The following is a 54596-nucleotide window of genomic DNA, read 5'->3' as shown; positions in this document are numbered from 1 at the left end:
TTTTCAGCGCCCTCGGCTTCTTGGCCACCCAGCAGGGGGTGGAAGTGGGTGAAGTGGTGGCGGGAACCCTCGGGATGTCCTTCGTCGTATTCCCGCAGATCATCAACCAATTCCCGGGATTGAATTCCCTGTTCGGCGTCATGTTCTTCGTTTCGCTGCTGTTCGCCGGGTTCACCTCCGCCGTCTCCCTGGCGGAGCCGGGGATCGCGGCGATTCGGGAGAAGTTTGGTCTGTCCCGGAAAGCCGCCGTCAACTGGCTGTGCGGAGCCAGCGCCCTCATGAGCCTGCTCTATGTGTTCAAAGGCGGACTTTACTTCCTGGACATCGTCGACTATTTCATCAACAACTACGGAATCGTCGTCAGCGCCATCCTGATGGTGGTGTTGACCGGTTGGGTTTCCAAGCAGGTGGACAGCCTGCAGAAGCACATCAACGACGTCTCCATCGTGCGAATCGGAGGATGGTGGCCGGCGATCATCCGCTTTATCACGCCCCTTTCCTTGGCGGCGATGGTTTTGTGGAATATCTACAATGAATGGATGATGACCTACGGCGGTTATCCGCAATGGTCCGTCAACGTCTTCGGTTGGGGGCTGCTGGCCGTCGTCATCATTCTCGGCGCTTTAATCCAGCAACGCAGGTGGGCGACGGAGCCCTCCCCTCATAAGGAGGAGGTATCATCATGAACGGTGCCGCGTGGGTGATGTTCCTGTTCGGAGCGATTGTCCTGTGGGGAGGACTTGCTTACTCCCTCATGCTGTCCTTCAAGGCGGAGAACGGGAAGGATTCGGAGGAAAGCAAATCAGAGTCTTGACCGCTTCTGAGTGAAAAAGCGATCCGGGCCTTCGGGGTTCGGATCGCTTTTTTGTTTCACCGGGGGACGGCCTGGGTGGGAACCGGCAACCACCCGGTGCGGGCCTTATGCTTTTGGTTCTGCTGCTTCTTGAGCTGTTTGCGGGTCTCCCGTTCCCAGGCGCGCAGTCTGGGGTACGGATCGACGGAATAGGTGGTGCTTCCGTTGAAGGTGTAGAGGCCGAAATGGAGGTGCGGCGGAAACTTCCCGGCGGTTCCGGGAGGGCCGTACCCCGAGGAGCCCACATAGCCGAGGACGGTTCCGGGTTTCACCACGTCCCCCTGTTTGATCTCCTTGTTGAAACCGTTCAGATGGCCGTAGTAATGGTAGTTGTTGTACAGATCCCGAATGCCGATCCGCCATCCTCCGTAGCGGTTCCAGCCCATCAACTCCACATAACCGTAACAAGTGGAGAGGACCGGTGTGCCGTAATCCGCGAAGATGTCGGTGCCTTCGTGGATGCGCAGCCCTCCCCAGCCCCGTCGGTCTCCCCAGGTGCTGCGGTAAGTGTAATTGTAGTGCAGCGGAATCGGGAAGTGGTTTTCCTTCAGATCCAGCTTGCCCATGGTTTCATAGATGCGGGCCATGTGGGTGATGATGTCCACCGCCACCGGATGCCGATAATATTTCCACAGCCCGATGCGGATGTCATCCCGGGTGCGGCCGAATTCGGCGAGATATCGGGCGAAGGAGTAGAGGACGTCCATGTCGTTTTCCGGATCGGCCTTCCCGTCCCCGTCGGCGTCCCGTCCCATCCCTCCGAAGAAACGGATCGATGCGGGAACCCGGTCATCCGGATCGGGGTTGAAGGGACCCGACCATCGGTGGGGAAGGATATGGATGGCGATCAGCCCCTTTTCCTCGGGCCGGTCTTTGTTGAGCCTCCTCAGGTTTCGTTCGTATTGGTCCACCGCCGCGAGGTAAGGCCATGGAATGCCCGTGACGGCCTCCATCCCCTGATAAAGAAGGAGCCGTTCCTTTTCGGGGTTGGACGGGGCGGCCTTCGCAGGGATATGGAAGACGATAAGGACGATGCAAAGTGTGATCCAGATTGTGAGCATTTTCTTCCCCATCAGTTCCTCACCACGATTTCCGTCTTATTCCTAGGTTGGTCCGCCGCCCCTCTTTTCATATCGGTATTTTGTGGTATCGGCTCGCCTTTTTCCCGCGTCGGGAAGGGATGGGCTTAGCCCCGCCCGATTTGTGGTATTATAGACAGAGAGTTTCGTTGCAAGGGACTGCGGAAAAAATGGAGGTAAACCTGCGGGGAGGAACCATCATGAAATATGAACGGAAACCCGAGTGGCTCAAGGTCCGGTTGACCACCAATGAAAACTTTCATGAAATAAAGAGGATGATGCGGAGCAAGACATTGCACACCGTCTGTGAGGAAGCCCGTTGTCCCAACATCTATGAATGCTGGGGGGTTAACCGGACGGCCACCTTCATGATTCTGGGAGATATCTGCACCCGGGCATGCCGGTTTTGTGCCGTCAAAACGGGCTTGCCGACGGAGCTGGACTGGCAGGAGCCGGAACGGGTCGCTGAAACGGTGGAAAAGATGGGGCTGAAGCATGCGGTGGTGACTTCGGTCGCCCGGGATGATCTGAAGGACGGGGGAGCCGCCATCTTCGCCGCGACGATCCGGGCGATTCGGAAGCGCAATCCGCTGACCAGCGTGGAGGTGCTGATCCCCGACTTCCAGGGCAATTGGGATGCCCTGAAGACGGTAATGGATGAGCGGCCGGACATTTTGAATCACAATGTGGAAACCGTCCGGCGGCTGTCCGACAGGGTGCGCGCCAAGGCGAAGTATGACCGGTCCCTGGAGCTTCTCCGCCGGGCCAAGGAGATGCAGCCGGACATTCCGACCAAATCGAGCATCATGGTGGGCGTCGGCGAGGAGTGGGCCGAGATTTTGGAGACGATGGACGATCTGCGGGCCAACCGGGTGGATATTTTGACGATCGGTCAATACCTGCAGCCGACCAAGAAACATTTGCGCATCGAGCGGTACTACACCCCCGAAGAATTTGCCCGGCTGAAGGAGGAGGGGCTGAAGCGGGGCTTCTCCCACGTGGAGTCGGGTCCGCTGGTACGCAGTTCGTATCACGCCCATGAGCAGGTGAAGTCGGCACAAAGGGCCCTTTCATGATTGATGCAAATCACGCGAAATCCCCCGTCGCATCGGCGGGGGATTTCGTCATTTCGCGCTTCGGTCAATCGAGCACCGGCGGTTTACCGGGGCGTCGGATGATGCCGGGCGTTCCCACGCCGGGCGGTGTCGTGTCCCCCAGGTCGCGGAGCAGCCGTTGCAGATCATTGCGGGCGCGGCCCGTTCCCACCTCGTTCATCCGGCGAAGCAGGGCGTTTTCATTGACGACGTGCACCCGGTAATACCGCGGGGTGACGCTGAGAGCGGTTTGTCGGATCCGGCGCAGGGTCTGGTAATCCAATTTTTTCCCTTGATTCCCGTTGATTCCTACAAACACGTGGTCATCGGTGACCAGCACGGTGGCATCTTTGATCCCCCGCTGGTTGGTCACCAGATAAGCGATTTGCCGGGCCAAGTTGTTCCGGTCCACGTAGATGTTGGGCGCCCGTCCGCCGCGTTGGTTGTTGTCCTTTTGGTAACGGATGTAACCGACCGGGTTTTGGGTGCCCATTCGGATTCCGCGGGGCGCTTCCCTGTTCACGTAATCGTAGGCGCCGGGGGTCTCATCGGTTCGGTCCCTGAACAAGGTTTGGTCGGTGTCCGCCTCGGGCCGTTGACCGGCGGGAGCGCAGGCGGCCGCCAGAGAAATGAAAAAACAGGAAACCAGAGCCAAAACCCGTTGCTTCATCACCTTTGCCACCTCCTAGCCATAGCGTGCCCCGGCGGGAAGGGGGTATGCAGGGACGGAGGTGGAAAGGACCGGCGGACTCACCCAAAAAAGTCCAAGATTGATGGGTCCAATCCTCTTCGGGTGATTGTATTTTATTGCCTGGATATTGTACCATGGATGATAGAAAAAGGCAGAAACATCGAGGTTGGATACCATGAATATCATCCATATTCAGGGAAAAACATACGAGCTGTTGACCAATCACAATGACGCCTGGAACGCCGAGGCCTTCCGAAAGCGGTACAGTGACATCCTTAAAAAGTATGACTACATCGTGGGGGATTGGGGTTACGGTCAACTTCGGCTGAAGGGTTTTTTTTCCGACCGTCATCCCAAGGCCACCCGGGATAACAAAATCGGTTATCTGCAGGAGTATCTGAATGAGTATTGCAATTTCGGCTGCGCTTACTTCGTCCTGAAGCAAATTCCCTCCAAGAAGGAGGCGCAGGTCCGAAAAAAAAGCCGCAAGAGCGGCATCTGAAAACTCCTCAAAAATGATATACCCACATGGCGTGGGTTTTTTTGTCTCTAATATCGACTTTCTTCCTCCGGAAGCTCCTCATCCTTCCGGGGATCATCATGGGTGGGGTGGCTGCCCGGATCCTGACGGGGGATCCCCTCGTGAAATTCGCGGTTTTCATAGGTGAACCGCGGTGCGGCGTGCTGGGAGGCGAACCACGGGGATTCCTTGCCCAGCACATCCTCGTTGTGGGCCGCCCCGTAGGGCCCTTCCGGGAACTCCTCGGGAATCACTTCGTTTCGCAGCGACTCCACGGTGGACACGTCCGTGTAGGGGGTATTCCGCTTCGGTTTCATTTCGATCACCTCGCCGTTAACATAACCGGCGAGGGAGCATTTCATTCCCCGTCAAACCACGCTGAGAAGGAATTTTTTCAACCGTTCCGCCTCTTCCGGGCTGATGCCGTACACCTGCTCCAAATACCCCGGCTCCTCCAGGTCGTCTTGGCCGATGATGGCATAACGGTTGGATTGGAGATTGAGCACCAGGGTTTTTCCGAAAAAGCGTTCCGTGGTGATGAGGGCCAGGTCGAAACGGGAGGTATCGTCGACAAAGCTCACATAACGGGTCTGGGTGTCCTCCACCTCGTCATACAGATACATCGGTTCTGACATGGAGATTCTCCTTTTTCCGCATTTTTGTTCCGATTTCCATTATACACGATGGAGGGGAGTCTCCCATTCCCGAACATTCCTTAAAATATTCCGAAAAACCGAGCTGCCCTCGGTTTTCGCTCTTTTCGGGGGACGAATTGGCTCTCCGTCGCCGCCGCCAAACGCTGGGAGAAGGAGACGTTGCGCAATTCCGCCTTCAGTTGTTCATGCATTTTGCGGATCTCGTCGAACATGCTCTGCACGTCCTTGGCCGGAGCGTACAGGGCGTTTTTGGTGGTCATTCTGTTTTCCAATTTTTCCAAGGCTCCGTACAGATTGATCACCTGGTCTTCCATCCGCTGCATCCGGCCCGACAATTCCTCCAGCGTGTCATTGATGGCGTTTACCGTGTCCATCATGTACCTGTACGCCTTTTCGGCGCTCATAAAGGGGGCCACCTTGGTGTCCGGGTCGATGTCATCCAGGAATTCCGGGCCCTCCGCGGGCGGTTGTTCCAGTTTTCCCTCCTGGATGAGTTCCTGGCGAACCTGGCGCATCGATTTGTTCGGTTTTTGCAGGCGGGTTTGAATTTCGGCCAGCCGGCGGAACCCTTCTTCGGAGAAGATGTAATGACCGCGGTCGTTCACCTCGGGATGAATGTAATCCTCAAACACATCAATCCATTTGCGGATGGTCCGAGCGTGAACCCGCAGCCGTTCCGCGGCCTCCCGGGTGGTGATGTGCTTTTTTTCCATACCAATTACCCTCCCCGATTGGCATGCTTCATCATTACCAATTCGAGGATGAACTGATTATTCCTTCCTGAGCGACAAAGGATGTCATCAAAGAACAAACAAATCGAGACTTTGACAAGCCTTTCGATGGGACGGAGCATTCAGGTCTTGCAGAGCGAAAGAAAATCGTATACATATTGGCTTATTGATACAAATATCGGGGAGGGGACGAATTGCTGCTGGCTTTTGTTCACGGACTGGTGTTGGCGTTGGGCCTCATTTTGCCGCTGGGCGTGCAAAATGTGTTCATTTTCAACCAGGGGGCGATCCAACCCCGCCTGGTGCGCGCAATGCCCGCCGTCTTGACGGCCACATTCTGCGACGCGATGCTCATCCTGCTCGCGGTGACGGGGGTATCCCTGGTGGTGCTGACGGTGAACTGGCTCCGCTACGCCCTGCTGGGCATCGGAGTGCTCTTTCTTTTGTACATGGGCTGGGTCACCTGGCGGAGCGGGGGAGATTCCCCGGAAGAGCGGCAGACGGGGTCGGCCATTTCCCCGAGGGAACAGGTGATGTTCGCAGGTTCGGTTTCTCTGCTCAACCCGCACGCCATCATGGATACGGTGGGGGTGATCGGAGCCAGTTCCCTGCAATATGCGGGCGCCGAGAAAATGGGCTTCACTGTCGCCTGCATCCTGGTCTCCTTTTTGTGGTTTGTCTTTTTGGCCGTCGCCGGGCGGGTGTTGAAAAAAATGAAACCGGGATTCATCCCGGTGTTGAACAAGCTGTCGGCCTTCTTTATCTGGGCGAGTGCGGTTTATATGACGGTTCTGTTGTTGGGTGACGGCTTGCCGTAGGCACCCCGCCTGGCGGGACCGAAGGCGTGCCGCCGATGGGGCGGCACAGCCCTCACGAATAGGGAAACTGGGTTTGGTAGTTGGAAAATTGCTGGGCGGTTTGGTAGACGTCCTGTGCCTGGGCTTGATCGAGTTTGTACCAGCCCTTCCGGTGCATCAGGTTGAACAAATCCCGTTGACATTGATGCAGTTCGTTCAGAAGGTTCATCTGGGTCCGGTAGAGCTGTTCGGTGCTCGCCTCGTTGACGGCGATGTTGTACGCGGTGGTCAGGTATTTTTCCGTCGCCATCACATCATTGATCCGGTCCCGGTCGTTCATTTCCGGCCCCTTTACTCGGGGGAGGCCGGTCTGCTGCTGCTGCCCCCCAGAAGGTGTTCCCTGCGGATGGTAGGGAGAGGAGGGATCTTGGGACTGCCATTGCATATCGGGATCCTCCTTTGTGCAATTTTTTTCGTCAAATCCCCCGCGGGTGCGGGTTGCGGCTTACGACTGCATGTTTCCCCAGCATGAGGCGGGGTATGTCGACTGGGTTCCCGCGGGGGACTGCATGGTCGGCTGACCGGACGGATTCAGCTGATTCAGCAGGATTTGGTAATGTTGTTGATGAATCTTTCCGATCCGGTCGAGCAGTTGGCGAATTTCGGGATCCTGGCATTCCTGGGCGTAGTGATGGCATTTTTTCATGGCCAAAAGTTCCCAGGAAAGCTCATCCTTCAGATAGTGGAGATCCTTGGTGGACAGTTGCAACCGTCTCACTCCTTTCCGTGTTTCACCATCTTGTCTCATTGTTTGAAGATCTTGGAGATCCTATTCGCCTTCCGCTTTTAAAAGACGAAAAACCGGAGGAAAATTTTCCGTCCGGTTTTTCGCACGGTTTAGTTTTCATCCGGAGGTTGCGGCGCGGAAGCTCTGCGGCGGCGATATCGATTCCACAGGGGGATGCCGATCGCCGCCAGGATCAGAAGCGGGGGAAGGGCGGCGGCCAGGAAAACCAGCGCTCTCCGGAAGGCGTTCAGCAGCCAGGCGGTGGAATCGACAAAGGATTGGAGGATTTGTTGCCATAGCCCCGCGTTGGGGTTTTCCAGCACGACCGGCTGTTCCAGGTTGACGGTGACCGTCGCATAATCGATCCGGTCATCCAGATAGCGCATGCGTCCCTTGATCCGTTCGATCTCCTCCTGCACCTGGGACAAGTGATTGGTGATGTTCAGAAGATCTTCCGGCTTCTTCGCCTGTTTCATCAATTCCAGCAGCCGCTTCTCCACGGCTTGCTTGGCCCGGAGGCGGGATTTCAGATCCACGTACTCCTCGGTGACGTCGGTGCCCTGAATCTGTTTCGAAGGGATTTCCACCGCCCACTTTTCCAGGGAGGAGAGAAAGTCTTGAAAGCGCTGTTGGGGAATGCGGAACACGATGGTTCCCCGGAGGGTTCGATCGTCCCTCGATTCCGACTCATTGACGATGTAGCCGCCCAGCTTCCGGGCTTCCTTCTCTAACTGTTCCCGTGCCTGTTTAAAGCGGGAGACGCGCATTTGCACATCAGCCCGGTAAATCACCTTTTGCTCCGGCGGCACCTCCTCATCCGCCGCGGCGCGCGGTTCTTCGGCCTTTTTCAGGGCCGTCTCCGTCGAAGAGGGAGCGGAAGACTGGGAACCCATCGCTTCGTTCTTGGCATCCAGCGGTTCTACCAGGCTCTTTTGCACGGTCCGATTCTCGGGCAGCTGCGGGGATGCCTTTTCCGTTGAACACCCCGCCAGCAGGGTGATCACCAATAAGGCGAATCCGATCCTTTGCCACATCTTCACGTCGGGTTCCTCCCTTCGTCTCTGCTTTTCAGACGAAGAAAGGAGAGAAAAGTTGCAGTTCGTTCCCTTTTTATCGGAGGAATTGAAGCGCGGCGATGAGGAGGAGAAAGGCACCGCCCAGGCGATGCATCCAAGCGATGTGGGTGCTTTGCAGGCGGATCCCGATCCGGGTGCCGGTCCATAACAGGAAACTGCTCGCGCCTCCCAGCGTGATCCCGAAAAGCACCGGGTGAAAGCCGAGAAAGCCTCCGCTCAGTCCCATGGAAAGATTGTTGAGAGACTGGCTGAAGGCAAACATCCACCATTTGCGTTCAAGCAGGGCGACTTTGCGGGAGGGATCCTGCCCCGGAAGCGAAACGCGAAGGCCGACGAAACCGAGCAGGATGCCGCAGGTCCATTCGACATATTGGGAAGGAATTTTTCCCTCGAGCCAAAGACCCAGTTGGACCGCAAGGGAGGAGAAAACAGCGGTGACGGAGAACAGGGCGAAAAGCGCCTGAAAGGGAATCCGTTCTCCCTTTGACGTTTTTTCGATTCCGATACCGACGTTGTCCACATTGGCGGCGAAGGAAGCGAGAATCATGGCTGCGAGGAGAGACATCCGATCACCTTCCGTCATATAAAAATGGTGGTTGGCCGAGGGGGATTCGGCGGGTTTTCCGGAGGATCGGCGAAACTGCAAAAGCTTTGAGGTTCGCATTGGTTTTCCATCAGTGTATGTGTGCCGCCTTTCGGTCGGACGGGCAGGTGTAGGAAAAGGAAGGGAATTGTTGGAGAGCGGATAACGGTTTTTGTGCGGTTGGGGATGCGCTAAAATGTTGTTGATATGCACTGATGACGGATGGGGGGAACCGATGTGGTGTACGATGTGGATACGGATCGGATCGAGCGGCAGTTGAAGGTGCTCCGGGAATGCGTCGCCGTGCTGGAGGAGACGAAACGCCGTCGCGGAGAGCGGGAAGGGGATCCGGTGCTCTTTTTTGCCGCGTCCCGGGCGCTCCACCTGGCCGTGGAATGCATGATCGACGTGGGGACGACGATGATCGACGGCTTCATCATGAGAGATCCCGGGGGATACCTCGACATCGTGGACATTTTGGAGGATGAGCGGGTGATACCGAAGGAGGGGGCCGAACGGATCCGGGAATTGGTGCGGTTCCGGGACCGGTTGGTTCGGAAGTACGATGAATTGTCCCCCGGCGAGGTGGAGGATCACGGGGATCAATCGGAGCTTCTCTCGTCCTTTGACAAGTGGGTCCGGGACTATCTGCGTCAGGAATTGGGCACGTGAAGGTCATCGGAAGCCTTTTTTAAGATATCTGTTTAATAAATTTACTTATAGCAGGAATTCGGGTAAAATAATAGAAAGGGCAGGTGAAGAAGGTGGAGGAAATCACCTCGACTCGCAAGCAGATTTTATATTTGTTGAAGACGGAAGGTCCGATGACGGTCAGTGATCTGGCGGCCAAACTGGGCATCACCGAGATGGCCGTTCGCCGCCATCTCCAGACACTGGAGCGAGACAATCTGATCCAGTCCCGCCTGCTCAGGCAATCGATGGGCCGTCCCACGAACCAATATGATCTGACCGAACGAGCGGAAGACCTTTTCCCGAAAAATTATCATACATTCACTTTGGACATCCTGCGGGATCTGGAGAACGCGGAAGGTTCCTCGGCCATCGACAATTTGTTCCGTCGGCGGGAGAGGCGGTTGACGGAGGAGTACCGGAACCTCTTCGAGGGGGAGTCGTTGGAGGAGCGCGTCAAGACCCTGGCTGAACTGCAGGATGAAAAAGGTTACATGGTCCGGTGGGAATCGCGGGAGGACGGCACCTTTGTCCTGACCGAATTCAATTGTCCCATCTCGGAAGTGGCCTGCTGTTACAACCAGGCTTGTTCCGCCGAGATCAACTGGTTTCGCAGCGTCCTGTCCGCCGATGTGGAGCGGGTGGAGTGCAAGGCCAAAGGAGGAAGAAACTGCACCTACATCATTCGGCCGCGGGAAGCGGTGAAGAGGTAAGGACGCGCCGGAGGGGAAGATTTATTCAACGAAACTTCCATATTTTACAAAAATATGGGTTTTCTCTGGGTAGATTCATGAACCAATGGCGAGGCGCGATCAGAGCGGCACGATCGGTGTCGTTCTTTTTTGTTTTACGGCGGGCCTTCATTGGCTTTCGGCCTGTTGTGGTAAAATGTATTTATGCGTTTGTCAACATCCGGGGGAGGAGACGCGTGTGTCGGAATGGTTTAAAGAAAGCTTCGGAGAAGACTACCTGTTGGTGTATCGCCATCGGACGATGGCCGATGCGGAAGCTGAAGTCGATTCGATCGTCGAGTGGCTGAATTTGAGCCCGAGAGATCACATACTGGATTTGTGCTGCGGAACGGGACGCCACTCCATCGCCCTTGCGCGGCGGGGATACCGTGTGACCGGGTTGGATCTGTCGGAAACCCTGTTGTCCTATGCGGCAACGCTCTCGAAGGGGCTTCCCGTTCGTTTCGTCCACGGGGACATGCGCTCCCTCCCGTTCTCGAAGGAGATGTTTGATGTGGTTCTCAACCTGTTTACCTCCTTCGGGTATTTTGTGGAGGATCGGGACAATGAACGGGTTCTGGCCGAAATCCGCCGCGTGCTGAAACCCGGGGGGCGCTTTTTGATCGATTTCCTCAACCGCTCCGCGGTGATCCGGGACCTTGTGCCCGTGAGCGAGCGGGAGGAGGACGGGGTGAAGATCCGGGAAGAGCGATGGATTGAAGGGGATGTGGTTTGCAAGCGGATTTTCGTGTCCGACGTGCGGGGTTCCAGGCGGTATGAGGAACGGGTGAAGATGTATGCCCGGGATCAGATGGAGGATATGATGCGGCGGGCCGGCCTCTCCGTCCAGCAGGTGTGGGGGGATTTTGAAGGAAATCCCCACTCGGAGCACAGCCGGCGAATGATCATTGCGGGGCGCAGATCCGGATGAAGCGTTACAGGGGCTATATTCTCGATCTGGACGGCACCCTTTTCAGGGGCGACCAGGCGATCCCGGGAGCGCAATTTTTTGTCGGACAGCTGCGGAAGAAAGGCATCCCCCACCTGTATTTGACCAACAACTCTTCCCGAACCCCCGGGCAGGTGGCGGAAAAACTGCGCCGGCTGGGCTTTCCGGCGGACGCGGAGCAGGTGTTTACCTCCGCTCAGGCGGCGGCGCGCCTCTTGACCGGGAAGGGAGACCGGCCGAGAGTGTACGCCATCGGCGAGGAAGGCCTTCTTTCGGCCCTGCAGGAAGCGGGGTGCCGGTTGGTTCAGGAGAAGGCGGATGCCGTGGTGGTCGGGATCGACCGGCAATTTTGTTACGACAAGTTGAAGCGGGCCTGTCTGGAGATCCGGGCGGGCGCCCGCTTTGTCGGAACCAACGGCGATCGGGTCATCCCCTCGGAGGAGGGTCTGTTGCCGGGAAACGGCTCCCTGTGCGCCGCCGTCGCCGCTGCGTCGGGGGTGAATCCGGTGTTTACCGGCAAGCCGGAACCGCTGATTTTCCGCTACGCTCTGGAGCGGCTCGGCACTTCGCCGGAAGAGACGCTGGTGGTCGGTGACAACCTGGAGACGGATATCCGGGGAGGCAGGGATGCGGGCATGGACACGCTGTTGGTTTTCACCGGGGTGACCGACCCGGGGGACTGCCATTCCTCCGAGATCCGGCCGACCCATGCTTTGGAGGATCTCCGCGACTGGAACTTTTTCTGATTGGGGGAGTCAAAGGATGAATCATTGGGAAGACTTGACCGAAGTACCTCTGCCCTTGCCGTTTCCTCTCAAAATCATCAAAGCGTACGTCGTACGGGGATCCGGCGGGTACACCCTGATCGATGCCGGGCTCAATTGCGAGGAGGATTGGGCCTTGTGGGAACAGACCCGTAAGGAGATGGGCTGGCGTTGGGATGAGGTGGACAAGATCGTTCTCACCCACTACCATCCCGACCATTACGGGCTGGCCGGGAAACTGCAGCAGGTGACGGGGGCGCCGGTGCTGATGTCCCGGACCGATGCGGAGCAGGCCCGCTTCTTTTGGGATGAAGAGTCCGACACCCCGGAGGTTTTGGCGGAATTGTACGCCCGGCACGGCCTGTCCGAGGATTGGACTTCCCGGATTCCGGGACATTTGCGGGACTTTCGCAAATGGGTGGAGCCCCATCCCGAACCCACCTTCATCCAGGGGGGAGAGACGATCCGCCTCGGCGATCGGGAATACCAGATCCTTCACACGCCGGGGCACGCCGACGGCCATCTGAGCTTTTATGATCCGGAACGGCAGTGGCTGATCGGGGGCGATTTCCTGCTGCCCAAAATCACCCCCAATATCAGCCTGTGGCCCGGATGTGATCCCAACCCCCTGAAGTCGTATCTGACGACCCTGGAAAAAATGGAAAACCTCCCGGTGAAGCGGGTGTTCCCCGCCCACGGACCCGCCTTCGACACCTACCGGGAACGGATCGAGGCATTGAAGGAACACCACCGGGTCCGGCTGGATCGGATGAAAAGTCTCCTGGAGGGGGGACCGCTTCCGGCGGCGGAAATCTGTTTCGAGATCTTCGGCCGCAATCTGTCGATCCACAATTTGCGCTTCGCCCTCTCGGAAACCTTGGCCCATCTGGAGTATCTGCGTCATCGCGGGGAAATAACCCTGGAGGAGCGGGGAAAAACCCTGGTTTACGCCCTCAATCCGTAAGATCGTCCGGGGGTTTTCCGCTTCGGCGGTCCTGGGCCCTCTTTCGGCTGTGGGAGAGGCGGGCGGCGGCCGCGGCGGCGATGGCGCCGACCAAATCGTCCAGGAAAGTGTGGATTTGTCCGTCCTCCTTGTTGTTGAGGCGGCCCAGGATGCCCGGCTTCACCCGGTCGATATAGCCGTAGTTGGTCATCCCGATGCTGCCGTAGATATGAAGAATCGAGGTGGCCAGGATTTCGTCCACCCCGTAAAGGGATTCATCCTGAAAGATCAGATGTTGAAGGGGATCCAGCAGCTGTTTTTTCTCGGCGAGGAGGTCCAGCTGAATGCCGGTCAGGACGGCGTTCTGCACCTCCCGCTTTTGCAAGACCCGCTCCACATGATAGGTGCATTCGGCCAGGGAGAGGTCGGGATAAAATTCCCCCTGCAGCCGGTACACCAGGTCGGCGATGTCCTCCAGTCGGACTCCCCGTTTGCGGAGCCAATCCAGGGTGGTCCGGTGGATCGAATCTTCCGTTGCGACATTCTGCTCTGTTTGCACGCATTCAACCTCCTCCCGAGGGTTACAGGGATATTGTTGCCGCCGTCCGGAGGAATATGAATGGGTCCTGATCCCCGGTTATGGGGAGTCTGCGAAAATAGGAAACGGAATGCGGTGGGGGCGTGTCGCCCGGCGCTTGGGCCGTGGCCGGAAGCGGCGCCTCCCTTCGGTTGCGGTGCTTTTTTCACCAAACTTCCAAGGAGGGTGGATATGAGTGAGCAGCCGACGGCGCTGATTACGGGAAGCGCGAGGGGATTGGGGCGCATGGCGGCCACGCTCCTGGCGGAAGCGGGATGGGCCGTCGCCCTCAATTTTCGAAGAAATGAGAAAGCCGCCCGGGAATTGTGCGGCCGGTTGAGGGACGCCGGGCGGACGGCGGAAATCTTTCAGGGAGATCTCACCCGCACCGGTGAAGTGGATGCTCTGGTTCGCCGGGTGATGGAGCGCTTCGGCAGGGTGGACGCCCTGGTTCACGCCGTGGGTCCCTTCATACGGGAACGGCGGCGCTTTGCCGAATACACCCCGGAGGAGATCGACGAACTGATCGACGGCAATTTTCGAAGCGCCCTCCATGCCGTTCGCGCCGTTTTGCCGCACATGCGCCGGCAGGGGGGCGGTCGGATCCTCCTCTTCGGTTTCGGACGAGCGGGTGAAGCCCCCGCATGGCCGGACCGGGCAGTCTATGCCGCGGCGAAGACGGGGCTCGTTTCCTTCGTCAAGAGCGTGGCCGTCGAAGAGGCGCCTTTCGGCATCACCGTCAACATGGTTTGCCCGGGAGACATCGTCGGGGAGAACAAAGAAAAGCGCATCGATGAAGTGAGCGGACAGCGGGATGAGGAAACACCGCGGGGGCGTCCGGGATCCGGGGAGGATGTGGCCCGCGTGATCCGGTTTTTGTGCGAAGCGGATTCGGATTTTGTGACGGGCAACATCATCAATGTCACCGGAGGTCTGGACGTCATTCATCCGGTTTCCAAAGCGGGAAGGTAGTTCAGGGTTGCGCCCCGGAGCGCAACTTTTTTGTTCTGCTGACCGGGCATCTCACAAAAAACGGAAAGATCCTCCCCCCGGGGACATACGGTGATATAGGCAGTAGTCGAGCGGAGGGGATTGAAGATGTCCGCAGTTTGGGAAAAGGTGGCCCGTTGGACCGGTGAAGAGAGGATCGGCGAGCTGCTTATGGCCCATTACGGACTGCGCCTCGAGGGGGCCGTACCGGTGGGCGGCGTGCTGAAAATCGATACCAACCGGGGAACTTTCGCCTTGAAACGGGCGGGGGAGGGAGGCGAGTCCCACTGGCGAGGGGTGGCCGAGGTGGGGCGGCACCTGCTCGCCGCGGAAGCCGGCCGGATTCCCGTCCCAATTCGCACCCGTTCAGGAGGGTTTACCTTCGCCGGCTATGTCCAAAGCTACGTCCTGCTTCCCTGGATTCTCGGGAAACCCGTTTCCTATACCCGCCCGAAGGATTTCCGGGACACCTCCAAAGGGTTGGCCCGGCTTCACGCGGGAACGAGGGGGTTCCGTCCATCCTCGTTTCGCTTGCGCGTTTTCTGGCCCCGCACTTGGGAAAGGGCCATCGACCGGATCGGCCTCTACCGGGTAGCCGTCGATTGGAGCAGCTCCGCAGGCGAGCTGGATGCCGCCTTCCGGGATGCGGCTCCCTATGCCGAGGGCATGGCGGAGAACGCCCTTCGGTATCTCCATCGGTCGGGGGTGGATCCCCTGGCTCCGGAGATTGCGAGTAGGGGATTGGTCTGCCACGGCAACCTGCACGGGGGAAATCTGCTTCGGGATGAGAGGGGAGCGGTGCGGTTCATCGATTGGAACCGGATGGCATGGGACGCGCGGGCCCGGGACGTCGCCCAATGGCTGTTGTACGCCTACGGACGCACCGGAGACCTCGATCTGCTGGCCGTCCTCCTGACGGAGTATCAGCGTGCGGACCGCTTGATGGAGGAGGAACTCTCCCTGATTTACGCTCTTTTTCTCTATCCCCATCGCTTGATGCGCGTGTTGGATCGGATCTACGGGGAGCAATCCCTCTCCCCTGACCGGGCGGTCTTCCACCTGGCGCAGGCGGTTGCCGTGGAGGAAAAGAAGCTTTCCCTGTTGCGCCGCTTTCCCGACCTGGTCGAGGGGACCCTCGGGTGGAAGCTCCCGCGGGTGGATTGGTTGGAACGGCGGATTTGAAAGAAGTGAAGGGAATGTCCCGACAGCTACAAGGTCGGGGCGCGCCCGCCTGCCCCGCGTTGGCTCGTCCGACGGTTCAAGGGGGGAGAGGAAGGATTTGATATATAAAAAACTTTTTTGTATAAAAAGTATTGATTTTGCGCTTCGGCGGGGTTATAATGTGGCCGGGGAAAGTTTCCGAAAATTCTTCCCCTGGATTTCCTTTCATCCGGATTAAAGGAGGACTTCTCTGATGAAGGAATGGATATGCGCAGGCGACCTGGTTGAGTTGAAGGAGAAGGGCCATAAGGTGGTGGAGGGAATTCTGGTGATCCATCACGAGGGGGAAGTCGTCGCCCTGGACAACCGGTGCCCGCACATGGGCTTTCCGCTGCACATGGGCAGTTTGTGCGACGGCATTCTCACCTGCCACTGGCATCACGCCCGTTTTGACGTGAAGAGCGGAGGAACGCTGGATCCCTGGGCGGACGATGCCACCACCTATCCCGTCGAAGTGCGCGACGGTGAGGTGTGGGTGCTTCCCGTTCCCCGCCGCGAAGGTGGGGTGGAGGAATGGAAGCGGCGCCTCCGCAAGGGGTTGGAACAAAACCTCTCGCTGGTGATCGCCAAGGCCGTGGTCGGACTGGTCCACAAGGGAGTACCGGCGGAGGAGATCGCCCGCATCGGGGTGGAGTTCGGCACGACGCACCGCCGCGGCGGGTGGAGGTCGGGTCTTACGATTTTGACGGCGATGATGAACGTTCTTCCCAAGCTGGATGAAACGGGCCGGATATTGGCCCTTTACCAGGGACTGGTTCATGTGGCCCGGGAGGCGGCCGGTGCGGGTACCCGGTTTCTGCAGCGTCCCTTGCCCGTAGAGGGGAACTCCATGGAAAGGTTGGCCGGGTGGTACCGCCGCTGCCTGGAGGTCCGGGATACGGCCGGCGCGGAGCGCGTTCTCCTTACCGCGATCCGCGACGGTGCGACGGAGCGGCAATTGGCGGACATGATGATGACGGCGGTGACCGATCATTTTTACATGAATGGCGGTCACGCTCTGGACTTCCACAACAAGGCCTTTGAGATGCTCGCCCATGTGGGGGAGGGACTGCGGAACCGGGTTCTCACCTCGCTCCTTCCCCAGATGGCCGATGCCGTCCGCAGCGAGGAACTGCACAGTTGGCAGTCGCCGGTGGACCTGGTCACCCCCCTTGAGACGGTGTTTGCGGAAGGATTGACGGGTCCGCCGCCGGGGAAGGAGGAGCCGGTGGACGAAGAGGCCCTTCTGGAGCTGATTTTGAGCGACCGCCCCCTGGAGATGATCGATGCCATGGCCGCCGCGCTGAAAAAAGGGCTGTCCCCGGTTTCCCTGGCTCGTCTCGTCGCCCTTGCCGCCGCGGAGCGGATCGCCCGCTTTCATGTGCAGAACGACTTTTCCGATTGGATCACCGCGCTGCACACCTTTACCCACGCCCATGCCGTTCATGAGAGCTTGCGCCGTTCCCCCACCCCGGAGCTGACGCGGGCGGTGTTCCACGGTGCGGTCAGCGTCTATCTCGACCGGTTCCTCAATGTTCCCGCCGCCCGGCTGCCCCAGGTGGAGGAGGATGTCCGGGGAAGGCCGGGGGATCTCCGAGAGTTGCTGGATATCATGGAAAAGCAGCAACAGGTGAAGGAAGCGGCGGAATGGGTGGCTGGCTACCTGAGCCGTGGAGGGGAAAAGGGAGCATTGTTCCAAACCCTCGGCCACGCTCTTCTCCGGGAAGACGCCGAATTCCACACCTTCCAGATGTTCGAGGCGGCACTGGTGGAACACGATCGCTGGGCCGAGGTGGACAGCCCCCTGTCCCGCCGGGCCCAAGACACGCTGATCATCGCGTTGACCCGTTATCTGGCCGCCCATGCGCCCACCGCCCGGGAGATGGCCCAGACGGCCCATATCGCCCTGCGCCTGCACCGGGGCGAGAAGCTGTTCGAGGATTCGGAAGCAAGCGCATGAGGCGGCGCATTGACGCGGGAAGAGGGACAAGAGTGCCCCTACGCCAAATGGCATAAAATGGATCGGCGCTGATCCCGCCAATGGCCCCGGTCAAGGAGCCGCGACGGCCGACGCGCCTTTCGGGGACGGAAAAACGGTGCGATCCCTTCCACCGTCGCAAAAATCCCTTGTCGGATGACTGGGGATTGCGCACGCCGCTTCGCCCGCATGGCGAATTCGCTTCCGGCACAACCCCTCCATCGCGCCCAGACAAACCTGCGAAATTCGTTGTCACGATCCTTTCAGACCGCGGGGCAGAGACATGCGCTGCCGGCTTAAGAGTCAAAAACGTCCGCACAAAAAGCGGACGTTTTTTGCGTGACCGGCCCTGGGGGACGCGTCGCAGGCGGGTGGGATGTTTTCAACGGAAACTGTCATCCTTGTCGATTCCTGTGGTAGGATAGATTAAAAAGAAGAAAAATGGAGGAAGGTGAAGCGAGAAGCGGCGAAGGGATGGTCCCGGCGGAGGTCTGGCGGCGTCAGATTCGATTCTTCGGGTTCCATCTCCGCTTTACAGAAAAAGCAGGAGGATGGAGAGGATGATGTGGAACAATCCCGCAGTGAAGAAGGCGGGGATGATCCACGGGCGGGATTTTTGGGGGGAATCCGGCGGATCATCCGGTTCGTGGAAGTCATCTTCCCACCGGCCGAATTGCCTCCGGAAACCCATAATAAAGACGCGAAAAAATCCTCCCTTCCAGACGGTGACCGCTCCTGCGACGACGAGATACAAAAGACCGATCAAAAACAGCGAATCAATCCACTTCAGCCGGTCCGACAGGGAATAGGCTCCGCAGATCAGGATTCCGATCGCCAGAAGGAGCAGTGTTTTGCGGTAGTAGTTTCGACTTCCGAACATGCTTGTCCTCCTATGATTTTCCGGTTGGTCGGCTAGCAGGAGCAGGAGGCCGAGCCGCCTTCGGTCAATCCATTGACAGAGCGAACTTGCTCCACGGACGCCCTCTTTTCTATTTAACCTTTTTCCTATATAATATACAAGGTTTCATGTAGTGCCGGGGTAAGATATTCCCCTTTTTCCTTGTCTGCTTTTTCTTTAAAATTCGCAGAAGTCACTTCAAGGAGCGGCTTGTCTGTCCGGTCCAGACGACACAATGAAGGAGGTCGTTGTCTTCGTGAAGAAACGAGCTGCTGTCTCAATGGCGGTAGTGTTGGTCCTCTCCACCCTTCTTACCGCCTGCGGGGGACTCCAGTCCCAGGGGAATGTGGAAGATCAGGGAGCCCAAGGGCCCCAGGTGATTCAATTGATGACCAACAATGAGCCTGGCGATCTGGACAGCGCCACTTCGACGGATGTCATCTCGGGGACGATCTTGAACAACGTGATGGAAGGCTTGATGCGTTTGGACAAGGATGACAAGCCGCAGCCCGCCATCGCCAGCAGTTACGATGTGAGCGGGGATAAAAAGACCTACACCTTCACCCTCCGGGATGCCAAATGGAGCGACGGGGAGCCGGTAAAGGCCCAGGATTTCGAGTACGCCTGGAAGCGGGCCCTCAACCCCAAAACGAAGTCGGAGTACGCCTACATTCTCTATCCCATCAAGAACGCTGAAAAATACAACACGGGGAAGGCCAAGGCTTCCGACGTAGGGGTGCGCGCTCTGGACGACAAAACCCTCGAAGTGAAGTTGGAGGAGCCGATTCCCTATTTCCTCAGCCTCACAACCTTTTCCACCTACCTGCCGCAGCGGAAGGACATCGTGGAAAAGTTCGGCGGGGATTACGCCAAGGAACCGGACAAAATGGTGTACAACGGCCCCTTTGTCCTGACAAGCTGGGCGCACGAGCAGAGTCTCCAGTTGAAGAAAAACGACAATTATTGGGACCGGAACTCCGTATTCCTGTCGGACGTGAAGATCGACATCATCAAGGATACCTCCACGGGCTTGAACCTTTACACCTCCAACCAGAAAGACATGACCATGCTGGACAAGGCGTTTGCCGAAGCCTTCAAGAGCAGCCCCGAATTTACCACCGCTTCGGGATCGCTGGTCCAGTACGTCCAGTTCAATACGAAAAATGCCTTTTTGTCCAATACCAAGATCCGGAAGGCGATCAGCCTCGCCATCGACCGTGAGTCGATCGTGAAGCTGGTTCTGAAGGACGGTTCCCAACCGGCCGGAGGCTTCGTTCCCCCGTCCATTCTCGGTTATAACGAATCCTTCCGGAAACAGGCGCGGGATTATCAGCAATTCCAGCCGGCCGAGGCGAAACAGCTGTTCAAACTGGGGATGAAGGAGCTGGGAATCGACAGCCCGCCGACCCTGACACTGCTCAGTTACAACGACGAGCGGAAAGACGTGACCGTCGTTCTGAAGGACCAGTTGGAAAAGACCCTCGGCCTGAAAGTGAAAGTGAACCCGCAGCCCTTGAAGCAGAAGATCGATTTGGAGCAAAAGGGAGAATTCGACCTCTCCTTCTCCGGCTGGAAGGCGGATTACAACGACCCCATGACCTTCCTGGACATGTGGGTGACGGATGGCCCCTTCAACATGGGCAAGTGGAGCAGCAAGAAATTTGACGAGCTGATCAAAAAGTCCAAGAGCAATCCCGACTTCAAGGAACGGATCAACGACCTGATCGAAGCGGAGCGGATTCTCCTGGAGGAAGGGGTTGCGATCGCTCCCGTCTACTACAAGAACCAGGCTTATCTCGTCAAGCCCCATGTGAAGAATCTGGTCTTCCATTCCATCGGTCCCGAATACACCCTGAAGGAAACCTATATTGATAATAAGAAATAACGGGATTTATTTACCGCTTTACAATTTCCGGATTTCGCGCAATGATGGATGGTGGAGGAGTCCATGTCGGGCAGTCCCGCGGCACATCCGATGAAGCCGGGAAAGGTATATGTCCGAACCCGGACATATACCTTTCGCATGTTCTTTTTTGCGAAAAGGAAGTGGGAATGTGGGAAGCTATGTGGCCCGTAGATTGATCTATTTGTTGTTGACCTTATGGCTGGTGATCACGTGCACTTTTTTTCTCATGCACTTCCTTCCGGGAAGCCCCCTGTCCAACGAGGAAAAGCTTCCGCCCAACCTGAAGGGGAGAATCCTCGAGGAATACGGCTTGGACAAGCCTGTTCCCGTTCAATACGCTCTTTACCTGGGCAACCTGCTACAGGGGGATCTGGGCCTTTCCTTTTCCTATGACGGGCGAAGTGTCAGCGGGCTGATCGCCCAGGGGTTTCCCGCTTCGCTGCAGATCGGGTTGCAGGGTTTGCTTTTCGGAGGCCTGATCGGGATTTTGCTGGGAACCGTCGCCGCCCTCAAGCGGGGGACCTGGGTGGACAACACGGCGACGATCCTCGCCGTGATCGGGGTATCCGTTCCCAGTTTCGTATTGGCTGCCGTTTTTTCGTACTACATCGGTGTTCAGATGGGGATTCTTCCCCCCGGCGGCTGGGAAAGCTTTGCCCACACGATCCTGCCCTCCCTCGCCCTGTCCTTCCTGGTCATCGCCCAGGTGACCCGTTACATTCGCAGCGAATTGCTGGATGTCTTCAGCCAGGATTACATGAAGACGGCCAAGGCGAAGGGAATGGGTCGCCGCGTGATCGTTTTCCGTCATGCCCTCCGCAACGCGTTGATTCCGACCGTTACCGTGCTGGGACCGCTGACGGTCAACCTGATCACCGGTTCGCTGGTGGTGGAGCAGATTTTCGGCGTGCCGGGACTTTCCACGCTCTTTGTCAATTCCATCATGACGAACGATTACACCCTGATCATGGGCACCACCATCTTTTACGCCTTTCTGTTCATGGTCAGCGTTTTCATCGTCGACATCCTGTACGGCGTCATCGATCCCCGGATCCGGGTTGCCGGAATGAAGGAGTGAGCGCAGTTGGAACCGGCCAAGATTACATCGGATCTCTTTGAACCGTTAACGCTGACGCGAACGACACCCGGGCGTGCTACGAGGCGGAAGCGGTCGGGCTTTTGGCGGGACGCCCTCCGCCGTTTTATGAGAAACAAGGGAGCACTGATCGGATTTTTTCTTCTCCTGGTGATTGCCGTGATGACCTTCGTCGCTCCGGCGCTCAGTCCCCACGATCCCTACGAGCAGAAACTGGAAGCGCAAAATCTGCCTCCCGACGGGGTTCATTATTTCGGAACCGACCAATTCGGGCGGGATTTGTGGACCCGCACCTGGCACGGGGCCGGCATCTCCCTTAAGATCGGACTGTTGGCGGCCCTGATCGATCTGGTGGTGGGGGTTTCCTTCGGAGGCATCTCCGGCTACTTCGGCGGGAAGGTCGACCAGGTGATGCAGCGGATTCTCGAGGTGATGTACAGCATTCCCAGCTTGATCGTCCTCATCCTGTTGATGATGTGGTTTGAGTCGGGAATCGTCACCATCGCCGTCGCGATCGCCCTGACCGGATGGGTCCCGATGGCCCGGGTCGTCCGGGGGCAGGTGCTGCAGCTGAAGTCCCAGGAGTTCGTTTTGGCCGCCCGGACCCTGGGAGCCGGTCACCTTCGGATGCTCACCAAGCATCTGCTTCCCAACGCCGCCGGGGCGATCATCGTCACGATCACCTTGACGATTCCTTCGGCCATTTTTCTGGAAGCGGTGCTCAGTTTCATCGGGTTGGGGATGGCTCCTCCCGAACCCAGTCTCGGTCTGTTGCTCTACGATTCCTACCAGTTGATCCGCTTCTTCCCGCACCAAATCCTGTATCCTTGTCTGGTGTTGAGCCTGCTGATTCTCAGCTTCAACCTGCTGGGCGACGGACTTAGAGACGCCTTGGATCCCAAACTGCGGCGTTAGGAGGAGCGGCATGAAACCCATATTGGAAGTTCGAGATCTCCATGTATCCTTCGACACCCACGAGGGGGAAGTTCAGGCGGTTCGCGGCGTCAGCTTCGACCTGTATGAGGGTGAGACGCTGGCGATCGTCGGTGAATCCGGTTCCGGGAAAACCGTCACCGTTCAAAGCCTTTTGGGTCTCATCGCGCGCCCGCCGGGGCGGATCAAAGGGGGATCGATTCGCTACCGGGGGCGGGAGATCACCGATTTGCAGGAACGGGAATTGGATCAGATCCGCGGTGCTGAAATCGGTTACGTCTTTCAGGATCCCATGACCTCGCTCAATCCGACGATGACCATCGGCCGGCAGATCGGTGAGGTGCTGGTGAAGCACCGGAAGATGAGCAAAGGGAAGGCCCTTCGGCATGCTGTCAATTTGCTCCGTTCCGTGGGCATTCCGAATCCTTCCGCGCGGATCCGGCATTACCCCCATCAGCTCAGCGGGGGAATGCGCCAAAGGGTGATGATCGCCATGGCTTTGGCTGCCTCTCCCAAGGTGCTGATCGCCGATGAGCCGACCACCGCCCTCGACGTGACGATTCAGGCCCAAATTCTGGACTTGATCAAGGACCTGAAGGAGCAGATGGGCATGTCCATGATCCTGATCACCCACGATTTGGGAGTGGTGGCCGAGGTGGCCGACCGGGTGATCGTCATGTACGGGGGAAAAGTGGTCGAATCGGGTGACGTGGAGGATGTGTTCAATCGCTGCCGTCACCCGTATACCAAAGGGCTTTTGGCGTCGATGCCGCGGATGGACCGGCTGAAGGAAGAGAAACTGGAGCCCATTCCGGGAAATCCGCCGGATCTGCTCTCGCCCCCGAAGGGTTGTCCGTTCGTGGAGCGATGTCAATATGCGATGAGAATATGCAACGAATGGATGCCGGATGTGACCGTGCGATCGGAAACGCACCAGCTCTCCTGCTGGCTTGAGCATCCGATGGCACCGCCGGTGAAAGAAGCTGTAGGAGGAGGCATGTCAAGATGACGGCACCTGCGGAAAAGATTTTGGAAGTGAAAAACCTGAAGAAGTATTTCCATGCGGGCAGAAACCAGGTGGTCAAAGCGGTGGATGATGTCACCTTTGATGTATACAAAGGAGAGACCCTGGGACTGGTCGGCGAATCGGGCTGTGGAAAGTCGACGATCGGCCGGACGCTGATCCGCCTGTACGAGGCCACTTCGGGCAGCGTGATCTTTAAGAACAAAAACGTCCACCAGCTGAAGGGACAGGAATTGAGGATGTTCAACCGGGAAATGCAGATGATTTTCCAGGATCCCTACGCTTCCCTCAATCCCCGGATGACGGTGGGCGATATCATCGCCGAGGGATTGGATATTCACGGGTTGGCCAAGAGCAACAAAGAGCGCCGGGAGCGCGTGGTGGAGCTCCTCAAAACCGTCGGTCTCGGCGAAGAGCACATCGATCGGTTCCCCCACGAATTCAGCGGCGGGCAGCGGCAACGGATCGGCATCGCCCGGGCGTTGGCCGTCGACCCCGACTTCATCATCGCCGACGAACCGATTTCCGCCCTGGACGTGTCGATTCAGGCCCAGGTGGTCAACCTGATGAAACGCCTGCAGCGGGAAAAGGGGCTCACCTACCTTTTCATCGCCCACGACCTGTCGATGGTGAAATACATCAGCGACCGGGTCGGTGTGATGTATCTCGGGCAGCTGGTGGAGTTGGCCGAAAGTCAGGAGCTGTACGAACATTCCCTTCACCCGTATACCGAGGCGCTCCTGTCGGCGGTTCCCATTCCCGACCCCAACAAGGAAAAGCGCCGGGAGCGCATCATTCTGAAGGGGGATGTGCCCAGCCCGATCAATCCCCCGAGCGGCTGCCGATTCCGCACCCGTTGTCCCAAGGCGATGGATATCTGTGCGGAAGTGGTTCCCGCCTGGCAGGAAGTGCGTCCCCAGCACTGGGTGGCATGCCACCTGTACCAGGAAGAGGCAAAAACGGAGTGACGAACGCATCTTCCCCGACTCGGGGGAAGCGGCCCTTTGGATCTCCTTTTCCTCGCGGCAAACCTTTAAAATCCCGAAAAGGAAAAGATATTGAAAAGACCGCCATCCCGTGGCGGTCTTTTTCCTGAAGGGAGTCCTTCGCTATTACATCGATGCCTTCAGGCGCTTTAGAACTTGCATGTAATGATCCTTTGTCAGCCCCGGGGCGAACTCTTCCGGCAGGGCTTCCAGATCCGGTACGGGAGCGCCCTCCGGTCGGCCGACCACCACATGGAGGCGTTCCCCCGTTTCCGGGTTTTTCCCTTTCCAGATCTTGTCGATATCCCGGTAATCTTTGCTGCTCCAGGTAAAAAGCACGTTGTGCAGCCCCTGTTCCATGTATTTTCGGGCGTAGTCGAATTTGGAATTGTCCAGGCTGGGAACGGGCAGCATGCCCGGCAGGTACACCCCGGTCAGGATTTCGAGCGCCTTGGCGTACGCGAGAATGTGCGTGCCGCCGCGCACCAGGAGATAGCCGATCATCTCCCGGGCGGTGGGATGGTCGGTCATCTCGTACACCCGCATCTTTTGGGTGCGCGCTCCGATTTCCAGGAAGAAATTGTGAAGCATATCCTCGATCAGATTGCCGCTGCTGTGCACAAAGGTTCCGTTCCAGGGGTTGCCCATGGAGTCCATCGGATACGATGTTTGTGCCGTGGCGATGAAATATTGCAGGTTGTGAGCCTTCAATCCCCTGCGGAGGGGCGTGCTGTCCGGATCTCCCGGATGGGTGAGGCCCGTGGACAACAGGTTGATGGTGGTGCTGACCAGTTCCACGTGGCCGAATTCCTCGGCGGTGATGCTGGCCACCAGATCGTAAAAGGGTTTCAATTTTCTCTTGCAGCGAAAATTGAAGGATTGAAACATATAGTTGTTCAAGGTGGACATCTCGCCGAATTTCCCGCCGAGCAGGTTCTGCACCGCCGCCGCCGCATTGGCGTCTCCGTGTTCGGGAACCGGCAATTTGATGAGCAGCCGGTTGATTCGTTTAATCATTGTCTCCCTCCTTCTCGAAGAGTCTCTCCACCCCTGAAGTTCGGCCTTTTTCGACCCTTTCACCGCGCGGGACTTTGGACGACGAGGGTACGGCATGAACTTGATCCGATGGCATCCTTCAGCCGCGGGACGGAAATGAAGGAAGCGTTCTGGACCATCCGGCGGTCAACCGGGCATCGGTCCGATCACCTCCAGAGTTTTCATCTAAACGAATGATATGTCCCGAAAGACGGATTCAGAATTTGTCCGAAAGGGTCGGAAAAGGACAAAAAAACTTGGACGGAAAGATCGACGCGATTTCCCGCCCAAGTCCGGTGATGAATCTCGTGGTTTTGTGCCGTTTCGCACTTGCGGCACACCTTCAGCCACATGCAGATTGGGTCTGTTCGGCTGCGATCCATGTTTCGCACAAGAAAAAAACCGCCAACCGGCGGTTGAAGGTTAAAGGAAGGTGTTCTCCCTCCGTTTTTTTACAAAACCTGTTCCACTTCTTTGACGCCCGGAACCTCTTCCATCAGGGCTCGCTCAATTCCGGCCTTCAGCGTGATGGTGGAGCTGGGGCAGCTGCCGCAGGCACCCAGCAGACGAAGCTTGACGATCCCGTCCACGACGTCGACCAGTTCCACGTCCCCTCCGTCGCGCTGGATAAAGGGGCGCAATTTATCCAATACTTCTTGAACCTGTTCTTTCATCGCGCAGACTCCTTTCCTCAAGCGTCGGATCTTTCAAAGGGGCACCGACACAAAGCGTTTCCTTTTCGCTTCCGGCATCGAACCGGGATCCGATCCGGAGGGAAACGACGATTTTTCATCAGGGTATTCAGTATTTATCTTACCGAAATCGGGGCCCGTTGGCAATCGGAGGGGGCTGGTAAAGGGATTTCGTTTTTTCCGTTTGCAAAACATGATAAGATGGTGGGGGAGGTTGTGGATGGTGAAACGGATTGTTGACGATGTGAAGGATTTGATCGGCTGGACGCCGATGATTCGTATCAGGCGGTTTCCCTTGCCGGAGGGCGTTTCGCTGTTTGCCAAACTGGAATACTTCAACCCGGGGGGAAGCGTGAAGGACCGAATCGGGTTGGCCTTTATCCGGGAGGCGGAAAAGTCCGGCAAGCTGAAACCCGGAGGGACGATTATCGAACCGACGGCCGGCAATACGGGCATCGGTCTGGCGCTGGCCGCCGTCGGAACAGGATATCGGGTGATCTTCGTCGTTCCCGAAAAGTTCTCCGAAGAGAAGCAGGAACTGATGCGGGCCCTGGGAGCCGAGGTGATCAACACCCCGACGGAGCTGGGGATGCAGGGGGCGATCGAGGAGGCCCGCCGGCTGGAGCGGGAGATTCCGGGAAGCTACTGTCCCCAGCAGTTTCAGAATCCCGCCAATCCGGAAGCCCACTATCGGACGACGGGCCCGGAGATTTGGGAGCAGATGGAGGGACGTGTGGATGTGTTGGTGGCCGGGGCCGGATCGGGCGGCACCTTCATGGGAGTATCCCGTTATTTGAAAGAAAAGAACCCCGAAATCCGAACCGTCATCGTGGAACCGGAAGGTTCGATCCTCGGCGGCGGAAAGCCGGGGCCTCACAAGACCGAAGGGATCGGCATGGAATTTATCCCCGATTTTGTGGACACATCCTATTTTGACGGAATCTATACGGTCCCTGACGAAGAGGCCTTCCGCCTCGTCAAGGAGTTGGCCCGACGGGAGGGATTGCTGGTGGGCAGCTCGTCGGGGGCGGCCTTCTATGCGGCGCTCAGAGAGGCGTGGCAGGCGAAACCGGGGACGAGGATCGCCGTCATCTTTCCCGACAGCAGCGAGCGATATCTGAGTAAGCAAATTTACCGAGGGGGAGTGTGAAGGGTTGCGTCTGGATACCAAATGCATTCACGGGGGCGTGTTCGGCGATCCGCACACCGGGGCCGTCAGCGTTCCCATTTACCAGGTTTCCACCTATAAGCAGGAGGGGATCGGGCAGCATCGGGGATACGAGTATTCGCGCACCGGCAACCCCACCCGGGCCGCTCTGGAGCAATTGATTGCCGAACTGGAGAACGGAAAGACGGGGCTTGCTTTCGCATCCGGGATGGCCGCCATCTCCACGGTCATCTCCCTGTTCAACCGGGGAGACCATCTGATCGTGGGGGACGATGTTTACGGCGGCACCTATCGTGTACTGCGCCACGTCTTTTCCCGGATGGGGATGGAAATCACCCACGTGGATACCAGTGAGCCGGAACAGGTGCGGCGGGCGATCCGGGAAAACACCCGGGCGGTGTTGATGGAAACCCCCAGCAACCCCCTGCTCAAGGTGACCGATATCCGGGAGATCGCCGACATCTGCCGGGGACGCGATTTGCTGCTCATCGTGGACAACACATTCCTCACCCCCTATTGGCAGAATCCGCTGGATCTGGGTGCTGACATCGTTGTCCACAGCGCCACCAAGTATTTGGGGGGACACAGCGATGTCGTGGCCGGCCTGGTGGTCGTCAAGGATCCGGAGCTGGGTGAGCGGCTCCATTTTCTGCAAAATTCCATCGGCGGCGTGCTGGGTCCAAGCGATGCCTGGCTTTTGATCCGGGGCATCAAAACCCTGGGTTTGCGCATGCGCCAGCACGAGTCCAACGCCCGCCGGATCGCGGAATGGCTGAAGGATCGGTCGGATATCGAAGCCGTTTATTACCCGGGATTGCCGGATCATCCCGGGCACGTTACGGCCTCCCGGCAGGCGCGGGGATACGGGGGAATGATCTCCTTCGACGCGGGAAGCGGCGAGCGGGCTGAGCGCATTCTGAGCCGGGTCCGTTATTTCACCTTGGCGGAGAGCCTGGGAGCCGTCGAAAGTTTGATTTCCGTACCCGCGCGGATGACCCATGCGTCGATTCCGGAAAAGCGCCGGGCGGAACTGGGAATTACCGACGGTCTGATTCGCCTTTCCGTCGGTGTGGAGGATATCGACGATCTGCTGGAGGACCTGGAGCGGGCGTTGGCCGACTGAGGCGCGCCTGTCGCGGCGAGCGGTCCGGTCTGAAGCGCGAAAGGAGGGAACGGGTTGAAGCGGGAAGAGCCGATTGAAGTGACCGTATACGGTGCAGAGACGATCTGCGCCGGTTGCCACAACCTCCCCTCCTCGCGGGAGACGGCTTCTTGGCTGGAAGCGGCGCTGGGCAGAAACTACGGCGATCAGGTCCGCGTGCGCTATGTGGACATCCACCGCCCGGAGGGCGATCAGGATGCGCGCTTTTCGCGCCGGGTGATCGAGGAGGAACTTTGGTACCCGGTGGTGGTGATCGACGGCGAGGTGGTGGGGGAAGGGAACCCGAGCCTCAAAGCCATCCGAAAGAAATTGGAACAGATGGGGGCGGAGAAGGTGGAAACCTCGCCGGGTCCGTCCGCGTGATCCGGTTTCCCGGCGAGAGGCGGGGATGATCCGCCCTTTCGGTGCGGGCGCTTTCCTCCGGAACTGCTAACGGGGCATGATCCTTCCCTCTTTCATCCGTCAGTGAAAGCAAGTCTTTCAAAGACTTGCTGAACACCGCTGACAAACCTCGAAGCACGGAAGTCGGAAGCGATTTTCGCCTCGACTCCATGCAGTGGCAAAGTCGCTCGGCGGAAAATCGCTTCCTCCTTTGTCAGCGATCTGAGCAAGTCTTCCAGAGACTTGCTTTTGTTTTTTCTTCAACGATTCCAGTGTTCCATCGGGTTTGACAGGAAGGGATATATCAAAGAATATGGATAGGGGCGCTGTTTTCGCTCCGCTTCCCCTGCGTGGAAGCGATTTGCTCTCATCTTCATTTTGATTTTCCGCGCTCTCTCAGAGGATGCACCGATGGATGGAGTGGACCTTATGCGGCCGATCATCGAGTTTTGCGTGAACAACCTCACACCGGATGTGGAGAAAATAAAAGAGGAGTTGGAAAAGGATCCGGAATTGGATGTGGTGGAGTACGGGTGTCTCGGCCATTGCATGACCTGCGCCGAAGGGCCATACGCCTTGGTCAACGGGGATGTGGTAACGGGGGAGACGGCGGAAGAACTGCTGGAAAACATCCGCAAGGCGATCGAGGAGATGGAGGAGTTCGGCTTTTGATGTTTCCTGCACCGGCCGGCGGCCGTACGCGCCGACAAAAGTCCGGAAAGGGGCTCCTCGCGGAGCCGGGGCGGATATTTCTGTTTCGGCATCTTGCATCCCTTTCGCCCCTGCCGGGCTTTTTTTGTATAAAGGGATTAGGGGGGAAGACAACCTGTTTAAATTTACTATTTAAAATATTTGGTTAAAGGGGGGCCGGATGAGAAGGAGGATACGCCTGCAGACCCGTCTGATCCTCTGGGTGACGGCGCTCTTGACTTCAGTGGTGGGAATGATGGGTTTTTTGTTTTACGGGATTTTGGTGAGCGCCGTCGAGGAGCAGATCGGAAAGCGGGCGCTCAGCTTGGCGAAAACCGTCGCGGCGGATCCCGAACTGAGGGAGGCTTTCTCCCGGGAGGAACCCTGGCGACAGATCCAGCCCATCGCCGAACGGGCGCGCATCAACTCCGGAGCGGAGTTTGTGGTGGTGGGAAATGAGCACGGGGTGCGGTACTCTCACCCGATTCCGGAACGGATCGGGAAGGAGATGGTGGGCGGGGACAACGGTCCGGTCCTCCTTCAGGGAAAGTCCTTCATTTCCCGGGCGGTGGGCAGCCTCGGGCCGTCGCTAAGGGGAAAAACCCCTGTCTTCGATGACGAGGGGCGCGTGATCGGGATCGTTTCGGTGAGAGGATCACCTGGGGCTATCTGATGCGGATGTTGATGTTTCTTGTTCCGGCGCTGGGATTGGGGGTGGCGGGAGCGGTCCTGCTCGCCCGGAAGATCAAGCGGGACACCCTCGGCCTGGAACCGGATGAAATCTCCTCATTGTACAAGGAGAGGAATGCGGTGCTCCAGGCCGTCCGGGAGGGGATCATCGTGATGGACCGGGAAGAGAGAGTGCGTTTGATCAACCAGGCGGCTTGCGACATGTTGTCTCTGCCGTCGGAAGAACCGGTGCGGGGACGTCCCATCCGGGAGATTCTTCCCCAAACCCGGATGCCCGAGGTGCTCCGCACCGGGGAGACGCACCTCAACCGGGTGATGACCGTCCGGGGGAAGGAGCTGCTCGTCAACCGCTATCCGATTCGGGAAAAAAGCGGGAAGGTGACGGGAGTGGTGGCCAGCTTCCGCCTCCGATCGGAAATGGATGAGCTGAACCGACAATTGTCCCAGGTTTCCCGCTATGCGGAGGCGCTCCGGGCACAAACCCACGAGTTTAAGAACATCCTGTACACGCTGTCGGGCCTGATCCAGCTCGGATCCCACCGGGAGGCCCTGGATTTGATCCATCGGGAGACGGAGGAGGGACAGGACCTGATCCGGCTGGTGGTCAAACGGATACCCGATCCGTGGTTGGGAGGAATTCTCCTCGGGTTTTACAGCCGGGCCCGGGAGCTGAAGGTGGACCTTGTCATCGATCCCGACAGCCGGCTGGAGCGGCTCCCGGATCACCTGCCGCGACAGTACCTGGTCAGCATCCTGGGCAATCTGATCACCAACGCCTTTGAAGCGGTGGAGAACAATCCGGAGGGGCGAAGAAAAGTGAAGATTTACCTGGGTGATACCGGGGGAGAGGTCCTGTTGGAGGTGGAGGATTCGGGTCCGGGGGTGCCGGCCGATCTGATTCCCAGCATCTTTGAAAAGGGATTTTCGACGAAACAGGGGGCCAACCGGGGATTCGGTCTGGCGAAGGTGAAGGAGGTGGCGGAGGAGATGGGAGGATATCTCGCCATCGAGAGGGGCGAGTTGGGCGGCGCCCTCTTCTCCGTCACCCTGCCCAAAAGCTTGAAGGAACGGGAAGGGGAGGGAAATCGGCATGACGGACAGGGCGATCGAAGTGCTGATTGTGGAGGATGATCCCCGCATCGCCGAAATCAACCGGCGGTTCACGGAGAAGGCGGAAGGGTTTTCCGTGGTCGGTATCGCCCGGACGGGGGAGGAGGCCGTCGCCTGGCTGGAGGTGATGGAACCCCGTTTGGTGCTTTTGGACATCTACCTCCCCGACATGCGGGGAACGGAACTGGTCCGTCGCATCCGGGGAGAGGGAAGGGATACGGACATCATCATGATCACGGCCGCCGGGGAGACGGAAATTGTCCAGGAGGCGATCCGGGGCGGGGTGATCGATTTCATCGTCAAGCCGATCCAGATGGAACGCTTTCTGCAGACGCTGGAAAGCTACCGGAGACGGATGGAAAGGCTGAAAACCTCCGGAACCATGACTCAACAGGAGATCGACCGGTTGTGGAACCGGGGAATGCGAAGCATCTCTCCCCGGCCGGCGGCGATCCGGGAGGTCCCCAAGGGAATCGATCCCCTCACCCTGGAAAAGGTGAAATCGGTCCTCCGCGCATCCCCTCCGCCGGGGATGACGGCGGAAGAGACGGGCAAGGCGATCGGAGCCAGCCGCTCCACCGCCCGCCGCTACCTGGAATATCTGGTTTCCGTCGATGAGGCCTTTGCCGACGTGTCCTACGGGTCGGTGGGGAGGCCGGAGCGGCGGTATGTCCTGAAGTCCGACGGAAAAAGCTCCCCCGAATGATTCCGGGCCCGGCCCGTTTTTTGAACAAAATGAACAAAATCATAAAAATGAAACTTATCCCTTTTATGGCCAAAAGGGTGAATGGAAGCCCAGAGGAGGTTATGCTGGAGGCGGAACCGGATTTCCCTTTTGGGAAGCGTTTTCATCAAGGAGGGATGAAAGTGAAAAGAAAAATCTTCGCCCCGGCTCTGCTGTCGGGAATCCTCGCCCTGGTCCTCACCGCCTGCGGCGCGGGTGGAAATCCCTTCGCCGAGGAAAGCGGAGGATCCGGATATCCGGAGAAGCCGATCACGGTGGTGGCACCCTCCGGAGCCGGAGGAGGCTGGGATCTGACCGCCCGTTCCCTGGCCAAGGTGTTGACCGAAACCAAGCTGGTGGAGCAACCGATCACCGTGGAAAACAAGCCCGGGGGCGGCGGGGCGGTCTTTCTGGCGGAATACGCGACCGCGGACAAAAACAATCCCTACAAGCTGTTTGTCAACTCCCCTCCCCTCTTGATCAACAATCTGAAGAAGGAAGGCCACAGCCCCTACGGTTTCAGGGATACGACGCCCCTAGCCCAGTTGACCCGGGACTACGGAGCCATTGTGGTGCAAAAAAGATCCAAATACCGGGACATTCAGTCCCTCGTCGACGATTTGAAGGAAGATCCGAAGCGTGTCACGCTGGCGGGCGGTTCCGCTCCCGGCTCCATGGACCACCTGATCGCCGTCCTGCCCGCTTACAAATCAGGGATCGATCCGAAAAAACTGAAATACGTCTCCTATGACGGAGGCGGGGAAGCCATCGCGGCGTTGCTGGGAGGGAACGCCGACGCCATCGCCACCGATGCCTCCGCTGTCGGAGAATATGTGAAGGCGGGCAAAGTGCGGGTGCTGGCCGTCACTTCCCCAAAGCGGATGGGAGGCATTTTGAAAGATGTTCCCACGCTGAAGGAAGTGGGAATCGACGCGGAATTCACGATCTGGCGCGGCGTTTTCGGTCCCAAGCAAATGCCCGACGAGGCGAAACGGTATTGGGATGAAAAGCTGAAGGCGCTTCAGGAGTCGGAAGAGTGGCAAAAGGAGCTGAAGAAGAACCATTGGGAAAGCGAATACCGGGACAGCCGGGCCTTTGCCTCCTTCCTGGAAGAGCAGGAAAAGCAGATCCGGGAACTCTTGAAATCGATGGACATGGCCAAGTGAGGGACGGAGACGACGGAAGGGGTGAAACCGATGCATCGCATATTCGACCGGACCGCCAGCCTGCTTTTCATCGCCGTCGGCGCCGCCTTCATCCTGGGTGCCCGCAACCTGTCTTCCACCGCTTACGGCTCCCGGGTTGGACCGGACCTTTTTCCGATGGGGCTGGGCGCGCTCCTGATTCTGCTGAGCCTCCGCCTGTTTTTCGAGACCTTTCGACATCCCGGGAAAGAGGAATCCGGGGACAAGGGGAGCCTTGACTGGCGGCGTTTCGGGGGGATGTTGGCCGCCGCCCTCCTTTACGCCCTGCTTTTGGAAACCCTCGGATATGTGCTGTCCACCTTTTTGTTCCTGTTTGCCGGGTTTCAGTTGATCGAGCGGGGCAAGTGGGTGCGTTCCGCGATGGTGGCCGCCGTATTTTCCGGCGGAGTTTACTTTCTGTACGCCGGCGTGATGAAAGGAACGCTGCCGGGGTGGCCCGTCTGGTTCGCGGGATGAAGGGAGGTTGAAAGATGGAGTCCTTGGATTATCTGATGAAGGGTTTTCTGATCGCCTTTCAGTGGCACAATCTGCTGTTCGCCTTTGTCGGGGTGTTGATCGGCACGGCCGTCGGCGTGCTGCCGGGAATCGGGCCCATGAGCGGAGTCGCCCTTCTGATCCCCATCACGGCGACGATGACCGGCGGAATGCCGCCGGAACACGCGGCCACCAGCGCCATCATTCTGCTGGCCGGGATTTACTACGGAGCGATGTACGGCGGGTCGACCACGTCCATTCTCCTGAACACCCCCGGTGAATCCTCCTCCGTGGTCACCACCCTGGACGGTTACCAGATGGCCCGGCAGGGGAAGGCGGGGCCCGCTTTGGCCATCGCGGCCATCGGTTCCTTCGTCGCCGGGGTGATCGCCCTGGCAGGGCTGGTGCTCCTGTCGGAACCCCTGTCCAACGTGGCGCTCCGTTTCGGACCGGCGGAGTATTTTTCCCTGATGATTTTGGGTCTGTGCGCCGTCAGCGGTTTGGCGGGAAGATCCATGACCAAGGCGTTGATCATGACGGTTTTCGGCCTGCTTTTGGGGACGATCGGGGTGGACAACGTCTCCGGAGTGGCCCGCTTCACCTTCGATATGCCGGTCCTGTACCAGGGTCTGGAGTTTCTCACCGTCGCCGTGGGATTGTTCGCCCTGGGAGAAGTCTTTAAGACCCTTCTGGTGAAGGAGGATGCACCGGGCAGCATCGTTCAGGTGGGTCGGGTGCTTCCCGGACGGGACGACCTGAAGCGAAGCGCTCCCTCCATCCTTCGCGGCTCCCTCCTCGGTTTCTTCGTCGGGGTACTGCCCGGCGCGGGCGCTACGATGGCCTCCTTCTTTTCATATGTTCTGGAGAAGAAATGGAGCAAGCACCCGGAGCGCTTCGGCAAGGGCGCGATTGAAGGGGTGGCCGGTCCGGAGTCGGCCAACAACGCCGCTTCCGGCGGTGCGTTGATTCCGCTCCTCACCCTGGGGATTCCCGGATCCGGGACGACGGCGATCCTGTTGGGGGCTTTCATCATGTACAACGTCCAGCCGGGACCGCTGCTTTTCGATGAACATCCGATGGTGGTCTGGGGATTGATTGCCAGCATGTTTGTGGGCAATCTGATGCTTCTCATCCTGAACCTGCCTTTGGTCAAGGTGTTCGCCAAGATCATCGCCACTCCCCGGCGATATCTGCTCCCCATCATCGTCGCCATCTCGGTGTTCGGCGTCTACGCCATCCAGATCAACACCTTCGATCTGTTCCTGCTGATCGCCTTCGGAGTGATCGGTATGGTTTTGTCCCGGCATGAGTACCCCCTGGCGCCGATGGTGCTGGGGCTGGTGCTGGGACCGATGATCGAGAACAACATGCGGCGCGCCTTGACCGCTTCCAACGGCGACTTCATGATTTTCCTGGAAAAACCCGTTTCCCTGGCTTTTCTTCTCCTCGCTTTTCTGTGGATGATCGTCCCCCTGGTTCTCAAGTGGCGCAGGAAAAGGATCCTTCCAGAAGAGGAGGCGTGAAAAGGAGATCCCCGGCATTTTTTGCCGGGGATTTCATGCGCAAGAACAGGAACGGGGCTCTTCGGGACCCTGAATGCCGGTTTGCGGGCGGCACAGCCCGTTATGGACTGTCTTGCTTTTCGAAGGGCTCCGGCCGCGCTCTCTGGCTGTTCCGGCGGTCGGTGAGGCTCAGTACACCCGGATTTCATTGTAGAAGGTGTCCCGCTCCACGGGAATCCGGTTGGCGCCTTTGATCAGCCAGACCAGCTCGTCCCGGGTGAGGGCGGTTTGGGTCAGCGCGCCGGCGGAGTGGCTGATCCGCTCTTCCACCAGGGTGCCGTGGATGTCCGAGGCGCCGTAATGCATGGAGAGCTGGGTGAGCTGCGTGCCGATATTGATCCAGTAGGATTTGATGTGCGGGAAATTGTCCAGCATCAGGCGGCTGACGGCGATCGTTCTGAGATCGTCCATGGCCGACGTGCGCCTTTTGATCGAAGCGCTCTTTTTCCGCGGCTGAATGGCCAAGGGGATGAAGACCAAAAAGCCTCCCGTCTCGTCCTGCAGTTCCCGGACGCGAATCATGTGAATCAGCCGTTCCTCCAAGGTTTCGATGGAACCGTAAAGCATGGTGACGTGGGTTTTCAACCCCAGGGAGTGGGCGATGCGGTGGCATTCCAGCCATTGATCGGTGCTGGCCTTGTCCGGGCTCATCTTGGCGCGGTAGCGTTCGGTCAGAATTTCCGCTCCGCCGCCGGGCAGCGTATCCAGTCCGGCGTCGATGAGTTCCTTCAGCACCGCCTCCATCGACCGGCCGGTCAACCTGGCGAAAAATTCAATTTCCGCCGCGGTGTACGCCTTGATCGTCACTTGGGGGTAATGTTTCTTCAGGGTGGAGATGATGTTCAGATAATAGTCAAAGGGAACCGTGTGGTTGTGACCGCCGACGATGTGAAACTCGCGGATGTTTTCCGTAAAGCGCTCGCCGACGTATTCCAGCACCTCTTCCGGCGACATGGTGTAGGCCCCTTCTTCCCCCGGATCGCGGCGGAAGCCGCAGAAGGCGCAGCGTGCCTCGCACACGTTCGTGGGGTTGATGTACATGTTTTGGATGAAGTAGACCTTTTCCCCGTTTTTGGCCAGGTTCACCTGATTGGCCAGCTGCGCGACCGTCAAAAGATCGGGTGAATTGTACAGGATGAGGCCGTCTTCCAGCGTGAGCCTTTCGCCGGCGTTCACCTTTTCGATGATGGGGGCCAAATCCCGGTGGGCGGCGGTACTCAAGGACATCGAAAATTCCTCCTTTCAGGTCAAGGGAAAACAGATGCAACTGGAAAAAATCGGAGAAAGCCGCGGGAAAGGTTGACAATAAAATAGACGCGGTTGCCTGTCCTGTCCGTGGCGACAGGGAAGCAGGCGAATCCGTCGTCGGTGGTCCTTCTGCGGACGGCCGGCAACAACGGCCGTCCGATGGTTGCGTTCAGCGTTTTTTATTGAAATTACCAAAGAAAAAGGCTTTTCGCTGCTCGAAGGAAAACGGTGACAATTTCAGTTTACCATAACCGGTTTCCCTTTTCACCCCCGGAGCGGCGGGCGGCCCGTGGAGAAAACCGGAAAAAAAGGCATTTTCATTGGAAAAAGCTTTCTTTTCCCCTTTGCAATGTGTAAAATAATATAAAAATATTTCTTAATCATCTTTCCCTTTTTCCCTCAAGGACGATCCACGAAAGGGGGGCCTCTGATGGGCAAGAGGCTGGAGCGGGAATTTGAGGCGGTTCGGAAGAAGATGGAGGAGGCGGCCATCCGGCTGGGCATGGACCATCCGGAAGTCCACCGGCTGAGCAAGAGGCTGGACCGGCTTCATAATCAGATGCTTTGGGAAAGGAAAGCGTTGATGGAGGTGCCCCGTCGCGGAAGGGACCGGTTTTATCGCATTCGCCGATACAGCTATTATCTGAGGGAAACGTCGGAAGGTTGCGGATAAGAAGGCCCTTCAACCGTCCGGTTGTTTCCCGCCGGCCTTCTTCGGTATACTAAACATATACAGAGAATATCCCGGTTAACCGACCGTTTTTATAAGGGGGGACAGGAATTGATCAGCGTAAGCGAGCAGGCCAGTCTCAAGATCAAAGAGATGATGGCTGAGGAAGACAATCCGGATTCCCTCTATCTCCGGGTGGGCGTCACCCATGGCGGTTGCACTGGTTTCACCTATGGCATGGGATTTGACGACCAGAAACAAGAAGACGATACGGTGCTGGAACAGCACGGCATCAAAATTCTGGTCGACGCCCAGAGCATTCCGTACCTGCGCGGTCTGGAAATCGACTACAAGGAGTCGGTCATGGGCGGAGGTTTCACCCTTCACAATCCCAATGCCGTCGCCACCTGCGGCTGCGGTCAATCCTTCCGCACGGCGACCGACGCGGGGAAACCGGAGGAGTGCTAAACCGTTCAGAGGCGTTAAGGGATTGTTAACCAGTCGACATACCGGTGATCTCACTGCCGAAGATTCAGCGGCAAAACGGCCCGTCTCCTGACGTAAAGGAGGCGGGTTTTTTCATGCACAAATCGCGGGCGACCACGCGGCGGGCAGAGCCGGAAGCAGGCGAGCGGTGATGACTAAGGAAAAATGCGTCTCGGTGATCTTTGCTTGGATGAGCAATATCGATCCAAGGAATTTCCAATAAAAATACATAGAGACACGATCGCTCCTGGTGGTATGGATCGAGTCACCACAACCCACCCAACCTGGAGCCGATCATGTCTCAACCTGTATCTGTCCAAGCCCGTGTTTAAACAATCTCAACCACTTTATCGATGGGAACGAAAAAAGTCCGTTGTCCTATGAACGGGTTTTGTAAATCCGGCGATCGTTTGTAATAAAAACAGATGAATCGGTGTAGAAGATCCTAGCTGGACCGGGTCTTCCTGCATACGAGGAGACTTTGACCTTCTCCGATCCCTTTTAAGTTTATTCCCATAGATCCAGTTTCACACGGATTTCATGCATTCTTTTTCCTTGTTCATCCAGTTTGTACAGGACCGCATACGCGAGCCCTTCTTTCGGTACTCGGGAAGAAGGGATGGTTACATCAAATGTAACATGCTCGGGTCGAAAGGTTGCATTTTTCGGTAAAGGGACTTCCTTCTTATTGATCACTTTGTGTTTGCCATACGGATCCGATACAAACACATCGTAGTAAAATTTGTATTCAGGAGGACAGGAAACGGTCACCTCAACCGTATATTTCCCATTCGATCCATTCGTACTATGCCCCATAAAGACCTCATTTTGTTCATAGGACTGCACAGAATCTCGCCACCAGGGGTAATTCCCCTTTTTCCCTTCTTTTTGCCGGTCAGACGTTCCCTTTTTTGGCTGGTCAGATGTTCCCTCTTTCTTCCCGTCGGATGTTCCCTCTTTTTGCTGGTCAGACGTGGGGTTTTGAGACACCTGATCTTCATCGTCCGGGTCCTTCGGTGATTCCGAATGTTCGGTTTGCTTTTGGTTCGATTTGGCGGAATCGCCATCTTCCCCGTTTAAGTTCAGATTAATCGTGCAGCCACTCAATACCAGTACCATCAGCAACGTGAAGCCAATTTTTTGCCACATGTCCTCTCACCTTTATATGTTGATCTTTTGAAAACACAGTCTCAAATTGTAATGGAAGCGATATTGTTTATCAATACACCAAAAGGAGTGGATTTTAGCGAATGTTGTCCAAAAATGGTCTCTAAAATGTCAGGAAAAAAGGGTTCGCCTCTAAAAAAGGTAGCGTTTGCCCACATGGTCCGGATCCAACGGGAGGGAGGAGTGTTGATCGCGAAGGACTCCGGAGTCCAACGGGACGGATAACCGTCTTCGAAAGGGAGGTGGTTTTTTCTTTGCGCAGAAGACGGAAGCCATCGGAAGTGTGCCTCGAGGTCGAAGGGGGAACAGCGGTCAATTTAGAGCCGTCTCCGTTGCAGAGGACATTTTTCATCGCTGAGGAAATGAGCGGTAATTTTTAAATTATTTTAAAAACAGGAAGTAAGATGCGGCCCATTTTGCATGGGATTGTTTTTTTATCCCTCCCGCTTCCGACGGGTTGCGGGCCTCGGGAGATCAGCCTGGAGACGACTGCTGCGGTGTCAAGGTGCAATACCGGATCCTCGCCGGAGATCGGGATGGGATACGGGTCGAAAAAAGGGGCCGTTTCATGATCCCCGGGATCCGGACCATCCCATTCAGCAGCACAATCGAATTTTTCCCTTTTGATTCGTCTGCGGGTATCCCGTAGCAGCGACGCCAACTTTCCCGCGTGGAGCGGATGCGGGAAAGATTCGTCCCGCCTTTCGGAGGGGACGGGATTTTTTATCCATCACGATGGAAGGGACTGCTATTGGTTGTGCGAGGGCGCCCCGGGTTGCCCGCCGGTTTCTTCGGTTTCATTCATGAAACCGATCACTCCGGTCTGCTCCATCTTCTGCCTGGTTTCCGGTGTTGCCAATTCGTAAATCGTCCGGTAAATTTGCTTCAGCTTTCGGTCGAAGGCATCGCTGTTGCCGAAGTTGTCGCGGCGGACCCAGGGGATGTGGGCGTCCACAAAGGATTGGGCATCCTCCCTGTGCGCCTGTTCGAAGAGGGATTCGAGCCGGTGGATCTCCTCCGGAGTCGCCGCGATCTCAAAGTCGTAGTTGGAGTCGTTCGGATCGATGTGTTCCCTGATCTCTCCGGTCATGCCTCCTGAATGGATGGTGACGTAATAGGTCTTTTTCTCCATGGGCTGATTGCTCCTTTCCGGGCATTATTCAGGATGGTTTTCCGGTTCGACCATCGGCGTTCCTCCGCCGGGATGGACCGACGTTCCCGAGGGTATCTCCGCAACCATGTGCAGTTCGGACCATCCGCAGTGCGGGCACCAGAGGTTGTGGGGACACTGATGGGAATGGAGGTCGTCCAATCCGTCGGTTCGCTTCATGTCGTCGATGGGCCGGTAAGGGCTGTAATCGGCCAGCAGGTCGGAGAAGCGACCTTGATCCTCCATCGCGTTTCCGCAGCGCGGACATCGGCGGTTCAGCGGGGTTAGTCCGTTGCATACGGGGCAGTGCCATCCCATGTCTCGTTCCTCCTCATTCGTCACGGCGGCCGAGGATCGACGGATAAATCAGATAGGCCAGCAGGATGAGAAAGGCCAAAATCCCCGCGAACCAACCGTAATGGATGTCGAATCCCCTGGCCCGGGCACCGGCGATGATGGCGATCGGGATGAACAGCGTGACGGCGATGAGACCTGCATAGTACAGGAAGGCCACCCATCTTCTCCTGGCGCGCATCGGTCATTGCTCCTTCCGTTGCTGGGATCATTCCCCCTTAGCATCTTCCCGGTTTCTTTCTTTCATGCAAAAATCCCTCCGCGCGGGACAGCGGAGGGATTTTTCGACAGCGGTTTCCGTTACAAAAGATTATCCTGGTCCGATCGTCGCCCGCCCATAGGGTTCCCGTGAACCCGGGTTACGAAAGATTCATGCTGGAGCTGTGGCCGGGCTGAAGCCGCGCCTCGGGATCGATGTACTGCTTGGCGTTGTTGACGGCGGTGGGGGCTTCGCCGAAGCCGGCGGCGATCAGTTTCACTTTTCCGGGATAGTGGGCGATGTCTCCGGCGGCGTAAATGCCGGGAATATTGGTTTCCATCTTCGAATTGACCAGAATGGACCCTTTTTCGATATTCAGTCCCCAGTTCTGAATCGGCCCCAGGGAGGAGACAAAGCCGAAGCTGACGATCACTGCATCCGCTTCCAATTCTTCCGTTTCGCCGGATTGCTTGTTTACGATCACCACTCTTTCGATTCGGTCGTTCCCGTGGATGGATTGAATCTCCCGGGGAGTAATGACCCGGATGCTCGATTTCATCATCTGTTGCACGCTGTGTTCATGGGCGCGAAAGCGATCGCGGCGGTGAATCAGGGTAACGCTTTCGGCGATCGGTTCCAGCATCAGGGCCCAATCGACCGCGGAATCGCCGCCACCGGCGATCACCACTTTTTTCCCGGCGAACTGCTGCATGTCGTTGACAAAATAATAAAGCCCTTTTCCTTCGAAATGTTCCGCTTCGGGCAAGTTCAGTTTGCGCGGTTCGAAAGCGCCGCATCCCGCCGTGATGATGACCGCCCGGGAAAGATGGACCTGTTTGGTGGTGGTGAGCTCGAAGATGCCGTCGGAGCGTTTTTCCACCTTCAAGACCTTTTCATCGAGACAATAAATGGGATCGGCCGTTTTGGCCTGTTCGATCAGGTTGTTTATCAGTTCCTGGGCACGCACCTTGGGAAATCCGGCCACATCGTAAATGTACTTTTCGGGGTAGAGGGCGGAGAGTTGACCCCCAAGCTGGGGCATGCTCTCGATCACTTTTACGGACATCTGGCGCATCCCCGCATAAAAGGCGGCGAACAAACCCGTCGGGCCTCCGCCAATGATGGTGATGTCGATAATGGGATTTTTGCTCATTCCTTACACCTCCGAGTCGCTTCAATACCCTATCCGAAAACACCCTTCCTCATTATAACACCGCGGCGTGAAAATCAGGCGGCCAATCCGCCGGCCTTCCGAAGAGGGATTTGTAAAAAATTACATCCCCCGTGCGAAGAGGTCGAAGGAGTCGTGATGGCGCGGATTTTACCGGGGATAGGTTCGGGGCATCCGGTTAAAATGAAATAAAACGCTTGCCAAAAGTTCGTGAAGGTTTTATCATATGATATTGTATGGCTAGGAGAATCCCGGGCAATTCTCCTTGTGCTTATGTGATAATTCTCTCATAAAGTACAACGCATTGGAAGTGATAATGATGGGCGAAAAACCGAAAATTGTTGTTCTGGGCGCCGGTTACAGTGGTATGATGACCATCATCGGCCTGCAGAAACAATTGCAATATAACGAAGCTGAAGTGATCTTGGTCAATCAGCACCCCTATCATTATTTCACCACCAAATTGCACGAGCCGGCCGCCGGAACCCGTCATCACGAGGCCGCTCGCGTTTTGATCGAGCAGGTGATCGATCCCCGCAAGGTCACCTTCATCCAGGACAAGGTGAAGGGAATTCGTCCGCAGGATAAGCAGGTGGACCTTGTCAATCGAGAGGAGCCGCTCACCTACGACTATCTCGTGATCGGCCTGGGAAGCGCACCGGAGACCTTCGGCATCCGGGGACTGAAGGAGAACGCCTTCTTTATTCGCAACATCGACAGCGTGCGGATGATTCGGGAACACATTGAATATATGTTCGCCAAATACCGCAACGAGGAGCAGCGGGAAGAATACATCACGATCGTTGTCGGCGGAGCCGGGTTCACCGGCGTGGAGTTTGTCGGGGAACTGGTGGATCGGATGCCCAGCCTGTGCAGGGAGTTCGACATTCCGCGGGAGAAGGTGCGCCTGATCAGCATTGAAGCCGCTCCGACGGTGCTTCCCGGGTTTGATCCGGAATTGGTCCAGTATGCCGTCAAATATCTGGAGGAGCAGGGCGTGGAATTCCGGATCAACACGCCGATCGAGCAATGCGACGAGGACGGCGTCACCCTGAAGGGGGGCGAAGAAATCAAAGCCGCCACAGTGGTGTGGACGGGCGGTGTCCGGGGCAATCGCCTGATCGAAGAGGCCGGGTTTGAAACGATGCGGGGCCGGGTTAAGGTGGACGAATATTTGCGGGCTCCGGGCTATGAAGAGGTGTTCATCATCGGCGACTGCTCCCTGGTGTTCAACGACGAGGGGCGCCCCTATCCTCCGACCGCCCAGATTGCCAGCCAGCAGGGGAGCAAGGTGGCCAAAAATCTGATCTCTCTCCTTCGCGGCGGGGAGATGCAACCCTTCCGCTTCGATCTGAAGGGAACTCTGGCTTCCCTGGGCCGACACAACGCCATCGGCGTCATCGGAAAGCGGAAAGTGTTCGGTTCCACGGCGTCCTTCCTCAAGCGGGCCAATGATCTGCGCTGGTTGTACATCCTCGGCGGCGTTCCGCTGGTGTTGCGAAAAGGGTTTATTTAAGCCGTCCCACCGGAAAAAAGGGCGGATTCGTACGCTTGCATACCCTTTCCCGACGGGAAAGGGTTTCGTGTTTTAAGGCGGGTGAAGCCGGTAACGGGCGAGCGGCGGGAATGAATGGTGCGTCCTGTCAGTGGATCTTGCCAAGAGCGTTCCCCTGTGGCACAATGGGTTCACCTTGGAAAGGAGTGAGTCCGTGAGACGGTCAGGGGTTTGGTTGGGTGTGGGGGGCTTGGTTTGCCGGGGTGATTCCGTGTTGGCGGTGAAAAAACGATACGGCGCCACAAAGGGTTTGTGGACGATGCCCGGGGGATTCGTCTCGCCGGGGGAGACCCTGGATGAGGCGGTCGTCCGGGAGATTCGGGAAGAAACGGGCGTCGAAACGGCCGTATGCGGAGTCATCGCCGTTCGAACGGGAGTGCTGCGGACCGGGGTGAGCGATAACCTCGTCCTCTTCTCCATGAGATACCTTTCCGGTGAACCGGAGCCGGACGGAAGGGAATTGTCCGATGCGCGCTTCATCTCCCGGGAGGATTTGCTTAAGGATCCCACCGTCACGGAACTTCTGCGGACGCTCGCCCTGTCGGCGGCGAGTACGCCTCTGGTTCCTCAAGCGTTCCGTCCAAGCCGGGATTTCGGTTACAGTTCCTACAAAATTTTCAGAGAGGAGAAAACGAAAAAATAGCCGAGAGGACAAAATTTGCAGGATATGCCGGATGTTTCCGCTTACATGAAGAGATCCGGCGAAATCGGCTCCTTTCTCTTGCCAAAGGGATCTGATATTATATTATGAAATTACCTTTTTTTCGCAGATAATTGACCAAACCTTTGGAAAGTTCCCGGATTTTTGAGGGGGGAGACCGGATGAAAACCCAAACGCTGCGAAGCGCCGATCAAAAATGCCTCTACTGCGGAGGAACCGGCTATTACCAGCTGTTGTTGGGAGGCACGGAAACCTGTGCCCATTGCAATGGAACGGGAAAACAGCCCGAACAGGAGACCGAGGACTGAGACGAGTTACAGCAAAACCCCCGGCTCACACCGGGGGTTGGTTTCTGGGGGGACGTGCAGATGGAAGCGAAAAACCTTGATTTTATGCCTTCGATACACTAAGGTAAAATAGAAGTAACCCGATGAAAAAACCGTTGACAAGTCCGAGACCGGTCATTTCTGTCATCGGAAAATCCATCGTGAAGGATGCGTTGATCGGAGGCGATAAAGGTTGAGCCTTCCCCAGGTGATTATCTCGATACCGCTTTTTTTGGTCCTGCTGTTCGGCATCGGATTCATCCTCAACATGATCCTGAAGACCACCTGGTTGCCGAGCTATCTGTATGCGGCATTGATCATCGGTCTGGCCGGTTACATGTTCATGGAACGAGGCGGCTTGAAACCGGTGGACTGGATCATTCTCTCCGCCGGCATGATCGGAGCGCTGTTGAGCGGTTGGACCATCAAGATGCTGCGCACCAAAGGGTACCGCATGTTCTGAGCGGTACCGTTTTTCGCCCTTCCGGAGGGCGTTTTTTTATGCCCATTCCCGTCCGAGGGGAGCGTCCGGATCTGGCGGGGAGAACGTCTCCGGATACAGGAGATGGGCCAGGTATTCGATGCCCGTCAGCAGCCGTGGGGAAGGGCGGCAATACCATCCTTCCTCCAGGATGTGAAGGCGGTTTTCGCGGACAAAGGGTTTTCCCTTCCAGGCAGGGCGGTCTGTGATTCGTTCCTTCCGGATGCGGTCGATGGGCACCCCCGTCCATACAATCAGCGCGACATCGGGCTCCCGCCGGGCCACTTCCTCCCAGTCGGTTTGGACGCTTTCCCGGTCGACATCTCCGAAAATGTTTACACCCCCCACGATTTCGCTCACATCGTTGAGCCAGTTCCGCTTGCCGGGGGTGAAAACCGGCTTCGGCCACCATTCCCAATAGAGCCGGGGCTTGGGCCGGTCCTGGGGCACTCTCCTGCGGATTTCCTCCAGCCGCCGTTCAAACCGCTCCGCAACCCGCTCCGCCCGTTCTCCGATCCCCGCCGCTTCTCCCGTGCGGCGGATATCTTCCGCCACGTCTTCAATCGTCTTCGGAGCCAGGACGAGATGGGGAATCCCCTCCCGTCGAAGCCTTTCGATGTTTTTTTCCATTCCGGGAACACTAAGGGACGCGACCACCAAGTCGGGACGGAGCGCTTTCACCTTGTCGATATCGATGTCCAGGTCGGGTCCGCATCGGGGAAGTTGTTCCGCTTCCTTCGGCCAGTCGGAAAAATTGTCCACTCCGACGATGCGGTCTTTCAGGCCGAGGAGAAAAAGGATTTCGGTGTTGCTCGGACACAGGGAAACGATTCGTTCCATAATCAACCTCCTATCTAGATGTGCGGAAAGGGAAAGGAGAGAGAGCGATGGCCTTGGGAACCCAACCGACAAAGCCCGCCTTTCGTGAACGGCGCATCGAGCGGGCCAAGGACGGCCGGATCGTCATCATCCGGCCCGCCAGGATCAGTGATGCCGCCGAAATCACCCGGCGGATGGCCAGAGTGGTGAAGGAGGGGATTTACCTCGAGGAGGAACCCGACACCCTTCCCACGGGCCGGGAACAGGAGAAGGAGATTCAAAAGATCCGGGAGGACGGCGGGCTGTACGCCGTGGCGGAGGTGGACGGGAAAATCGCCGGCGTCGCCCTGCTCCGCAGGGGCCCCCTTGAGATGAACCGCCACGTGGCCAAGTTCCGGATGTGGCTGGTTCCCGGATACAGGGGGCTGGGGCTGGGAAAGAAACTGATGGAGTACGTCATCGATGGGGCGCGCGCACGGGGGGTGGAAAAGATCAGTCTCGACGTCTTTTCCAACAACGAGCGGGCCATCGGGTTGTACAAAAAATTCGGGTTCCGGGTCGAGGGGCGTCTCAAAGGGCAGTATGTGCTGGAGGGGCGCTATGTGGACGAGATCTTGATGGGTCTTTCCCTTCAGGACCAGGCGAGGTGAACCAACCAGGCGATGAGAATGCCCATCGAGGCTCCTGTCGCCACTTCAATGGGCTGATGCCCGAGGATCTCCTTCAGTTTGGTGCCGGTTTCCCGAGGGGACATGTCCTTCAGGTGGCGCATTTCCCGCAGCAGTCCCGCCACATCCTCCACCAACCGGTTCAGCACCCGGGCCTGAATGCCCGCGTGTCGCCGAATTCCGGCGGCATCGTACATCACGATGAAGGCCAGGACGGCGGTGATGGCAAACAGCGGGGAGCCCCATCCTTCCTGGATACCGATCGCCGTGGCCAGGGAAGTGACGGCCGCTGTGTGACCGCTGGGCATGCTGCCGGTCTGGATCAGCCAGTTCCAATCCCATGTGCCGTGGACCTTGTAGTTCCAGAGGACCTTGGTCAGCTGTGTGATGACCACGGCAATCACCGAGGACCACAGGGGGTAATTGTGCAATAGTGTCGGGAGCATGGGGCTTCTTTCTTCCTTCCTTTCGCGTAACTTCTGCTGTATCTGTTGTTCCAGCCTATCCTATATGATATACCGTACGGTCCGGATTGGAAAGGTGAAGGGAAAAAAGTAGCAGAAGGTTTGCCGCAGGGGCGTTTCAATCCTTCTCCGATCACCGGGGAAGGATTTTTGTCGGGAAAGGAATTTACCGCTTTCGAAGGGGGATGGATTCCGACCTGTTTATCAGGGTTTCGGAGGCGGATTCATTTTTTTTTTTGGAACAAAATGATGGATAGAAGTTCTAGGGGGTGTCATTCGTGCGCGGCTTCAGAGGGTTTCGCAGGCGAAAGGACGAGAGGAAGACCCCGGTCATTCCGAGTACGAGGGAAGATTTGAAAGTCAGCATTTATCGCGATCTGGAGAAGAACCACCGGGTGATGAAAGACCTGTTCGAACGGTGTTATGACGTCAACTTTCGCATCTTCCGGATCGGAAAGGAAATCGAGGCGGAAATCATCTACGTCGATAACATGGCCCACATCGATGAAATCAACACGCACATTTTGACTCCGCTGATGCGAAAGTCCTGCTCCCGGCCGGAGGAGGTCGAAGAGTTTCTCCGGGAAGAGTTGCCCGCCGTATATGTCAAACCGGTTGAGACCTTTGACGAATGCGCCAGACTGGTTTCCTCCGGCGAGCCCGTTCTGTTCATCGACGGATGGCGCCGCGCGCTGAACCTGGGGCTGAGGCAACTGGAAAAGCGGGCGGTCTCGGACCCGGAGGGAGAGCCGGTCATCCGAGGTCCCAAAGAGGGATTCATCGAATCGGCCCAGACGAACACGGCCCTGCTGCGCCGAAGGATCCAGAGCCCCCAATTGAAGCTGGAAGAGATGCGGTTGGGCCGTTACACCCAAACCCGGGTCATCATCGCCTACATGGAGGGAATCGTCAACGAGAGCGTGCTGGATGAGGTCAAACGGCGGCTGGAGCGGATCGACGTCGACGCAGTCCTGGAATCGGGAGTCATTGAAGAGCTGATCGAAGACAATCCTTATTCGCCCTTTCCCCAGATCCACTTTACCGAACGGGTCGATGCGGTGTGCGCGGATTTGCTGTCGGGGCGGGTTGCCATCATTACGGACGGAACCCCCGACGTGCTGGTTGCTCCCGTCAGCTTTCCGGCGTTTCTGCAGGCCACCGAGGACTATTACTTGCGTTCCATTTATGCTACAGCGGTTCGATGGCTCAGGTATTTGCTGTTTTTTTTCTCCCTGGTTGCCCCATCCTTTTACGTGGCAACCATCTCCTTTCACCCGGAAGCGGTGCCGACGGAACAGCTGTTCACCTTCGCTTCGTCCCGGGAGCGGATTCCCCTGCCGACCATTGTGGAAACGGTGCTGATGGAGCTCGCCTTTGAGGCGGTGCGGGAGGCGGGGCTGCGCCTGCCGAAGCTTGTCGGTTCGGCCGTTACCATCGTGGGTGCGCTGATCATCGGGGAGGCGGCGGTGACGGCGGGGATCGTTTCCGCTCCGGTGGTGATCGTCGTGGCCCTTACCGGAATCGCTTCCTTCACCATTCCCCGTTATTCGTTGGGATTTGCCATGCGCGTCTTGCGCTTTCCCTTGCTTTTGATCTCGGGGGCTTTCGGCATGGTGGGGTTCAGCCTATCCCTGATCGCCCTCGTGATCCATTTGGCTTCGCTTCGTTCCTTCGGCATGCCGTATCTGTCTCCCATTGCACCGTTCAGGCCCAAGCAAATGAAAGATGTTTTCTGGCGCACTTTTTGGTGGAAGATGGGGACCCGTCCCATTCAATCCACCAACATCCATCGGCAGGCGCCGGATCAGAAGCCGGGGCCGGAACGGGGCGGAGAACACTGAGGAGAAGGGAGGAGCGACGATGGTTGAAAAAGGACGCATCAGTGGCGGACAAATGGCGTTGCTGCTTTTCGTGTCGACGCTCGGGATCACCGTGGCGACCATCCCCTATTTGGCGGCCAAATGGGCAAAACAGGACATGTGGCTGACTCCCGTGCCGGCGGCTGTCTCCGGGTTGGTCGCTTTTTTCATCGCCTATTTCCTCCACCGCAGGTTTCCCGGGGAGACGGTGATCCAGTGCTGTCCGCGGATTTTTGGCTGGTTCGGCAAGGTGATCGCCCTGGTGTTCTTGGTCACCTATATCCATGCCAATTCCCTGGTGATCCGGATTTACGCGGATTTTGTAAACGGCGTGTTCCTGCGCGAGACGCCCCAGGTGGTGGTGATGGGCGGGATGGTCTTGCTTTGCGCGGCCGCCGTTCGGGGCGGGCTGGAGACCGTCGCACGCGCTACCCAGTTTCTCGCTCTGCTCACGGCGGGCATTCTGGGAGTGGTCACCCTGTTGTCGATGCCGGAGTGGGAGATGGGAAATGTGTTGCCCATCCTGGAACACGACTTGATTTCCGTGGCCAGAGGGGCCGCGGCACCGGCGAGCTGGTTCAACGACTTTTTTTTAGCCGCCTTTCTGCTGCCTTTCGTGAGGAAGGGGGACCACGCGGCCCGCTGGGGAGTCGTCGGCGTTGTCGGTTCCATGTTGGTGCTGATGTTGTTCCATCTGATCATCCTGTTCATTGTGGGAAATCAGTCGAACAAATTCCTCTTTCCCCTCTTCGAAGCGTTTCGGCTCATCAGCCTGTCGGGATTTTTGGAACACGTCGACGCCTTTTTGCTGGCGATTTGGCTGTTCATCATCTTCGTCAAAATCAGCTTGATGCACTACACCATCGTTTTGGGAGCCGCCCAGTGGCTGGGGCTGTCCGATTACAAACCCCTGTCACTGCCCATCGCTCTCATCCTGATCGCCGTTGCGGGGTGGACCGTGCCCAACCTCACGAATTTGAACCAGTTTTTTGACGGGGAATTTTTTGTTTACAACAGTCTGGTGCAAATCGTGATTCCCCTGGCGCTGTTGGCGGTGGCGGCAATCCGCGGACAGAAGGGGAAGCGAGGGGAGGAAGGCGGATCATGGGAGCGGGACCGATAAAGGGGGGAGGCAAAAGGGCGCTGGGCCTGCTGCTGATCGCTTCCCTTCTGATCCTTCCCGGATGTTGGGATCGGAAGGAATTGAACGAGATCGCCCTGATCCGGGCGATCGGCATCGACCGGGCGGAGGACGGGCAGATTGAAGTGTCGCTTCTGCAGGCGATTCCCCAGCGGGCGGAAGACGCCGGGGGAGGAGAAAAAACCGGCGGAACGCAAAGGGTCCTTACCGCCCGGAGCATCAACATCCCCGAGGCGAAGGAGAAATTGCAGCAAATGCTGGGGCGCGAAATCTTCACGGGCCACCAGGAGGTGGTGGTGTTCGGGGAGAGATTTGCCCGGGCGGGGATCGGGGAAGCTTTGGACTACATGGCAAGGCAGCCGCAGGTTCGGCTGGATGCGGTGGTGTTTGTGTGCGACGGTTCGCCGAAGGAGATTTTCACGACCATTCCGCTGGCGGAGATCACCGCCTCCGAATCCCTTTACAAGTTGGCGAGAGTGGAGGGGTACACCGAGATCTCCGTCATGCGGGTGCTGAGGGAGGTGACCGGCGATGGAAAAAGCACGGTCATCCCGGTGGTGAAAAAAACGGGGCAAAAAACGCTGTCATTGGACGGGTTGGCCCTTTTCCGGGGGGAGCGCATGGTCGACCATCTGGATCGAAAGTCCAAGGAAGCCCTGATGTGGATCCGGAATGAGTACACCACAGGGACTGTCAACGCCCGGATCCGGGGAGAAAAGGGATATGTGGCCATGAAAGTGAACCGGACGAAGACCGAGCTGATTCCCAAACTCAAGGGGAAAAAGCCGCGCATGATCATCCGGATGACCTCCGAAAATGTTTTGTCCTACAACGGAACCGGCATGAACCTGTACTATCCGTCCAACATGGACCGGATCGCTCGGGCGATGGAGAGTGAGCTTCAAAAACGCCTCCGCAATACGGTGGAAAAGGTGCGGAGGGATCGGGCGGACGCTTTCGGCTTTGCCGAGCTCTTTCACCGCGAATATCCCGAAAAGTGGGCCCGGATGAAAAAAGACTGGAATGAACGGCTGTTTCCCCAAATGGATGTGGATATCGAGGTTCGCGTGAAACTCCGCTGGCCTGGGATGACCGACAAGTAAGCGGGCAAACCCGATGAGGACGAGGTGACGGGCCGTGATTGGAAAGATATTGACGGTTACGGTGGTCAGTTTGCTGATCATCGGATTCGAGTGGCCGAAGATCAGCCGGGAGTACAAAAAGGAGAGGGCGGCTCTCTTGGTGTGTACCGCCCTCGGATGGGGATTGTGGGTCGTGCTCATCCTGTTTCCGGAGCTGCCCGGCCCCACCCTACTCATGGAAACCTTATTGCACCCGCTTGTCCGCATGATGGGGGGGTGAATCAGGATCGGCCCGGAGGGCCGTTCCGTCGGCTTTTCCGGCGATCCTTCAGGGAGTCCGCATGATCTCGTCGATGCGGGCGATCACCTCTTGCGGAATCGTCACGCCGGAGGCCTTGACGTTGTCCTCTACCTGTTCGGGCAAACTCGCCCCGATGATGGCGCTGGAGACGTTGGGGTGGCGGAGGGTCCAGGCCAATGCCAGTTGAGCCAGGGAAAGACCCAATTCCCCGGCGATGGGACGAAGCCGCTCCACTTTGGCCAGGTTCTCCTCGTTCAGCCACGATTTGACCGTCTTTGTCCCGTGCTTGTCGGTTGCCCGGCTGCCTGCGGGGACATCATCCACCGCTTGGTACTTGCCGGCCAGGACCCCTTGGGCCAGGGGAGAGTACACGACTTGTCCGATGCCGTTGCGCTCGCAGAGGGGGATGATCTCCTTTTCAATCTCCCGGGCGAACAGGTTGTACAAGGGCTGATTGGCCACGATCCGGTGCAGAAAATACCTGTCGACGATCGACAGGGCTTCGGCGATTTGCGCCGCCGTCCAATTGCTGACGCCCACGTACAGCACTTTGCCCTGCCGCACGAGATCATCCATCGCGCGCAGGGTTTCCTCCAGCGGCGTGTCGGGGTCGAAGGCGTGGCAGTAGTAGACGTCGACGTAATCGACGCCCAGCCGTTTCAGGCTGGCTTCGCACTGCTCCACGATGTGTTTGCGGGACAATCCCCGATCGTTGGGACCCTCCCCCATCGGTCCCCAGACTTTGGTCGCCAGCACGTAGGATTCGCGGGGGTATTTCCCCAGCGCCTCGCCGACGATCCTTTCCGCTTCGCCGTTCATGTAAATGTTGGCCGTGTCGAAGAAGTTGATCCCCAATTCATAGGCCTTGTCGATGGCGGATATCGCTTGCTTCTTGTCAACATATCCGCCGTACGTCAGCCAGCTTCCCAGGCTGATTTCGCTCACTTTCAATCCGGAGTTTCCAAGACGACGGTATTTCATCTTCGATCCCCTTCCTCCAAAGGTTATCGAAGCGTTCATTCAGGCAAGTGCACGGCCCGGTGAACCGCCGGTCTTTCACGCCCGGACCGATTCAAGGATGGACAGGTTGGCGCGTTCGTTCAACCGGATCCGGTCGGTGTGGATCCAGGCTTCGGCGGGGGAGACCGGCAGTTCCCCGCAGACGTCGACGCCGAGAACCTGTTTGTTCCGGATGAGGGTGCGCAGATCCTGAAGCAGGTCCCTCAGGTGCATGGTTCCGTGATCCCAGTTGGTCGCGGCGAAGGCGCGGTCCAGGACGTCCTTGTCGATGCTGATGTACACATGCTCCGTCGGGATGGCGGAGAGAAGTTCCTCTCCTCTCCTTGGATCGGGCCAGAAGGTGATTTTTCCCCTTGTTTCCCGCAGGCGGAAGTCCCGTTCCCCGACGCCGATCAGGAAGACTGCCTCCAGATGCGGCAGTTTGGCCGCTTCCTGCACCCAGGAACCGCATGTAAGAAGCCCCGGCAGGCCGTCCGGGGTTTTTGCGTCCGTATGATTGTCGAAAAGGATGAGACTGAAGGGTTTGTTGATTTCCCTCAGCAAAAGATAGGTGACGTAATGGTAGTTTCCGTTTCCGATAAAGGTGATGCCCCGGCTTTTTCGGCGGGACAGCCGGCGGCTGATTTCCGACCGCGACCGGTCCGTGCAAAACAGGTTGGCCTCTCGGATGTCTGTAAGATGGATCCATTCGTCGGCCAACCGGGCCAATTGGCGTTGTTTGGGATATACGTCGTCGAAGTTCAGCAACGTCACGTCACGATGCAGGAGACCCATGATCATCATTTCCCTTCGATGAAATGAACGATTCGGCGTTTCCTATCGCAAAAAACGTTGGCGGTAAATCTTCGACTGCTACCATAAATATACCAAAAAATTGAAGAAAGGTTAAGACGCTGTGTCCGATGATGTTCGTGTCTTTCAAGCCCAAAAACAAATTGATTTATCTTTGCTTCGTATAATGGCTGGTTCTAAGGTGGCTTGATTGTCCATGTCGGCTCCGCGGGGGCATTGTCGAGCGGGGCGTTCCAAAGGGCGATGGCCGCCGACCACGTCCAGGACAACGTCCGGGTGGATCGCGCCTGTCCCGGGACGACCCGCACGCCCGCGATCGAGGATAAGATCCGGACCGCGCCCGATCAGGGGGATGAGGGAGATGTTTGCGGCCGGCAACCCGTGGGCCGCCCGGGGACGGAAAAAGCCCCCCATGCCATCTCGTTGCCCGTTGCGACGAGGCGTTCACGGTCGGGGCATCGTCCCATCGACGGGAGATGACGGTGTAGGTGTATTTCCCTTCCGGACGGCGCGGAACGCTTTGAGTCGGAATTCCCGTAAATGATTGAAAGGCGGCAGACCCGGGCGGTCCGTCGGTTCCATTTTCATGGATGCTTTGGGGAATGTGGGGTGAGACTCTTGCCGCGGCTCATGTGAAGGCGCGCAAGGGGCCAGTATCGGCGTAAAATATGCAGTATGATGGAAAGAGAATTTGGAAACGGCAGTGAAGTAAAATGGACGGCGACTGGATGATTCGGGAAGCGGAAGAGAAGGATATCGAACGAATCCGGGACATCTACAACCAGGGGATTGCTGATCGGATCGCCACCCTGGAGGAAAGGCCCAAGACCCGGGAAGAGATGGACATGTGGTTTCGTCAGCGCCCTTCCCGCTACGCGGTGCTGGTGGCGGAGCGGGCCGGTGCCGTTCGGGGCTGGGCATCCCTCAACCCCTATTCCCACCGGTGCGCCTACAGCGGCGTGGCGGATATCTCCATTTACATCGACCGCTCGTGGCGGGGGAAGGGGGTGGGCTCCCTTCTGCTGCGGGCCCTGGAAGAAAAGGCGAGAGAAAACGGATTCTATAAATTGGTGCTGTTTACCTTTCCCTTCAACCGCCGCGGTCAAGGGCTGTATCGGAAGATGGGCTTCCGGGAGGTCGGGATCTTCCGAAACCACGGAAAACTGGACGGCCGGTTCGTCGATGTGATGGCCATGGAGAAGCTGTTGTAGCAGTTTGCGGAATATTGATTGCAGCCGCATCCGCCAGGATGAGGAGAGACTGACCCATCTCGAAGCCTGAAGAAGCGGGGAAGCGATTTTTTGTCTAGCGACTCGCCGCTCAAACGGAGCTGAGACGAAAACTCGTTTCCTCCTGAATTTTCAATAGCCAGAGCCGCATCCGTTAGGATGCGGCTGAGATTGATGACAAACCCCCTGGCTCTTTTCGCAAGAAAAGCGCCAGGGGTTGCATGTTTATGGGAAATAAACAGATAAAGGAAATTAGATTTGGTAAATTAGGCGGATCACAAAGCCTTTTCCTCTCTTCGAGAGGAGCAAGGCCATTTTTTTGATGTTT

The 54596-nt window shown here is 57.5% G+C and carries 62 protein-coding genes and 1 pseudogene (1 of these 63 running past the window's edge); 40 read left to right on the top strand and 23 right to left on the bottom strand.

Features of this window, described 5'->3' with window-relative positions:
• Positions 1 to 686: the end of a sodium-dependent transporter gene (locus CLV97_RS10395; protein ID WP_106345459.1), read on the top strand. 817 nt of this gene lie to the left of the window's left edge; only the last 686 of its 1503 coding nucleotides appear in the window; its start codon lies beyond the left edge, outside the window; it ends in the stop codon at positions 684 to 686.
• Positions 683 to 814 carry a MetS family NSS transporter small subunit gene (locus CLV97_RS10390; RefSeq protein WP_106345458.1) on the top strand — a complete coding sequence of 44 codons (132 nt, stop codon included), beginning with the start codon at positions 683 to 685 and terminating at the stop codon, positions 812 to 814. Before CLV97_RS10395 ends, CLV97_RS10390 begins: the two co-directional genes overlap by 4 nt.
• Before the next feature lie 56 nt (positions 815 to 870).
• Here the strand turns inward: CLV97_RS10390 and CLV97_RS10385 are convergent, their stop codons facing one another.
• The gene (locus CLV97_RS10385) at positions 871 to 1914 is read right to left on the bottom strand and encodes a M23 family metallopeptidase (RefSeq protein WP_425440561.1); all 1044 of its coding nucleotides are present in this window, start codon (positions 1912 to 1914) and stop codon (positions 871 to 873) included.
• A 218-nt stretch (positions 1915 to 2132) separates the two neighbouring features.
• Between CLV97_RS10385 and lipA the strand changes: the two genes are divergently transcribed.
• Positions 2133 to 3008 carry a lipoyl synthase gene (gene lipA, locus CLV97_RS10380; protein WP_245891471.1) on the top strand — a complete coding sequence of 292 codons (876 nt, stop codon included), beginning with the start codon at positions 2133 to 2135 and terminating at the stop codon, positions 3006 to 3008.
• 64 nt (positions 3009 to 3072) lie between these two features.
• Here the strand turns inward: lipA and CLV97_RS10375 are convergent, their stop codons facing one another.
• Complete coding sequence (locus CLV97_RS10375) at positions 3073 to 3696, bottom strand: YhcN/YlaJ family sporulation lipoprotein (RefSeq protein WP_106345455.1); 624 nt, start codon at positions 3694 to 3696, stop codon at positions 3073 to 3075.
• Between the two features lie 196 nt (positions 3697 to 3892).
• On the opposite strand from CLV97_RS10375, the gene CLV97_RS10370 reads away from it, so the two are divergent.
• A complete protein-coding gene (locus CLV97_RS10370; protein ID WP_245891470.1) occupies positions 3893 to 4219 on the top strand; it encodes a YutD family protein in 327 nt (108 codons plus the stop codon).
• 47 nt (positions 4220 to 4266) lie between these two features.
• Here CLV97_RS10370 and CLV97_RS10365 read toward each other — a convergent pair whose 3' ends face one another.
• From CLV97_RS10365 to CLV97_RS10355, 3 genes are all read right to left on the bottom strand, one after another.
• On the bottom strand, positions 4267 to 4554 hold the full coding sequence (locus CLV97_RS10365) for a hypothetical protein (RefSeq protein WP_106345486.1): 288 nt from the start codon (positions 4552 to 4554) through the stop codon (positions 4267 to 4269).
• 51 nt (positions 4555 to 4605) lie between these two features.
• Positions 4606 to 4872 (bottom strand): DUF3055 domain-containing protein, encoded by a 267-nt coding sequence (locus CLV97_RS10360; RefSeq protein WP_106345454.1) that lies wholly within the window; start codon positions 4870 to 4872, stop codon positions 4606 to 4608.
• 80 nt (positions 4873 to 4952) lie between these two features.
• Entirely contained in the window at positions 4953 to 5606 is a 654-nt protein-coding gene (locus tag CLV97_RS10355) for a MerR family transcriptional regulator (protein WP_106345453.1), read from the bottom strand.
• Positions 5607 to 5818: 212 nt separating this feature from the next.
• On the opposite strand from CLV97_RS10355, the gene CLV97_RS10350 reads away from it, so the two are divergent.
• Positions 5819 to 6442 carry a LysE/ArgO family amino acid transporter gene (locus CLV97_RS10350; protein WP_106345452.1) on the top strand — a complete coding sequence of 208 codons (624 nt, stop codon included), beginning with the start codon at positions 5819 to 5821 and terminating at the stop codon, positions 6440 to 6442.
• A 52-nt stretch (positions 6443 to 6494) separates the two neighbouring features.
• Here CLV97_RS10350 and CLV97_RS10345 read toward each other — a convergent pair whose 3' ends face one another.
• The 4 genes from CLV97_RS10345 to CLV97_RS10330 all read right to left on the bottom strand — a co-directional run bounded on the left by CLV97_RS10345 (position 6495) and on the right by CLV97_RS10330 (position 8849).
• Complete coding sequence (locus CLV97_RS10345) at positions 6495 to 6866, bottom strand: spore coat protein (protein ID WP_106345451.1); 372 nt, start codon at positions 6864 to 6866, stop codon at positions 6495 to 6497.
• A 60-nt stretch (positions 6867 to 6926) separates the two neighbouring features.
• Positions 6927 to 7190, bottom strand: coding sequence for a ferritin family protein (locus CLV97_RS10340; RefSeq protein WP_342749792.1), 264 nt, complete (start codon positions 7188 to 7190; stop codon positions 6927 to 6929).
• 128 nt (positions 7191 to 7318) lie between these two features.
• Positions 7319 to 8242, bottom strand: coding sequence for a DUF4349 domain-containing protein (locus CLV97_RS10335; RefSeq protein WP_245891473.1), 924 nt, complete (start codon positions 8240 to 8242; stop codon positions 7319 to 7321).
• 76 nt (positions 8243 to 8318) lie between these two features.
• Positions 8319 to 8849 (bottom strand): manganese efflux pump, encoded by a 531-nt coding sequence (locus CLV97_RS10330; protein ID WP_170070454.1) that lies wholly within the window; start codon positions 8847 to 8849, stop codon positions 8319 to 8321.
• Between the two features lie 255 nt (positions 8850 to 9104).
• Between CLV97_RS10330 and CLV97_RS10325 the strand changes: the two genes are divergently transcribed.
• The 5 genes from CLV97_RS10325 to CLV97_RS10305 all read left to right on the top strand — a co-directional run bounded on the left by CLV97_RS10325 (position 9105) and on the right by CLV97_RS10305 (position 12965).
• Positions 9105 to 9539, top strand: a complete 435-nt coding sequence (locus CLV97_RS10325) for a DUF86 domain-containing protein (protein ID WP_170070453.1) — start codon at positions 9105 to 9107, stop codon at positions 9537 to 9539.
• Positions 9540 to 9631: 92 nt separating this feature from the next.
• On the top strand, positions 9632 to 10270 hold the full coding sequence (locus tag CLV97_RS10320; protein WP_425440560.1) for a helix-turn-helix transcriptional regulator: 639 nt from the start codon (positions 9632 to 9634) through the stop codon (positions 10268 to 10270).
• A 217-nt stretch (positions 10271 to 10487) separates the two neighbouring features.
• Positions 10488 to 11219 (top strand): class I SAM-dependent methyltransferase, encoded by a 732-nt coding sequence (locus CLV97_RS10315; RefSeq protein ID WP_106345446.1) that lies wholly within the window; start codon positions 10488 to 10490, stop codon positions 11217 to 11219.
• Positions 11216 to 11983, top strand: coding sequence for a TIGR01457 family HAD-type hydrolase (locus CLV97_RS10310; protein ID WP_106345445.1), 768 nt, complete (start codon positions 11216 to 11218; stop codon positions 11981 to 11983). The genes CLV97_RS10315 and CLV97_RS10310 overlap by 4 nt, the downstream gene beginning before the upstream one ends.
• A 16-nt stretch (positions 11984 to 11999) precedes the next feature.
• Positions 12000 to 12965, top strand: a complete 966-nt coding sequence (locus tag CLV97_RS10305; protein ID WP_170070452.1) for an MBL fold metallo-hydrolase — start codon at positions 12000 to 12002, stop codon at positions 12963 to 12965.
• On the opposite strand, the gene CLV97_RS10300 is transcribed toward CLV97_RS10305, so the two are convergent.
• Positions 12955 to 13503 (bottom strand): phosphatidylglycerophosphatase A family protein, encoded by a 549-nt coding sequence (locus tag CLV97_RS10300; RefSeq protein WP_211295727.1) that lies wholly within the window; start codon positions 13501 to 13503, stop codon positions 12955 to 12957. The genes CLV97_RS10305 and CLV97_RS10300 overlap by 11 nt on opposite strands.
• Positions 13504 to 13713: 210 nt before the next feature.
• Between CLV97_RS10300 and CLV97_RS10295 the strand changes: the two genes are divergently transcribed.
• The 3 genes from CLV97_RS10295 to CLV97_RS10285 all read left to right on the top strand — a co-directional run bounded on the left by CLV97_RS10295 (position 13714) and on the right by CLV97_RS10285 (position 17671).
• Positions 13714 to 14493: an SDR family oxidoreductase gene (locus CLV97_RS10295; RefSeq protein WP_106345443.1), complete on the top strand. Its 780-nt coding sequence runs from the start codon at positions 13714 to 13716 to the stop codon at positions 14491 to 14493.
• Between the two features lie 126 nt (positions 14494 to 14619).
• Entirely contained in the window at positions 14620 to 15693 is a 1074-nt protein-coding gene (locus CLV97_RS10290) for a phosphotransferase (RefSeq protein ID WP_106345442.1), read from the top strand.
• Between the two features lie 232 nt (positions 15694 to 15925).
• Complete coding sequence (locus CLV97_RS10285; RefSeq protein ID WP_106345441.1) at positions 15926 to 17671, top strand: Rieske (2Fe-2S) protein; 1746 nt, start codon at positions 15926 to 15928, stop codon at positions 17669 to 17671.
• A 550-nt stretch (positions 17672 to 18221) separates the two neighbouring features.
• On the opposite strand, the gene CLV97_RS10280 is transcribed toward CLV97_RS10285, so the two are convergent.
• Entirely contained in the window at positions 18222 to 18569 is a 348-nt protein-coding gene (locus tag CLV97_RS10280; RefSeq protein WP_106345440.1) for a DUF3899 domain-containing protein, read from the bottom strand.
• A 274-nt stretch (positions 18570 to 18843) separates the two neighbouring features.
• Here CLV97_RS10280 and CLV97_RS10275 point away from each other — a divergent pair, with 274 nt between their 5' ends.
• The 5 genes from CLV97_RS10275 to CLV97_RS10255 all read left to right on the top strand — a co-directional run bounded on the left by CLV97_RS10275 (position 18844) and on the right by CLV97_RS10255 (position 24514).
• Positions 18844 to 20472, top strand: a complete 1629-nt coding sequence (locus CLV97_RS10275) for a peptide ABC transporter substrate-binding protein (protein ID WP_106345439.1) — start codon at positions 18844 to 18846, stop codon at positions 20470 to 20472.
• 169 nt (positions 20473 to 20641) lie between these two features.
• Positions 20642 to 21571 carry an ABC transporter permease gene (locus CLV97_RS10270; protein WP_146130467.1) on the top strand — a complete coding sequence of 310 codons (930 nt, stop codon included), beginning with the start codon at positions 20642 to 20644 and terminating at the stop codon, positions 21569 to 21571.
• A 6-nt stretch (positions 21572 to 21577) separates the two neighbouring features.
• Positions 21578 to 22504, top strand: coding sequence for an ABC transporter permease (locus CLV97_RS10265; RefSeq protein ID WP_106345437.1), 927 nt, complete (start codon positions 21578 to 21580; stop codon positions 22502 to 22504).
• A 10-nt stretch (positions 22505 to 22514) separates the two neighbouring features.
• The gene (locus CLV97_RS10260; protein ID WP_106345436.1) at positions 22515 to 23531 is read left to right on the top strand and encodes an ABC transporter ATP-binding protein; all 1017 of its coding nucleotides are present in this window, start codon (positions 22515 to 22517) and stop codon (positions 23529 to 23531) included.
• Positions 23528 to 24514 carry an ABC transporter ATP-binding protein gene (locus CLV97_RS10255; RefSeq protein ID WP_106345435.1) on the top strand — a complete coding sequence of 329 codons (987 nt, stop codon included), beginning with the start codon at positions 23528 to 23530 and terminating at the stop codon, positions 24512 to 24514. Before CLV97_RS10260 ends, CLV97_RS10255 begins: the two co-directional genes overlap by 4 nt.
• A 144-nt stretch (positions 24515 to 24658) precedes the next feature.
• Here the strand turns inward: CLV97_RS10255 and CLV97_RS10250 are convergent, their stop codons facing one another.
• Together CLV97_RS10250 and CLV97_RS10245 are read right to left on the bottom strand one after the other, a co-directional pair.
• The gene (locus tag CLV97_RS10250; protein ID WP_106345434.1) at positions 24659 to 25549 is read right to left on the bottom strand and encodes a manganese catalase family protein; all 891 of its coding nucleotides are present in this window, start codon (positions 25547 to 25549) and stop codon (positions 24659 to 24661) included.
• Positions 25550 to 26019: 470 nt separating this feature from the next.
• Positions 26020 to 26241 carry a NifU family protein gene (locus tag CLV97_RS10245; RefSeq protein WP_092038283.1) on the bottom strand — a complete coding sequence of 74 codons (222 nt, stop codon included), beginning with the start codon at positions 26239 to 26241 and terminating at the stop codon, positions 26020 to 26022.
• A 250-nt stretch (positions 26242 to 26491) separates the two neighbouring features.
• Between CLV97_RS10245 and cysK the strand changes: the two genes are divergently transcribed.
• The 9 genes and pseudogenes from cysK (at position 26492) to CLV97_RS10200 (ending at position 35386) form a co-directional block, all read left to right on the top strand.
• Complete coding sequence (gene cysK, locus CLV97_RS10240) at positions 26492 to 27409, top strand: cysteine synthase A (protein WP_460416267.1); 918 nt, start codon at positions 26492 to 26494, stop codon at positions 27407 to 27409.
• 4 nt (positions 27410 to 27413) lie between these two features.
• Positions 27414 to 28550: a bifunctional cystathionine gamma-lyase/homocysteine desulfhydrase gene (locus CLV97_RS10235; protein ID WP_106345432.1), complete on the top strand. Its 1137-nt coding sequence runs from the start codon at positions 27414 to 27416 to the stop codon at positions 28548 to 28550.
• Positions 28551 to 28604: 54 nt separating this feature from the next.
• On the top strand, positions 28605 to 28952 hold the full coding sequence (locus CLV97_RS10230; protein ID WP_245891467.1) for a YuzD family protein: 348 nt from the start codon (positions 28605 to 28607) through the stop codon (positions 28950 to 28952).
• 447 nt (positions 28953 to 29399) lie between these two features.
• The gene (locus tag CLV97_RS10225) at positions 29400 to 29642 is read left to right on the top strand and encodes a DUF1450 domain-containing protein (protein ID WP_106345483.1); all 243 of its coding nucleotides are present in this window, start codon (positions 29400 to 29402) and stop codon (positions 29640 to 29642) included.
• A 199-nt stretch (positions 29643 to 29841) separates the two neighbouring features.
• A pseudogene (locus tag CLV97_RS10220) lies at positions 29842 to 31481 on the top strand (ATP-binding protein).
• Positions 31441 to 32166 (top strand): response regulator, encoded by a 726-nt coding sequence (locus CLV97_RS10215; RefSeq protein ID WP_106345431.1) that lies wholly within the window; start codon positions 31441 to 31443, stop codon positions 32164 to 32166. The pseudogene CLV97_RS10220 and the gene CLV97_RS10215 overlap by 41 nt, the downstream one beginning before the upstream one ends.
• A gap of 161 nt (positions 32167 to 32327) precedes the next feature.
• Positions 32328 to 33350, top strand: coding sequence for a tripartite tricarboxylate transporter substrate binding protein (locus CLV97_RS10210; protein WP_245891466.1), 1023 nt, complete (start codon positions 32328 to 32330; stop codon positions 33348 to 33350).
• Positions 33351 to 33380: 30 nt separating this feature from the next.
• On the top strand, positions 33381 to 33845 hold the full coding sequence (locus tag CLV97_RS10205) for a tripartite tricarboxylate transporter TctB family protein (protein ID WP_106345430.1): 465 nt from the start codon (positions 33381 to 33383) through the stop codon (positions 33843 to 33845).
• 14 nt (positions 33846 to 33859) lie between these two features.
• Positions 33860 to 35386: a tripartite tricarboxylate transporter permease gene (locus tag CLV97_RS10200; RefSeq protein WP_106345429.1), complete on the top strand. Its 1527-nt coding sequence runs from the start codon at positions 33860 to 33862 to the stop codon at positions 35384 to 35386.
• 168 nt (positions 35387 to 35554) lie between these two features.
• On the opposite strand, the gene mqnE is transcribed toward CLV97_RS10200, so the two are convergent.
• Positions 35555 to 36652: an aminofutalosine synthase MqnE gene (gene mqnE / locus CLV97_RS10195; RefSeq protein WP_106345428.1), complete on the bottom strand. Its 1098-nt coding sequence runs from the start codon at positions 36650 to 36652 to the stop codon at positions 35555 to 35557.
• Positions 36653 to 37103: 451 nt separating this feature from the next.
• Between mqnE and CLV97_RS10190 the strand changes: the two genes are divergently transcribed.
• On the top strand, positions 37104 to 37346 hold the full coding sequence (locus CLV97_RS10190) for an aspartyl-phosphate phosphatase Spo0E family protein (protein WP_106345427.1): 243 nt from the start codon (positions 37104 to 37106) through the stop codon (positions 37344 to 37346).
• 108 nt (positions 37347 to 37454) lie between these two features.
• Entirely contained in the window at positions 37455 to 37811 is a 357-nt protein-coding gene (gene erpA, locus CLV97_RS10185; protein WP_106345426.1) for an iron-sulfur cluster insertion protein ErpA, read from the top strand.
• Between the two features lie 525 nt (positions 37812 to 38336).
• Here erpA and CLV97_RS10180 read toward each other — a convergent pair.
• The 5 genes from CLV97_RS10180 to CLV97_RS10160 form a co-directional block, all read right to left on the bottom strand.
• Positions 38337 to 38978, bottom strand: coding sequence for a hypothetical protein (locus CLV97_RS10180; RefSeq protein ID WP_106345425.1), 642 nt, complete (start codon positions 38976 to 38978; stop codon positions 38337 to 38339).
• Between the two features lie 766 nt (positions 38979 to 39744).
• On the bottom strand, positions 39745 to 40128 hold the full coding sequence (locus CLV97_RS10175; RefSeq protein WP_106345424.1) for a hydrolase: 384 nt from the start codon (positions 40126 to 40128) through the stop codon (positions 39745 to 39747).
• A 24-nt stretch (positions 40129 to 40152) separates the two neighbouring features.
• The gene (locus tag CLV97_RS10170; RefSeq protein ID WP_211295726.1) at positions 40153 to 40464 is read right to left on the bottom strand and encodes a hypothetical protein; all 312 of its coding nucleotides are present in this window, start codon (positions 40462 to 40464) and stop codon (positions 40153 to 40155) included.
• Positions 40465 to 40477: 13 nt separating this feature from the next.
• On the bottom strand, positions 40478 to 40681 hold the full coding sequence (locus tag CLV97_RS10165) for a hypothetical protein (protein WP_106345423.1): 204 nt from the start codon (positions 40679 to 40681) through the stop codon (positions 40478 to 40480).
• 178 nt (positions 40682 to 40859) lie between these two features.
• Positions 40860 to 41852: an NAD(P)/FAD-dependent oxidoreductase gene (locus CLV97_RS10160; protein ID WP_106345422.1), complete on the bottom strand. Its 993-nt coding sequence runs from the start codon at positions 41850 to 41852 to the stop codon at positions 40860 to 40862.
• Between the two features lie 337 nt (positions 41853 to 42189).
• Here CLV97_RS10160 and CLV97_RS10155 point away from each other — a divergent pair, with 337 nt between their 5' ends.
• From CLV97_RS10155 to CLV97_RS10145, 4 genes are all read left to right on the top strand, one after another.
• Entirely contained in the window at positions 42190 to 43386 is a 1197-nt protein-coding gene (locus CLV97_RS10155; protein WP_106345421.1) for an NAD(P)/FAD-dependent oxidoreductase, read from the top strand.
• A 193-nt stretch (positions 43387 to 43579) separates the two neighbouring features.
• Positions 43580 to 44068 (top strand): NUDIX hydrolase, encoded by a 489-nt coding sequence (locus CLV97_RS10150; protein ID WP_170070451.1) that lies wholly within the window; start codon positions 43580 to 43582, stop codon positions 44066 to 44068.
• Positions 44069 to 44247: 179 nt separating this feature from the next.
• A complete protein-coding gene (locus CLV97_RS18145; protein ID WP_170070450.1) occupies positions 44248 to 44394 on the top strand; it encodes a YuiA family protein in 147 nt (48 codons plus the stop codon).
• A 211-nt stretch (positions 44395 to 44605) separates the two neighbouring features.
• Positions 44606 to 44875: a YuiB family protein gene (locus CLV97_RS10145; RefSeq protein WP_106345419.1), complete on the top strand. Its 270-nt coding sequence runs from the start codon at positions 44606 to 44608 to the stop codon at positions 44873 to 44875.
• Positions 44876 to 44911: 36 nt separating this feature from the next.
• Here CLV97_RS10145 and CLV97_RS10140 read toward each other — a convergent pair whose 3' ends face one another.
• Complete coding sequence (locus CLV97_RS10140) at positions 44912 to 45733, bottom strand: cobalamin-binding protein (RefSeq protein ID WP_106345418.1); 822 nt, start codon at positions 45731 to 45733, stop codon at positions 44912 to 44914.
• Positions 45734 to 45780: 47 nt separating this feature from the next.
• On the opposite strand from CLV97_RS10140, the gene CLV97_RS10135 reads away from it, so the two are divergent.
• Complete coding sequence (locus CLV97_RS10135) at positions 45781 to 46362, top strand: GNAT family N-acetyltransferase (RefSeq protein WP_106345417.1); 582 nt, start codon at positions 45781 to 45783, stop codon at positions 46360 to 46362.
• Here the strand turns inward: CLV97_RS10135 and CLV97_RS10130 are convergent.
• On the bottom strand, positions 46344 to 46826 hold the full coding sequence (locus CLV97_RS10130) for a divergent PAP2 family protein (RefSeq protein WP_106345416.1): 483 nt from the start codon (positions 46824 to 46826) through the stop codon (positions 46344 to 46346). The genes CLV97_RS10135 and CLV97_RS10130 overlap by 19 nt on opposite strands.
• Positions 46827 to 47122: 296 nt before the next feature.
• Here CLV97_RS10130 and CLV97_RS10125 point away from each other — a divergent pair, with 296 nt between their 5' ends.
• The 4 genes from CLV97_RS10125 to CLV97_RS10110 are packed head-to-tail and all read left to right on the top strand — an operon-like array spanning position 47123 to position 51206.
• The gene (locus CLV97_RS10125) at positions 47123 to 48685 is read left to right on the top strand and encodes a spore germination protein (protein ID WP_245891465.1); all 1563 of its coding nucleotides are present in this window, start codon (positions 47123 to 47125) and stop codon (positions 48683 to 48685) included.
• Positions 48686 to 48704: 19 nt separating this feature from the next.
• Positions 48705 to 49826 (top strand): GerAB/ArcD/ProY family transporter, encoded by a 1122-nt coding sequence (locus tag CLV97_RS10120; RefSeq protein WP_170070449.1) that lies wholly within the window; start codon positions 48705 to 48707, stop codon positions 49824 to 49826.
• Positions 49808 to 50947, top strand: a complete 1140-nt coding sequence (locus CLV97_RS10115; protein WP_106345413.1) for a Ger(x)C family spore germination protein — start codon at positions 49808 to 49810, stop codon at positions 50945 to 50947. The genes CLV97_RS10120 and CLV97_RS10115 overlap by 19 nt, the downstream gene beginning before the upstream one ends.
• Positions 50948 to 50981: 34 nt before the next feature.
• Complete coding sequence (locus CLV97_RS10110; RefSeq protein ID WP_106345412.1) at positions 50982 to 51206, top strand: hypothetical protein; 225 nt, start codon at positions 50982 to 50984, stop codon at positions 51204 to 51206.
• Positions 51207 to 51254: 48 nt separating this feature from the next.
• Here CLV97_RS10110 and CLV97_RS10105 read toward each other — a convergent pair whose 3' ends face one another.
• Entirely contained in the window at positions 51255 to 52208 is a 954-nt protein-coding gene (locus CLV97_RS10105; RefSeq protein ID WP_106345411.1) for an aldo/keto reductase family protein, read from the bottom strand.
• A gap of 75 nt (positions 52209 to 52283) precedes the next feature.
• Positions 52284 to 53027, bottom strand: coding sequence for an arginase family protein (locus tag CLV97_RS10100; protein WP_245891464.1), 744 nt, complete (start codon positions 53025 to 53027; stop codon positions 52284 to 52286).
• Positions 53028 to 53225: 198 nt separating this feature from the next.
• Here CLV97_RS10100 and CLV97_RS10095 point away from each other — a divergent pair, with 198 nt between their 5' ends.
• Both CLV97_RS10095 and CLV97_RS10090 read left to right on the top strand, forming a co-directional pair.
• Positions 53226 to 53519 carry a Rossmann-fold NAD(P)-binding domain-containing protein gene (locus tag CLV97_RS10095; protein ID WP_146130466.1) on the top strand — a complete coding sequence of 98 codons (294 nt, stop codon included), beginning with the start codon at positions 53226 to 53228 and terminating at the stop codon, positions 53517 to 53519.
• A gap of 233 nt (positions 53520 to 53752) precedes the next feature.
• Positions 53753 to 54250: an arsinothricin resistance N-acetyltransferase ArsN1 family A gene (locus CLV97_RS10090; RefSeq protein ID WP_106345409.1), complete on the top strand. Its 498-nt coding sequence runs from the start codon at positions 53753 to 53755 to the stop codon at positions 54248 to 54250.
• Positions 54251 to 54596 lie beyond the last annotated feature (346 nt).

It is taken from the genome of Planifilum fimeticola, assembly GCF_003001905.1.
Lineage (GTDB): Bacteria > Bacillota > Bacilli > Thermoactinomycetales > DSM-44946 > Planifilum > Planifilum fimeticola.
Note: the sequence above shows the minus strand (reverse complement) of the source record. Positions and strands in the feature narration are given on the sequence as shown.

What these genes read in the sequence shown, in the direction of transcription:
- CLV97_RS10135 (WP_106345417.1), top strand. Translation starts at nt 45,781, where the DNA reads ATGGCCTTGGGAACCCAACCGACAAAGCCCGCCTTTCGTGAACGGCGC.
- CLV97_RS10385 (WP_425440561.1), bottom strand. Translation starts at nt 1,914, where the DNA reads ATGCTCACAATCTGGATCACACTTTGCATCGTCCTTATCGTCTTCCAT.
- CLV97_RS10180 (WP_106345425.1), bottom strand. Translation starts at nt 38,978, where the DNA reads ATGTGGCAAAAAATTGGCTTCACGTTGCTGATGGTACTGGTATTGAGT.
- CLV97_RS10290 (WP_106345442.1), top strand. Translation starts at nt 14,620, where the DNA reads ATGTCCGCAGTTTGGGAAAAGGTGGCCCGTTGGACCGGTGAAGAGAGG.
- CLV97_RS10170 (WP_211295726.1), bottom strand. Translation starts at nt 40,464, where the DNA reads ATGGGATGGCACTGCCCCGTATGCAACGGACTAACCCCGCTGAACCGC.
- CLV97_RS10305 (WP_170070452.1), top strand. Translation starts at nt 12,000, where the DNA reads ATGAATCATTGGGAAGACTTGACCGAAGTACCTCTGCCCTTGCCGTTT.
- CLV97_RS10245 (WP_092038283.1), bottom strand. Translation starts at nt 26,241, where the DNA reads ATGAAAGAACAGGTTCAAGAAGTATTGGATAAATTGCGCCCCTTTATC.
- CLV97_RS10255 (WP_106345435.1), top strand. Translation starts at nt 23,528, where the DNA reads ATGACGGCACCTGCGGAAAAGATTTTGGAAGTGAAAAACCTGAAGAAG.
- CLV97_RS10105 (WP_106345411.1), bottom strand. Translation starts at nt 52,208, where the DNA reads ATGAAATACCGTCGTCTTGGAAACTCCGGATTGAAAGTGAGCGAAATC.
- CLV97_RS10365 (WP_106345486.1), bottom strand. Translation starts at nt 4,554, where the DNA reads ATGAAACCGAAGCGGAATACCCCCTACACGGACGTGTCCACCGTGGAG.
- CLV97_RS10175 (WP_106345424.1), bottom strand. Translation starts at nt 40,128, where the DNA reads ATGGAGAAAAAGACCTATTACGTCACCATCCATTCAGGAGGCATGACC.
- CLV97_RS10190 (WP_106345427.1), top strand. Translation starts at nt 37,104, where the DNA reads ATGGGCAAGAGGCTGGAGCGGGAATTTGAGGCGGTTCGGAAGAAGATG.
- CLV97_RS10375 (WP_106345455.1), bottom strand. Translation starts at nt 3,696, where the DNA reads ATGAAGCAACGGGTTTTGGCTCTGGTTTCCTGTTTTTTCATTTCTCTG.
- CLV97_RS10120 (WP_170070449.1), top strand. Translation starts at nt 48,705, where the DNA reads ATGGTTGAAAAAGGACGCATCAGTGGCGGACAAATGGCGTTGCTGCTT.
- CLV97_RS10280 (WP_106345440.1), bottom strand. Translation starts at nt 18,569, where the DNA reads ATGTTCGGAAGTCGAAACTACTACCGCAAAACACTGCTCCTTCTGGCG.
- CLV97_RS10130 (WP_106345416.1), bottom strand. Translation starts at nt 46,826, where the DNA reads ATGCTCCCGACACTATTGCACAATTACCCCCTGTGGTCCTCGGTGATT.
- CLV97_RS10360 (WP_106345454.1), bottom strand. Translation starts at nt 4,872, where the DNA reads ATGTCAGAACCGATGTATCTGTATGACGAGGTGGAGGACACCCAGACC.
- CLV97_RS10165 (WP_106345423.1), bottom strand. Translation starts at nt 40,681, where the DNA reads ATGCGCGCCAGGAGAAGATGGGTGGCCTTCCTGTACTATGCAGGTCTC.
- CLV97_RS10250 (WP_106345434.1), bottom strand. Translation starts at nt 25,549, where the DNA reads ATGATTAAACGAATCAACCGGCTGCTCATCAAATTGCCGGTTCCCGAA.
- CLV97_RS10160 (WP_106345422.1), bottom strand. Translation starts at nt 41,852, where the DNA reads ATGAGCAAAAATCCCATTATCGACATCACCATCATTGGCGGAGGCCCG.
- CLV97_RS10205 (WP_106345430.1), top strand. Translation starts at nt 33,381, where the DNA reads ATGCATCGCATATTCGACCGGACCGCCAGCCTGCTTTTCATCGCCGTC.
- CLV97_RS10390 (WP_106345458.1), top strand. Translation starts at nt 683, where the DNA reads ATGAACGGTGCCGCGTGGGTGATGTTCCTGTTCGGAGCGATTGTCCTG.
- CLV97_RS10310 (WP_106345445.1), top strand. Translation starts at nt 11,216, where the DNA reads ATGAAGCGTTACAGGGGCTATATTCTCGATCTGGACGGCACCCTTTTC.
- mqnE (WP_106345428.1), bottom strand. Translation starts at nt 36,652, where the DNA reads ATGTCCTTGAGTACCGCCGCCCACCGGGATTTGGCCCCCATCATCGAA.
- CLV97_RS10285 (WP_106345441.1), top strand. Translation starts at nt 15,926, where the DNA reads ATGAAGGAATGGATATGCGCAGGCGACCTGGTTGAGTTGAAGGAGAAG.
- CLV97_RS10335 (WP_245891473.1), bottom strand. Translation starts at nt 8,242, where the DNA reads ATGTGGCAAAGGATCGGATTCGCCTTATTGGTGATCACCCTGCTGGCG.
- CLV97_RS10140 (WP_106345418.1), bottom strand. Translation starts at nt 45,733, where the DNA reads ATGGAACGAATCGTTTCCCTGTGTCCGAGCAACACCGAAATCCTTTTT.
- CLV97_RS10115 (WP_106345413.1), top strand. Translation starts at nt 49,808, where the DNA reads ATGGGAGCGGGACCGATAAAGGGGGGAGGCAAAAGGGCGCTGGGCCTG.
- CLV97_RS10345 (WP_106345451.1), bottom strand. Translation starts at nt 6,866, where the DNA reads ATGCAATGGCAGTCCCAAGATCCCTCCTCTCCCTACCATCCGCAGGGA.
- CLV97_RS18145 (WP_170070450.1), top strand. Translation starts at nt 44,248, where the DNA reads ATGAAAACCCAAACGCTGCGAAGCGCCGATCAAAAATGCCTCTACTGC.
- CLV97_RS10355 (WP_106345453.1), bottom strand. Translation starts at nt 5,606, where the DNA reads ATGGAAAAAAAGCACATCACCACCCGGGAGGCCGCGGAACGGCTGCGG.
- CLV97_RS10330 (WP_170070454.1), bottom strand. Translation starts at nt 8,849, where the DNA reads ATGTCTCTCCTCGCAGCCATGATTCTCGCTTCCTTCGCCGCCAATGTG.
- CLV97_RS10260 (WP_106345436.1), top strand. Translation starts at nt 22,515, where the DNA reads ATGAAACCCATATTGGAAGTTCGAGATCTCCATGTATCCTTCGACACC.
- CLV97_RS10090 (WP_106345409.1), top strand. Translation starts at nt 53,753, where the DNA reads ATGGACGGCGACTGGATGATTCGGGAAGCGGAAGAGAAGGATATCGAA.
- CLV97_RS10295 (WP_106345443.1), top strand. Translation starts at nt 13,714, where the DNA reads ATGAGTGAGCAGCCGACGGCGCTGATTACGGGAAGCGCGAGGGGATTG.
- lipA (WP_245891471.1), top strand. Translation starts at nt 2,133, where the DNA reads ATGAAATATGAACGGAAACCCGAGTGGCTCAAGGTCCGGTTGACCACC.
- CLV97_RS10215 (WP_106345431.1), top strand. Translation starts at nt 31,441, where the DNA reads ATGACGGACAGGGCGATCGAAGTGCTGATTGTGGAGGATGATCCCCGC.
- CLV97_RS10370 (WP_245891470.1), top strand. Translation starts at nt 3,893, where the DNA reads ATGAATATCATCCATATTCAGGGAAAAACATACGAGCTGTTGACCAAT.
- CLV97_RS10155 (WP_106345421.1), top strand. Translation starts at nt 42,190, where the DNA reads ATGGGCGAAAAACCGAAAATTGTTGTTCTGGGCGCCGGTTACAGTGGT.
- CLV97_RS10100 (WP_245891464.1), bottom strand. Translation starts at nt 53,027, where the DNA reads ATGATCATGGGTCTCCTGCATCGTGACGTGACGTTGCTGAACTTCGAC.
- CLV97_RS10200 (WP_106345429.1), top strand. Translation starts at nt 33,860, where the DNA reads ATGGAGTCCTTGGATTATCTGATGAAGGGTTTTCTGATCGCCTTTCAG.
- CLV97_RS10225 (WP_106345483.1), top strand. Translation starts at nt 29,400, where the DNA reads ATGCGGCCGATCATCGAGTTTTGCGTGAACAACCTCACACCGGATGTG.